General features: G+C 65.2%; 55 protein-coding genes (1 of these 55 cut by a window edge). 23 read left to right on the forward strand and 32 right to left on the reverse strand.

The features are described from left to right. On the reverse strand, positions 1–1,927 hold a 1,927-nt coding region (locus ARTSIC4J27_RS10785), incomplete at its 3' end, for a M13 family metallopeptidase (RefSeq protein ID WP_050055209.1). Positions 1,928–2,180: 253 nt separating this feature from the next. Between ARTSIC4J27_RS10785 and leuA the strand changes: the two genes are divergently transcribed. From leuA to ARTSIC4J27_RS10800, 3 genes are all read left to right on the forward strand, one after another. Further along, a complete protein-coding gene (gene leuA / locus ARTSIC4J27_RS10790) occupies positions 2,181–3,920 on the forward strand; it encodes a 2-isopropylmalate synthase (RefSeq protein WP_050055210.1) in 1,740 nt (579 codons plus the stop codon). Between the two features lie 113 nt (positions 3,921–4,033). Further along, positions 4,034–4,786 carry a DNA repair protein RecO gene (recO, locus tag ARTSIC4J27_RS10795; RefSeq protein WP_050055211.1) on the forward strand — a complete coding sequence of 251 codons (753 nt, stop codon included), beginning with the start codon at positions 4,034–4,036 and terminating at the stop codon, positions 4,784–4,786. A 2-nt stretch (positions 4,787–4,788) separates the two neighbouring features. Further along, positions 4,789–5,625 carry an isoprenyl transferase gene (locus ARTSIC4J27_RS10800; protein WP_050055212.1) on the forward strand — a complete coding sequence of 279 codons (837 nt, stop codon included), beginning with the start codon at positions 4,789–4,791 and terminating at the stop codon, positions 5,623–5,625. 36 nt (positions 5,626–5,661) lie between these two features. On the opposite strand, the gene ARTSIC4J27_RS10805 is transcribed toward ARTSIC4J27_RS10800, so the two are convergent. After that, complete coding sequence (locus ARTSIC4J27_RS10805; protein ID WP_050055213.1) at positions 5,662–6,627, reverse strand: alpha/beta hydrolase; 966 nt, start codon at positions 6,625–6,627, stop codon at positions 5,662–5,664. Between the two features lie 110 nt (positions 6,628–6,737). On the opposite strand from ARTSIC4J27_RS10805, the gene ARTSIC4J27_RS10810 reads away from it, so the two are divergent. Next, the gene (locus ARTSIC4J27_RS10810) at positions 6,738–7,823 is read left to right on the forward strand and encodes a quinone-dependent dihydroorotate dehydrogenase (RefSeq protein WP_050055214.1); all 1,086 of its coding nucleotides are present in this window, start codon (positions 6,738–6,740) and stop codon (positions 7,821–7,823) included. A gap of 87 nt (positions 7,824–7,910) precedes the next feature. On the opposite strand, the gene ARTSIC4J27_RS10815 is transcribed toward ARTSIC4J27_RS10810, so the two are convergent. Beyond that, complete coding sequence (locus tag ARTSIC4J27_RS10815) at positions 7,911–8,513, reverse strand: DUF3043 domain-containing protein (RefSeq protein ID WP_050055215.1); 603 nt, start codon at positions 8,511–8,513, stop codon at positions 7,911–7,913. A gap of 92 nt (positions 8,514–8,605) precedes the next feature. Between ARTSIC4J27_RS10815 and ARTSIC4J27_RS10820 the strand changes: the two genes are divergently transcribed. The 5 genes from ARTSIC4J27_RS10820 (at position 8,606) to ARTSIC4J27_RS10840 (ending at position 13,808) form a co-directional block, all read left to right on the forward strand. After that, positions 8,606–10,048, forward strand: coding sequence for a dipeptidase (locus tag ARTSIC4J27_RS10820; protein ID WP_050055579.1), 1,443 nt, complete (start codon positions 8,606–8,608; stop codon positions 10,046–10,048). 175 nt (positions 10,049–10,223) lie between these two features. Further along, positions 10,224–10,613: a HesB/IscA family protein gene (locus ARTSIC4J27_RS10825; RefSeq protein WP_050055216.1), complete on the forward strand. Its 390-nt coding sequence runs from the start codon at positions 10,224–10,226 to the stop codon at positions 10,611–10,613. 186 nt (positions 10,614–10,799) lie between these two features. Next, positions 10,800–11,672 (forward strand): aa3-type cytochrome oxidase subunit II, encoded by an 873-nt coding sequence (gene ctaC, locus ARTSIC4J27_RS10830; protein ID WP_050055217.1) that lies wholly within the window; start codon positions 10,800–10,802, stop codon positions 11,670–11,672. A gap of 10 nt (positions 11,673–11,682) precedes the next feature. After that, complete coding sequence (gene ctaD / locus ARTSIC4J27_RS10835) at positions 11,683–13,410, forward strand: aa3-type cytochrome oxidase subunit I (protein ID WP_050055218.1); 1,728 nt, start codon at positions 11,683–11,685, stop codon at positions 13,408–13,410. After that, positions 13,407–13,808 carry a cytochrome c oxidase subunit 4 gene (locus tag ARTSIC4J27_RS10840; protein ID WP_050055219.1) on the forward strand — a complete coding sequence of 134 codons (402 nt, stop codon included), beginning with the start codon at positions 13,407–13,409 and terminating at the stop codon, positions 13,806–13,808. The genes ctaD and ARTSIC4J27_RS10840 overlap by 4 nt, the downstream gene beginning before the upstream one ends. A 127-nt stretch (positions 13,809–13,935) precedes the next feature. Here ARTSIC4J27_RS10840 and ARTSIC4J27_RS10845 read toward each other — a convergent pair whose 3' ends face one another. After that, positions 13,936–14,229, reverse strand: coding sequence for an HPr family phosphocarrier protein (locus ARTSIC4J27_RS10845; protein WP_050055220.1), 294 nt, complete (start codon positions 14,227–14,229; stop codon positions 13,936–13,938). A 165-nt stretch (positions 14,230–14,394) separates the two neighbouring features. On the opposite strand from ARTSIC4J27_RS10845, the gene ARTSIC4J27_RS10850 reads away from it, so the two are divergent. After that, complete coding sequence (locus tag ARTSIC4J27_RS10850) at positions 14,395–15,165, forward strand: GntR family transcriptional regulator (RefSeq protein WP_050055221.1); 771 nt, start codon at positions 14,395–14,397, stop codon at positions 15,163–15,165. Positions 15,166–15,291: 126 nt separating this feature from the next. Here the strand turns inward: ARTSIC4J27_RS10850 and qcrB are convergent, their stop codons facing one another. The 4 genes from qcrB to ctaE all read right to left on the reverse strand — a co-directional run bounded on the left by qcrB (position 15,292) and on the right by ctaE (position 19,628). Then, positions 15,292–16,962 (reverse strand): cytochrome bc1 complex cytochrome b subunit, encoded by a 1,671-nt coding sequence (gene qcrB, locus ARTSIC4J27_RS10855; RefSeq protein WP_050055222.1) that lies wholly within the window; start codon positions 16,960–16,962, stop codon positions 15,292–15,294. Beyond that, positions 16,940–18,013 (reverse strand): cytochrome bc1 complex Rieske iron-sulfur subunit, encoded by a 1,074-nt coding sequence (gene qcrA, locus ARTSIC4J27_RS10860; protein WP_050055223.1) that lies wholly within the window; start codon positions 18,011–18,013, stop codon positions 16,940–16,942. The genes qcrB and qcrA overlap by 23 nt, the downstream gene beginning before the upstream one ends. A 101-nt stretch (positions 18,014–18,114) precedes the next feature. Then, positions 18,115–18,903: a cytochrome bc1 complex diheme cytochrome c subunit gene (gene qcrC, locus ARTSIC4J27_RS10865; RefSeq protein ID WP_050055224.1), complete on the reverse strand. Its 789-nt coding sequence runs from the start codon at positions 18,901–18,903 to the stop codon at positions 18,115–18,117. 86 nt (positions 18,904–18,989) lie between these two features. Further along, on the reverse strand, positions 18,990–19,628 hold the full coding sequence (ctaE, locus tag ARTSIC4J27_RS10870; RefSeq protein WP_200900807.1) for an aa3-type cytochrome oxidase subunit III: 639 nt from the start codon (positions 19,626–19,628) through the stop codon (positions 18,990–18,992). A 148-nt stretch (positions 19,629–19,776) separates the two neighbouring features. On the opposite strand from ctaE, the gene trpD reads away from it, so the two are divergent. Further along, on the forward strand, positions 19,777–20,835 hold the full coding sequence (trpD, locus tag ARTSIC4J27_RS10875) for an anthranilate phosphoribosyltransferase (protein WP_050055226.1): 1,059 nt from the start codon (positions 19,777–19,779) through the stop codon (positions 20,833–20,835). A 13-nt stretch (positions 20,836–20,848) separates the two neighbouring features. Here the strand turns inward: trpD and ARTSIC4J27_RS10880 are convergent, their stop codons facing one another. After that, entirely contained in the window at positions 20,849–21,127 is a 279-nt protein-coding gene (locus ARTSIC4J27_RS10880; protein WP_050055227.1) for an Lrp/AsnC family transcriptional regulator, read from the reverse strand. A gap of 109 nt (positions 21,128–21,236) precedes the next feature. Next, positions 21,237–21,638, reverse strand: coding sequence for a DUF3054 domain-containing protein (locus ARTSIC4J27_RS10885; RefSeq protein ID WP_050055228.1), 402 nt, complete (start codon positions 21,636–21,638; stop codon positions 21,237–21,239). A gap of 128 nt (positions 21,639–21,766) precedes the next feature. On the opposite strand from ARTSIC4J27_RS10885, the gene ARTSIC4J27_RS10890 reads away from it, so the two are divergent. After that, positions 21,767–22,162: a VOC family protein gene (locus ARTSIC4J27_RS10890; protein WP_050055229.1), complete on the forward strand. Its 396-nt coding sequence runs from the start codon at positions 21,767–21,769 to the stop codon at positions 22,160–22,162. Between the two features lie 56 nt (positions 22,163–22,218). Then, entirely contained in the window at positions 22,219–22,689 is a 471-nt protein-coding gene (locus ARTSIC4J27_RS10895) for a VOC family protein (protein WP_050055230.1), read from the forward strand. Between the two features lie 9 nt (positions 22,690–22,698). Here ARTSIC4J27_RS10895 and ARTSIC4J27_RS10900 read toward each other — a convergent pair whose 3' ends face one another. The 3 genes from ARTSIC4J27_RS10900 to ARTSIC4J27_RS10910 all read right to left on the reverse strand — a co-directional run bounded on the left by ARTSIC4J27_RS10900 (position 22,699) and on the right by ARTSIC4J27_RS10910 (position 26,834). Beyond that, positions 22,699–23,292: a hypothetical protein gene (locus tag ARTSIC4J27_RS10900; protein ID WP_050055231.1), complete on the reverse strand. Its 594-nt coding sequence runs from the start codon at positions 23,290–23,292 to the stop codon at positions 22,699–22,701. Further along, positions 23,292–24,395: a chitinase gene (locus ARTSIC4J27_RS10905; protein WP_235436643.1), complete on the reverse strand. Its 1,104-nt coding sequence runs from the start codon at positions 24,393–24,395 to the stop codon at positions 23,292–23,294. Before ARTSIC4J27_RS10905 ends, ARTSIC4J27_RS10900 begins: the two co-directional genes overlap by 1 nt. Before the next feature lie 99 nt (positions 24,396–24,494). Then, complete coding sequence (locus ARTSIC4J27_RS10910) at positions 24,495–26,834, reverse strand: bifunctional polysaccharide deacetylase/glycosyltransferase family 2 protein (protein ID WP_050055233.1); 2,340 nt, start codon at positions 26,832–26,834, stop codon at positions 24,495–24,497. A 269-nt stretch (positions 26,835–27,103) separates the two neighbouring features. Between ARTSIC4J27_RS10910 and ARTSIC4J27_RS22915 the strand changes: the two genes are divergently transcribed. The 4 genes from ARTSIC4J27_RS22915 (at position 27,104) to ARTSIC4J27_RS10925 (ending at position 30,592) form a co-directional block, all read left to right on the forward strand. Next, the gene (locus ARTSIC4J27_RS22915; protein WP_167344672.1) at positions 27,104–27,253 is read left to right on the forward strand and encodes a hypothetical protein; all 150 of its coding nucleotides are present in this window, start codon (positions 27,104–27,106) and stop codon (positions 27,251–27,253) included. A 249-nt stretch (positions 27,254–27,502) separates the two neighbouring features. After that, entirely contained in the window at positions 27,503–28,696 is a 1,194-nt protein-coding gene (locus tag ARTSIC4J27_RS10915) for a type III polyketide synthase (RefSeq protein ID WP_050055234.1), read from the forward strand. Between the two features lie 17 nt (positions 28,697–28,713). Further along, positions 28,714–29,397, forward strand: a complete 684-nt coding sequence (locus ARTSIC4J27_RS10920) for a methyltransferase domain-containing protein (RefSeq protein ID WP_050055580.1) — start codon at positions 28,714–28,716, stop codon at positions 29,395–29,397. A gap of 1 nt (position 29,398) precedes the next feature. Next, on the forward strand, positions 29,399–30,592 hold the full coding sequence (locus ARTSIC4J27_RS10925; protein ID WP_050055235.1) for an FAD-dependent oxidoreductase: 1,194 nt from the start codon (positions 29,399–29,401) through the stop codon (positions 30,590–30,592). Here ARTSIC4J27_RS10925 and ARTSIC4J27_RS10930 read toward each other — a convergent pair. Then, on the reverse strand, positions 30,583–31,041 hold the full coding sequence (locus tag ARTSIC4J27_RS10930) for a nuclear transport factor 2 family protein (protein ID WP_083435420.1): 459 nt from the start codon (positions 31,039–31,041) through the stop codon (positions 30,583–30,585). The genes ARTSIC4J27_RS10925 and ARTSIC4J27_RS10930 overlap by 10 nt on opposite strands. Before the next feature lie 53 nt (positions 31,042–31,094). Here ARTSIC4J27_RS10930 and ARTSIC4J27_RS10935 point away from each other — a divergent pair, with 53 nt between their 5' ends. The 5 genes from ARTSIC4J27_RS10935 to ARTSIC4J27_RS10955 all read left to right on the forward strand — a co-directional run bounded on the left by ARTSIC4J27_RS10935 (position 31,095) and on the right by ARTSIC4J27_RS10955 (position 34,902). Beyond that, complete coding sequence (locus ARTSIC4J27_RS10935; RefSeq protein ID WP_050055237.1) at positions 31,095–31,775, forward strand: peptide deformylase; 681 nt, start codon at positions 31,095–31,097, stop codon at positions 31,773–31,775. A gap of 86 nt (positions 31,776–31,861) precedes the next feature. Next, positions 31,862–32,743 carry a putative RNA methyltransferase gene (locus tag ARTSIC4J27_RS10940; protein WP_050055238.1) on the forward strand — a complete coding sequence of 294 codons (882 nt, stop codon included), beginning with the start codon at positions 31,862–31,864 and terminating at the stop codon, positions 32,741–32,743. A 125-nt stretch (positions 32,744–32,868) separates the two neighbouring features. After that, positions 32,869–33,342: an NfeD family protein gene (locus ARTSIC4J27_RS10945; protein WP_050055239.1), complete on the forward strand. Its 474-nt coding sequence runs from the start codon at positions 32,869–32,871 to the stop codon at positions 33,340–33,342. Between the two features lie 23 nt (positions 33,343–33,365). Further along, the gene (locus ARTSIC4J27_RS10950) at positions 33,366–34,310 is read left to right on the forward strand and encodes an SPFH domain-containing protein (RefSeq protein WP_050055240.1); all 945 of its coding nucleotides are present in this window, start codon (positions 33,366–33,368) and stop codon (positions 34,308–34,310) included. A gap of 244 nt (positions 34,311–34,554) precedes the next feature. Next, complete coding sequence (locus ARTSIC4J27_RS10955) at positions 34,555–34,902, forward strand: RNA polymerase-binding protein RbpA (protein ID WP_013600997.1); 348 nt, start codon at positions 34,555–34,557, stop codon at positions 34,900–34,902. 72 nt (positions 34,903–34,974) lie between these two features. On the opposite strand, the gene ARTSIC4J27_RS10960 is transcribed toward ARTSIC4J27_RS10955, so the two are convergent. The 18 genes from ARTSIC4J27_RS10960 to ARTSIC4J27_RS11045 form a co-directional block, all read right to left on the reverse strand. After that, on the reverse strand, positions 34,975–35,715 hold the full coding sequence (locus ARTSIC4J27_RS10960) for a polyprenol monophosphomannose synthase (RefSeq protein ID WP_050055241.1): 741 nt from the start codon (positions 35,713–35,715) through the stop codon (positions 34,975–34,977). 96 nt (positions 35,716–35,811) lie between these two features. Continuing rightward, positions 35,812–37,461: an amidohydrolase gene (locus ARTSIC4J27_RS10965; RefSeq protein WP_050055242.1), complete on the reverse strand. Its 1,650-nt coding sequence runs from the start codon at positions 37,459–37,461 to the stop codon at positions 35,812–35,814. 52 nt (positions 37,462–37,513) lie between these two features. After that, positions 37,514–40,453 (reverse strand): DEAD/DEAH box helicase, encoded by a 2,940-nt coding sequence (locus ARTSIC4J27_RS10970; RefSeq protein WP_050055243.1) that lies wholly within the window; start codon positions 40,451–40,453, stop codon positions 37,514–37,516. A 20-nt stretch (positions 40,454–40,473) separates the two neighbouring features. Next, the gene (gene tatC / locus ARTSIC4J27_RS10975; protein WP_050055244.1) at positions 40,474–41,268 is read right to left on the reverse strand and encodes a twin-arginine translocase subunit TatC; all 795 of its coding nucleotides are present in this window, start codon (positions 41,266–41,268) and stop codon (positions 40,474–40,476) included. A 47-nt stretch (positions 41,269–41,315) separates the two neighbouring features. Then, positions 41,316–41,588, reverse strand: coding sequence for a Sec-independent protein translocase subunit TatA (gene tatA / locus ARTSIC4J27_RS10980; protein WP_050055245.1), 273 nt, complete (start codon positions 41,586–41,588; stop codon positions 41,316–41,318). A gap of 32 nt (positions 41,589–41,620) precedes the next feature. Then, positions 41,621–41,968, reverse strand: coding sequence for a hypothetical protein (locus ARTSIC4J27_RS10985; RefSeq protein ID WP_050055246.1), 348 nt, complete (start codon positions 41,966–41,968; stop codon positions 41,621–41,623). 10 nt (positions 41,969–41,978) lie between these two features. Further along, a complete protein-coding gene (locus ARTSIC4J27_RS10990) occupies positions 41,979–43,988 on the reverse strand; it encodes a helix-turn-helix transcriptional regulator (protein ID WP_050055247.1) in 2,010 nt (669 codons plus the stop codon). Positions 43,989–44,092: 104 nt separating this feature from the next. Beyond that, a complete protein-coding gene (locus tag ARTSIC4J27_RS10995) occupies positions 44,093–44,488 on the reverse strand; it encodes an FKBP-type peptidyl-prolyl cis-trans isomerase (RefSeq protein ID WP_050055248.1) in 396 nt (131 codons plus the stop codon). 76 nt (positions 44,489–44,564) lie between these two features. Further along, positions 44,565–45,527: an FKBP-type peptidyl-prolyl cis-trans isomerase gene (locus ARTSIC4J27_RS11000; protein WP_050055581.1), complete on the reverse strand. Its 963-nt coding sequence runs from the start codon at positions 45,525–45,527 to the stop codon at positions 44,565–44,567. Between the two features lie 113 nt (positions 45,528–45,640). Next, positions 45,641–47,005, reverse strand: a complete 1,365-nt coding sequence (gene pafA, locus ARTSIC4J27_RS11005; RefSeq protein ID WP_050055249.1) for a Pup--protein ligase — start codon at positions 47,003–47,005, stop codon at positions 45,641–45,643. 9 nt (positions 47,006–47,014) lie between these two features. Then, on the reverse strand, positions 47,015–47,725 hold the full coding sequence (prcA, locus tag ARTSIC4J27_RS11010) for a proteasome subunit alpha (RefSeq protein ID WP_050055250.1): 711 nt from the start codon (positions 47,723–47,725) through the stop codon (positions 47,015–47,017). A 2-nt stretch (positions 47,726–47,727) separates the two neighbouring features. Then, a complete protein-coding gene (gene prcB / locus ARTSIC4J27_RS11015) occupies positions 47,728–48,549 on the reverse strand; it encodes a proteasome subunit beta (protein WP_050055251.1) in 822 nt (273 codons plus the stop codon). A gap of 79 nt (positions 48,550–48,628) precedes the next feature. Beyond that, a complete protein-coding gene (locus ARTSIC4J27_RS11020) occupies positions 48,629–48,832 on the reverse strand; it encodes a ubiquitin-like protein Pup (RefSeq protein ID WP_050055252.1) in 204 nt (67 codons plus the stop codon). Positions 48,833–48,916: 84 nt separating this feature from the next. After that, on the reverse strand, positions 48,917–50,590 hold the full coding sequence (gene dop / locus ARTSIC4J27_RS11025) for a depupylase/deamidase Dop (protein WP_050055253.1): 1,674 nt from the start codon (positions 50,588–50,590) through the stop codon (positions 48,917–48,919). After that, positions 50,587–52,338 carry a proteasome ATPase gene (gene arc / locus ARTSIC4J27_RS11030; protein ID WP_050055254.1) on the reverse strand — a complete coding sequence of 584 codons (1,752 nt, stop codon included), beginning with the start codon at positions 52,336–52,338 and terminating at the stop codon, positions 50,587–50,589. The genes dop and arc overlap by 4 nt, the downstream gene beginning before the upstream one ends. Before the next feature lie 94 nt (positions 52,339–52,432). Further along, positions 52,433–53,485, reverse strand: a complete 1,053-nt coding sequence (locus ARTSIC4J27_RS11035) for a tRNA (adenine-N1)-methyltransferase (protein WP_050055255.1) — start codon at positions 53,483–53,485, stop codon at positions 52,433–52,435. Positions 53,486–53,578: 93 nt separating this feature from the next. After that, positions 53,579–54,745: a site-2 protease family protein gene (locus ARTSIC4J27_RS11040; protein WP_050055256.1), complete on the reverse strand. Its 1,167-nt coding sequence runs from the start codon at positions 54,743–54,745 to the stop codon at positions 53,579–53,581. Next, positions 54,738–55,514 carry an HAD family hydrolase gene (locus ARTSIC4J27_RS11045; protein ID WP_152683855.1) on the reverse strand — a complete coding sequence of 259 codons (777 nt, stop codon included), beginning with the start codon at positions 55,512–55,514 and terminating at the stop codon, positions 54,738–54,740. The genes ARTSIC4J27_RS11040 and ARTSIC4J27_RS11045 overlap by 8 nt, the downstream gene beginning before the upstream one ends. Positions 55,515–55,664: 150 nt before the next feature. On the opposite strand from ARTSIC4J27_RS11045, the gene ARTSIC4J27_RS11050 reads away from it, so the two are divergent. Then, positions 55,665–56,179, forward strand: the 5' portion of a protein-coding gene (locus ARTSIC4J27_RS11050; protein WP_050055257.1) for a PAC2 family protein. 391 nt of this gene lie beyond the right edge of the window; only the first 515 of its 906 coding nucleotides appear in the window; the start codon lies at positions 55,665–55,667; its stop codon lies beyond the right edge, outside the window.

Here is a 56,179-nt window from a genome sequence, read left to right on the forward strand (position 1 = left end):
GGGCCATCCACATGCCGTCCTGCTCCGTAACATCGAAGGCTTCATGGAAGGCGTCGAGGTTCTTGGCAATGGCGTTCGTCCGGAACTCGTTGGGGGAGTGCGGATCCGTTGCCAGCCGGCGGATCGCTTCCTCGCTCCGGATAACCTGCCGCCAGCCGGCAGCCCAGGAGGCAAAGAACCGCTGCTGCCCGGTCAGGCCGTCCAGAACCTCGGGTTCCTTGCCGTCCAGGCTGATCAGGTATGCCTTGTAGGCAATGGCCAGGCCGGCAAGGTCGCCGATGTTCTCGCCAAGGGTAAGCCGGCCGTTCACGGTGTGCCCTGGCGCGGCGTAGGGGGACAGGGCATCGTACTGGGCCACGAGCTGCGCCGTGAGTTGCTCGAAAGCCTGGCGGTCCTCATCGGTCCACCAGTTCCGCAAGGCCCCGCCGCCGTCGAACTGGGACCCCTGGTCATCAAAGCCGTGGCCGATCTCGTGGCCGATGACCGCGCCGATTCCCCCGTAGTTCACGGCATCGTCAGCGTCGGCAGTGAAGAACGGCGGCTGCAGGATCGCCGCCGGAAACACAATCTCGTTCATCATCGGGTGGTAGTAGGCGTTGACGGTCTGCGGAGTCATCAGCCATTTATCGCGGTCCACCGGCTTGCCCACCTCGTCCAGGTGCCGGTCGACGTCGGCGTTGTGGGCCCGCTCCACGTTGCCCAGGAGATCAGCCGGGTCGATCTCCACGGCGGAGTAGTCGATCCACTTCTCCGGGTAGCCGATCTTCGCCCGGAAACCCTCCAGTTTCCGCAGCGCCTCCGCCTTGGTGGCCTCGCCCATCCAGCCCACGGCGGTGATGCTCTGCCGGTAGGCCTCGATCAGGTTGGCAACGAGCGTTTGCATCCGGGCCTTGTGAGTTTCCGGGAAGTGCCGGCCCACATAGATCTGTCCTACGGCTTCGCCGAGGGCACCCTCCACGACGGCCACACCGCGCTTCCACCGGTCCTTGTTCCGTGGCGTACCGCTGATGGTGGTGCCGTAGAACGCGAAGTTGGCGTCGACGAAAGCCGAGGACAGGTAGGGCGCGGCGGCACTGACCACCCGCATGGCAAGCCATTCCTGCCAGTGGGCCAGGGGCTCGGATTCGAGGAGCGATGCGGCGCCTTCAAAGAACGGCGGGGTGCTCACCACGATCTCCTGCCGCTTCGCACCAACGATTCCGGCGGCCTCGAACCACGTGGAGATCAGCGGGAACATGGCGGATGCCTCGTCCGCCGTCTTCAGGTTGTAGGTCTTCTGCGGGTCCCGCAGCGTGACGTTGTCCCAGTGGTGCGAGGCGAGCTTTGTTTCCAGCGCCACCACCCGGCCCGCAGCGGCGGCCGCATCCGGAATGTCCGCCAGGTCGAGCATCCGTCGGACGTGTGCCTCGTAGGCGGTGACCATCGGGGCGAACTTTTCTTCCCGGTAGTAGGACTCGTCTGGCAGCCCGAGCCCGCCCTGTCCCGTGTAAAGGAGGACCCGGTCCGGGTTCCCTGCGTCCGGTGCGGGGTAGATGTAGAAGAGCCCGCCAACATCGGCCCGGAACAGCCGGCCCGCCAGGGAAACAAGGTCCGCCACGGTAGTGGTGGCAAAAACATCGGCCAGGCGCTGGCGGATCGGTTCCATGCCCTTGGCTTCAACGGTGGCTTCATCCATGAAGCTGCTGTAGAGCCCGCCAACTTTCCGCTCGATGCCGCTGGCTCCCGGGCCCTTGGCTGCGGCTTCCTCGATGATGTCCCGGACGGCGATTTCCGACCCGTCGCGGAGCGCGGTGAAGGTGCCCTCGAGGGGCCGGTCATCGGGAATCTCGGTGGCCTTCAGCCAGGCCCCGTTCACGTGCTGGTAGAGGTCATCCTGGGGTCGGACGGTGTTATCAAAGGTGGACAGGTCGATCCCCGAAATGGGCACGGAAGCTCCTTCTGATGAAGAGCCGCGGCCCGCGGAATACCGGGCGGCGTCTGCATGCTGGACGTAACGGACGGTAGTGCCCTTTCATCTTACGCACCCGTGCTACCCTCAAATGGTGCGTGCAGAGCTTCTTCTTCTTAGCTGCCGCGGCGAGGCCTCAGACGCGATCTAGCGCAAGGCCCACCCTCGCTGCGGAGTTTGTGTTGCCCGGCCACCCTTTCAAAGAAGAACCACAGACAAGGCCCCGATAGTAATGCGAAACGCACAGAAGCCCTCCGGAATGCCCGCCCACCGCTACACGCCGTTCCAGGACCAGATCAAAGTTGAGCTGCCGGACCGCACCTGGCCGGACAAGACCATCACCAAGGCCCCGCGCTGGTGCGCCGTGGACCTGCGCGACGGCAACCAGGCCCTGATCGATCCGATGAGCCCGGCCCGCAAGATGAAGATGTTCGACCTGCTGGTCCGGATGGGCTACAAGGAGATCGAGGTGGGCTTTCCCTCCGCCTCGCAGACAGACTTCGACTTTGTCCGCCAGCTCATCGAAGGCAACCACATCCCGGACGATGTCACCATCCAGGTCCTGACCCAGGCCCGCGAGCACCTGATTGAACGGACCTACGAGTCGCTGGTGGGCGCCAAGCAGGCCATCGTCCACCTCTACAACTCCACCTCCGTGCTGCAGCGACGCGTGGTGTTCAACCAGGACGAGGATGGAATCCTGGACATCGCGCTGCAGGGCGCGCGGCTGTGCAAGAAGTACGAGGAAACCCTCGTGGACACGCACGTGACCTACGAGTACTCCCCGGAGTCCTTCACCGGCACCGAGCTGGAGTACGCCGTGCGCGTCTGCAACGCAGTTGCCGATGTCTTTGAAGCCTCCGCGGACCGCCAGGTCATCATCAACCTGCCGGCCACCGTGGAAATGGCCACCCCCAACGTCTACGCCGACTCCATCGAATGGATGAGCCGCCACCTGCACCCGCGGGAAGGCATCATCCTCTCCCTGCACCCGCACAACGACCGGGGAACCGGCGTTGCCGCCGCTGAGCTGGGCTACATGGCCGGCGCGGACCGGATCGAAGGGTGCCTGTTCGGCAACGGCGAACGGACCGGCAACGTGGACCTGGTCACCCTGGGCCTGAACCTCTTCGTGCAGGGCATCGACCCCATGATCGACTTCTCCAACATCGACGACGTCCGCCGGACCGTGGAGTACTGCAACCAGCTGCCCGTCCCGGAGCGTTCCCCTTACGGCGGCGACCTCGTGTTCACCGCATTCTCGGGATCGCACCAGGACGCCATCAAGAAGGGCTTCGAGGCCCTGGAGCGGGACGCGGCCGCCGCCGGCAAGGACGTTTCCGACTTCACCTGGCAGGTCCCGTACCTGCCCGTGGACCCCAAGGACCTGGGCCGCAGCTACGAAGCCGTGATCAGGGTCAACTCCCAGTCCGGCAAGGGCGGCGTTGCCTACCTGCTCAAGAACGAGCACAGCCTGGACCTGCCGCGGCGCGCCCAGATCGAATTCTCCGGTGTGATCCAGAAGCGCACGGACACGGTGGGCGGCGAAGTCAGCGGCGCACAGTTGTGGCAGGTCTTCCAGGACGAGTACCTGCCGTCCGGGAAAGCCGACGGCCAGTGGGGACGTTACTCCCTGGGCGCGGTCAAGACCGAAACGGATGACGACGGCGGCATGACGCTGCACGCGTCCCTCACCGTTGACGGCGTGCAGGTTCAGCGCACAGGCACCGGCAACGGTCCCATCGCCGCGCTGCTGAGCATCCTGCGCGAGGATGGCGTGGACGTCCGGGTACTGGACTACAGTGAGCACGCGCTCTCCGAGGGCGGCAACGCGATGGCAGCCGCCTACGTGGAGTGCGCTGTTGGGGAACGGGTGCTCTGGGGTGTGGGTATTGACGCCAACACCAGCATGTCCTCCCTCAAGGCCGTGATCTCAGCAGTGAACCGCGCCATCCGGGACGCCCAGGCCTGATGCCGGGCGTTGTGCCGCCGGGGAGGCCCCGGCGGCACAAACGGCACGGCTGCTTCGGATCCTGCCTGCCGGCAGCGGGCAAGCCCTGCCCGCAAAGAATGGGAAGATAAGGCGTGGCCCAACACTCTTTCGCCTCCCGGGCGTACCGGGACGACGCCGTCGTCCTCCGTACCCACAAACTGGGCGAGGCGGACCGCATCATCACCCTCCTGACCAAACACCACGGCCAGGTCCGCGCCGTGGCCAAGGGCGTCCGGCGGACCAGCAGCCGGTTCGGCGCCCGCCTTGAACCCTTTATGGTGGCGGACCTGCAGCTGATATCAGGCAAGAGCCTGGACATCGTCACCCAGGCGGTGGCCAAAGGCGCCTACGGCGGAAGCATCGCCGCAGACTATGGCCGGTACACGGTTGCCGCCGCCATGACGGAGACCGCCGAGAAACTCACGGACGTTGACGGCGAGTCGGGAACAGCACAGTACAACCTGCTGGTGGGAGCACTTGCCTCGCTGAGCCGGGACGAACATGCCGCCGGGCTGATCCTGGACTCCTACCTGCTCCGGGCACTCGCCACCGGAGGCTGGGCGCCGAGCTTCACGGACTGTGCCCGCTGCGGACTCCCCGGACCCCACACAGCGTTTTCGGCGCCACTGGGCGGGATGGTCTGTGCTGCGTGCCGGCCTCCCGGGTCACCGGCGCCCGCACCGGAAACAGTGGTGTTGCTGGCCGCGCTGCTGACGGGGGACTGGGCAACGGCCGACGCCTCGCTGCCCGTCCACCGCAAGGAAGCGGCGGGCCTGGTGGCCGCTTACCTCCAGTGGCACCTTGAACGAGTATTGAAGTCCCTCAAACATGTGGAGCGCAGCTGACAGTGGCCCTGGGAAAAAAGAACAACGCAGCCCCCAAGCGCAGCCATCCGGTGGTTGCGCCCTACCCGCACCCCTCAGGCGCCGTGGCGCCGTCCATCCCCCCGGAGTTCATTCCCCGCCACGTGGCCATTGTGATGGACGGCAACGGACGCTGGGCCAACCAGAGGGGGCTGCCTCGGATCGAAGGGCATAAAGCCGGTGAGCCGGCCCTCCTGGACGTGATGGCAGGGGCCATCGAGCTGGGGATTGAGTACGTCAGCGTTTACGCCTTTTCCACGGAAAACTGGCGGCGCTCCCCGGAGGAAGTGCGCTTCCTGATGGGATTTAACAAGGACGTGCTACGGCGGCAGCGGAACCAGCTCGACGAATGGGGTGTGCGGGTCCGCTGGTCCGGCCGCCGGCCGAGGCTCTGGGGTTCGGTGATCCGCGAACTTGAAGAGGCGGAGCAGTTCACGGCCGGCAACAGCACCTGCACGTTGACCATGTGTGTTAATTACGGCGGCCGCGCGGAGATTACCGACGCCGTTTCCGCCATCGCCGCGGACGTTGCGGCGGGCAGGCTCAAGCCCGGTGCCATCACCGAGCGGACCATCCAGAAATACCTGGATGAGCCGGACCTGCCGGACGTGGACCTGTTCCTGCGCAGCTCGGGGGAGCAGCGGCTGTCCAACTTCATGCTCTGGCAGTCCGCTTACGCCGAGTTCGTGTTTATGGACACGCTGTGGCCCGACGTCGACCGGCGGACCCTGTGGGCTGCGGTGGAAGAGTACGCCCGCCGGGACCGCCGCTATGGTGGCGCGGTTGACGCAGCCGGCCCGGCAGGAGAGAACGCCGGCTAGGCCTGCCGCACCGGAAGCGGATCCTCGCTGCCCGTGTTACGCGGGGGCGCCATACGCCCGCAGCCAGCGCGCCAGCCTCGCGTAGGCGTCGGCGCGTACGGCGGCGGGGGAGAGGAACACGTCGTGGAGGGCGCCGTCGATCCTTTCAACGGTCACCGTGCGGCCCAGGGTGAGGGCCCGTGCGGCAATGACATTAACGTCAAGCACCGCATCGGTCCTGCGCATCTCCTCTGACCAGAAGAGTCCGTTGGCGCTGCCGCGGGACAACAGCACCAGGACGGGAACCTCGATGTTGAGGCCGCGCGCCACTTTCGTATGGCCGGCAAGGACGGCGCTGAGCCAGCCTGCCCTTACGGGAAATGCCATGGGCGGGCGGTACTGGTCATCCAGCGCCCATTCGCCGTCGGCTGAGCTGCTGATGGTGCGCCAGTAGAAGCCGCGCGGCGGCAGCCGCAGCACGGCCTCGGGCCGGATACGGGCCACCGGCCCCACCATGCCCAATGCCGCGCGCCGCACCATGGCACTCCCGTGCATCTCCAGCCACGGGCTGTTGAGGATGAGCTGCGAAACGTCCCCGGGGTGCACGCTTGCCCACAGTGCCGCAACCAGCCCTCCCGTTGAATGCCCCATCAGTGTCAGGGGCATGGCGGCGCCGTCCTGGCTGATGATCCGGAACGCCGCCTCAATTTCAGCGTCATAATCGGCGAGGTCGGACACGTAGCCGCCGGGTGAACCGGGACGCAGGCTCCGGCCGTGGTTGTGCATATCCAGTGCGTAGAAGGCGTAGCCGGCGGAGGACCAGAAACGGGCCAGGTCAACGTTGAAGAAGTAGTCGCTCCAGCCGTGCAGGAAAAGCACTGCCCTGCGGGGCTCCGGGCCTGCTTCCTGCTGAACGGGCCGGAACCGGACCAGGGTGGCGGTCCGTTCCACACCATCCTGCCCCGCGGCGGAGAAGGCAAGGGATTCGAACCCGTCGCCCAGGATGTCCCGCTGCCATTCCATGGCCTTATGCTAAACCGCCTGCCGCCCCGGGCCTGTTCCGTGCCGGCTGACTCCCGTCTTGCGCCAGTCCCGTTTTGGTGTGGCGCCGCCAAGACGGAAAACTAGGAGGCATGCGCGTTTATCCCACATTCTTCAGGCTGGCCTTTTCATGGATGGACGCCGAGCGCGCCCACAAGATCGGATTCAGGGGCATCAGGCTCGCGCACCGCTCGGGAGCGGGGAAAGTCCTGGCAAAACTGACAGCGCCTGCACCGTCGCTGCAGACGACGGCGTTTGGCATCACCTTTCCGTCCCCCTTCGGGCTGGCCGCCGGCTTCGATAAGGAAGGCCATGGCATCGAAGCGCTCACTGAGCTCGGCTTCGGCCATGTCGAGGTGGGAACCATCACCGGCCAGGCCCAGCCGGGCAACGAAAAGCCGCGCCTGTTCCGCCTGGTCGAGGACCGTGCCGTGATCAACCGGATGGGCTTCAATAACGACGGCGCCACCGCCGTGGCGCCGCGGCTGAAGGCTGCGCGTGCCGCACTTCAGCGCAGGCACCCCTCGGTGCGCCCCGTCATCGGCGTCAACATCGGGAAGACCAAGGTGGTGGAACTCGCCGACGCCGTGGAGGACTACCTGGTCAGCGCGCGCAGCCTGGCGCCCGCCGCGGACTACCTGGTGGTCAACGTCTCTTCGCCCAACACGCCCGGACTGCGGCTCCTGCAGGATGTGGAGAGCCTCCGGCCGCTGCTCACCGCGGTGGGAGAAGAAGCGGACCGTGCGGCCGGCCGCCACGTTCCCCTGCTGGTGAAGATCGCCCCCGACCTGAGCGATGAGGATATCGACGACGTCGCCCGGCTTGCGCTGGACCTGAAGCTGGACGGCATTATCGCCACCAACACCACCATTGCCCGCTCCGGGCTGGCTTCCCCCGCGGAGCAGGTGGAAAAGTGCGGTGCCGGCGGCTTGTCCGGAGCACCGCTGAAACAGCGCTCACTCGACGTACTGCGGCGGCTTAAAAAGGTCACTGGGGATTCCCTGACACTCGTGGCAGTGGGCGGCGTCGAGAATGCCCGGGACGTCCAGGACAGGCTCGACGCCGGCGCCACCCTCGTGCAGGGCTACACGGCCTTCCTCTACGAAGGACCGTTCTGGGCCGCCCGCATCAACCGGCAGCTGGCGAAGAACCGCGGCGTCCAGCGTCGGGGCGCGTAAGCGGGCAACCCCTTAAACAGGCAACCCCGGCGGGTCATCCCGCCGGGGTTGTTTTTTGTTCTGTGGGCGCCCGTTCCGCCGCAGGGGTCAGGCCGGGTACTGCCCGCGCTTGACCTGGGGCTTGGGCAGGCGGAGCTTGCGGAACTGCAGTGAGCGCATGGAGCCGTACCAGACGGTACCGCGTTCCACCTCGCCGAACTTTTCGGCCAGCCGCTTGCGGAGCTTGCGGGAGAGGATAAAGACGTCCAGGAAGACGGCGAGGAACATCACCCAGAAACCGCCCAGCACATAAATCATCATGTCGCTGGACGCCGGTACCACCAGTGACACCAGGACAAAGACCAGGGCACCGAACATGAGGTATTCGCCCAAACTGAACCGCGCATCCACATAGTCGCGGGCGAACCGCTTCTGCGGCCCCTTGTCCCGCAGCGGGAGGAACTTTTCGTCGCCCGTGTCCAGGGCCTGGCGCATCTTGAGGCGCTGGTCCTGGATGGCCTGGCGCTCGGCGGCCTTTGAGGCTTTGCGGTCCTCGGGCACCAGCGGGCGCCTGCGGGCCGCCTCCTGGGCTTTGCGCGTTGGGGTGGGGGCGCCCTTGCCGGCTATGCCGCCCTGCCGCGCCGCAGCATCCGCAGCCTGCTGGTCAATTAATTCCTGCGCCGAGGGCGCTTCCTTTTTACGTCCGAACACCTCAACAGAATACCTTGCGGGAGGGCCCGGGTTTCCTGCCCGCCCGGCAGGCCTGCAGTATGGCCGAATGTGACGAGGGTAATGTTTTTTCCATGACTTCACCCTCACCGGCAACCCCGGACAGTATTGACGGAGCCCAACCTGCCGGCTCTGGCCCGGCCCCGGCCACGGAAGACCTCCGCGCCGCCATAGACCGCACCTGTGACCAGACCCTTGCCCGGCTCAAGGAACTCGTGGCGATTCCCGGTATCGCCTGGCCCAGCTTTGACAGGTCGCCCCTGGAACTCAGCGCGGAAGCTGTGGCGGCGCTGCTGCGCGCTTCCGGCCTCGACGACGTCCAAATCCTCGGCTGTGACAAACCGGACGGCACTCCCGGCGGCCCCGCCGTCGTCGCGCGCCGTCCCGCCGAGGAGGGCCAGCCGACCATCCTGCTCTACGCGCATCATGACGTCCAGCCCGCAGGCGACGAAGCACTGTGGGACACAGAACCCTTCGCCGCCGTCGAGAAGGACGGCCGGCTGTACGGCCGTGGCGCCGCGGACGACAAAGCCGGCATCATGGCCCACATCGCCGCTTATGCCGCCGTCTCCGAGGTCCTTGGTGCGGAGCTCGGCCTGGGCGTGACCTTCTTCATCGAGGGTGAAGAGGAGGCGGGCTCTCCCACTTTCAGGCCTTTCCTGGAGGCACACCGGGAAGCGCTCCGCGCCGACGTCATCGTCGTCGCGGATTCCAGCAACTGGAAGGTCGGCGTACCGGCCCTGACAACAAGCCTTCGGGGGCTGGTGGACGGAACCATCGAAGTCCAGGTCCTGGAGCACGCCGTGCACTCGGGAATGTTCGGCGGCCCGGTGCTGGATGCCCCCACGCTGCTGGCGCGCCTGATTGCCACCCTTCATGACGACGACGGCAACGTCGCCATCCCTGGACTGGTTGCCACCGATACCACCTCGGTGGACTTCCCCGAGGCCGACTACCGGGCCGACGCTTCAGTGCTGGACGGCGTCCGCCTCGCCGGCACGGGCAGCATCGCTTCACGCCTCTGGACCAAGCCCGCGCTGTCCATCATCGGATTCGACGCGCCGGGCGTCGATGTGGCCTCCAATACGCTGCTGCCCAGGGCGCGCGCCAAGTTCAGCCTGCGGCTGGCACCCGGGCAGTCGCCCGAGGAAGCCATGGAGGCGGTCCGCAGCCACGTGGAGTCCAACGCTCCATTCGGCGCGAAGGTCACCTTTACGCCGGGCGAGAGCGGCAACCCGTTCCAGACGGACACCTCCTCAGCCGCTGCAGGCCTGGCGATGTGGGCCCTGGGGGAGGCGTGGGGCGTGCCGGCAGTGGAGACGGGAATCGGCGGTTCCATCCCCTTCATCGCCGACCTTACGGAGCTCTACCCCGACGTCCAGATCCTGGTGACGGGCGTGGAGGACCCGGACTCACGCGCCCACAGCGCCAACGAGTCGCTGCACCTTGGCGATTTCCGGAAAGCCATCCTCGCCGAAGCGCTGCTGCTGTCACGCCTGAACAGCGGCGGGCTCTAGGAACCGGCGGTCCCTGCCGGGTCCGCGGGAACAAGAGCGGCCCGTGCATGGTTACGTCAGGAGTTAGAGCTACACGTGCGCCCCGCGTAGCATGTAGCTATAGCCCATACCGTATCCGTAGGGGCAGGCCACCGTTAGCGCGGGGCCGCCAGACCGTCCTAAGAAGGTAGGCCAAATGAGCACCGCAACCAATGAGAACAGCACCGAGACCACCAGCGCTGCCACTGATGAGCTGCCCGTCCACGAGGTCAACCTGACCGACGTCGCCGCAGGCAAGGTCCGCAGCCTCCTTGAGCAGGAAGGCCGCACGGACCTCCGCCTCCGCGTCGCCGTGCAGCCCGGCGGCTGCTCAGGGCTGATCTACCAGCTCTACTTCGACGAGCGCCTCCTCGACGGAGATGCCGTCCGCGACTACGACGGCGTTGAAGTAGTAGTGGACAAGATGAGCGTCCCGTACCTCAGCGGCGCCAGCATTGACTTCGAGGACACCATCTCGAAGCAGGGCTTCACCATCGACAACCCGAACGCCGGTGGCTCCTGCGCCTGTGGAGATTCCTTCCACTAAGACCGGTTGTTTCGCCTGGTGCCGGCGCCGTGGCCTCCCGCAATCAACACTGCGGGAGCCACGGCGCCGACATGTGGGCGAAACGCCCGGGGGAGCGGTAAGCTCTACACCGAGTAGTAAAACTTTTAGTGTGCCCGCGGCGCCGATGGCTGCCCGGACAACAGCAACAAGTAGGAAGGGCCGTCTGTGAGTTCGCAGAACCGAACCGGCAGCCGACGCAAAACGATCACCACGATCACAGGCTTGGCAATTGCCGGCGCGTTGGTTTTGACCGGATGTTCGCCAGAGGTAGAGAAGGGGTGGCTGCCCACAGAACGTGGCACCACCAGCAACAGCGACCGCATCATGGACCTCTGGGTCAACTCATGGATTGCCGCCCTTGCAGTGGGCATCATTACCTGGGGCTTGATCGTCTGGTGCCTCGTTGCCTACCGGCGCCGCAAGGGCACCGTGGGGTTCCCGCGGCAGACCAGCTTCAATCTTCCGCTGGAAGTCTTCTACCTGACTATCCCGCTGTTTATGGTCCTGGTGTTCTTCTACTTCACCGACCGCGACCAGCAGGCCATTGATGACCGGTCGCAGCCTGCCGACGTCGTTGTTGATGTCCGCGGCAAGCAGTGGGCCTGGGACTTCAACTACAAGTCCGGCGACGTCATCGAAGAAGACGTCCACGAGGCCGGCGTCCAGGCGCACCTCACCGGCAACACGATCGACAAGGAACAGCTCCCCACGCTGTACCTGCCCGTCAACAAGTCCGTTGACCTCGAGCTCAACTCACGCGACGTGATCCACTCCTTCTGGGTTCCCGCCTTCCTGCAGAAGCGCGACATGATCCCCGGCAAGACCAACTACATCCGGTTTACCCCCACTAAAGAGGGCACCTACGACGGCAAGTGCGCCGAACTCTGCGGCGAGTACCACTCCGAGATGCTGTTCCGCGTCAAGGTGGTGTCCGAAGCTGAATTCCAGGCGCACATGGAAGAGCTCAAGGCAGCCGGCAACACGGGCCTCCTCGGTGTGGAATACGACCGCAACCCGAACCTGAACGAAATTAAGTAAGGGGAGCGACGTGGCTACGTACACTCAATCCGCACCCACCGGAGTCCTCACAGCTCCCGTGGTTCCCAAATCCAAGGGACGCATCGTCGTCAACTGGATCACCTCCACCGACCACAAAACCATCGGGTACATGTACCTGATCGCGTCGTTTGTGTTCTTCTGCCTCGGTGGCGTTATGGCGCTGCTGATCCGCGCCGAACTGTTCGAGCCTGGCATGCAGATCCTGCAGACCAAGGAGCAGTACAACCAGCTGTTCACCATGCACGGCACCGTGATGCTGCTGATGTTCGCCACCCCGCTTTTTGCAGGCTTCGCGAACGTGATCATGCCGCTCCAGATCGGTGCACCCGACGTCGCGTTCCCGCGGCTGAACGCCCTGGCCTTCTGGTTCTTCCTCTTCGGCTCCACCATCGCGGTGTCCGGCTTCATCACCCCGCAGGGCGCCGCCTCCTTCGGCTGGTTCGCCTACGCGCCGCTGTCCAACACCACCTTCAGCCCCGGCATCGGTGGCGACCTGTGGGTGTTCGGCCTGGCACTGTCCGGTTTCGGCACCATCCTGGGTGCGGTCAACTTCATCACCACCATCATCTGCATGCGCGCCCCTGGTATGACTATGTGGCGGATGCCGATCTTCACCTGGAACACCCTGGTCACCGCCATCCTGGTGCTCATGGCCTTCCCGCCGCTGGCCGCCGCGCTGTTCGCACTCGGTGCTGACCGCCGCTTCGGTGCCCACATCTTCGATCCAGAGAACGGCGGTGCCGTCCTCTGGCAGCACTTGTTCTGGTTCTTCGGCCACCCCGAGGTGTACATCATCGCGCTGCCGTTCTTCGGCATCGTCTCGGAGATCTTCCCGGTCTTCAGCCGCAAGCCGATCTTCGGCTACAAAGGCCTGGTCTACGCCACGATCGCCATCGCCGCGCTGTCCGTGACCGTGTGGGCGCACCACATGTACGTCACCGGCGCCGTGCTGCTGCCGTTCTTCGCATTTATGACCATGCTGATCGCGGTACCCACGGGCGTGAAGTTCTTCAACTGGATCGGCACCATGTGGCGCGGATCGCTGACCTTCGAAACCCCGATGCTCTGGAGCATCGGCTTCCTGATCACCTTCCTCTTCGGCGGCCTCACCGGCATCATCCTGGCCTCCCCGCCGCTGGACTTCCACGTCTCCGACTCCTACTTCGTGGTGGCACACTTCCACTACGTGGTGTTCGGCACCGTGGTGTTCGCGATGTTCGCAGGGTTCTACTTCTGGTGGCCCAAGTGGACCGGCAAGATGCTCAACGAGCGCCTGGGCAAGATCCACTTCTGGCTCCTGTTCCTCGGCTTCCACGGCACCTTCCTGATCCAGCACTGGCTGGGTGTCGAGGGTATGCCCCGCCGCTACGCGGACTACCTGGTGGAGGACAACTTCACCTGGATGAACCAGTTCTCCACGGTGGCCTCGTTCGTCCTGGGCGCCTCGCTGATCCCGTTCTTCTGGAACGTCTACATCACCTGGCGCAGTGCCGAAAAGGTACAGGTGGACGATCCTTGGGGCTTCGGTGCCTCGCTTGAGTGGGCCACGTCCTGCCCGCCGCCGCGGCACAACTTCACCTCGCTGCCCCGGATCCGCTCCGAGCGTCCCGCCCTCGACCTGCACCACCCCGAGCTTCGACAGGTCCACACCGCCGAGTCCCCGGCTCCTGCAGCCCAGGTACTCGGTAACGCCGACCAGAAGGACACAGCACAGTGAAAATCGAATCATGGATCTTTGGTTCCGGAGTCTTCTTCTTCGTACCGGTTTCGCTGGTCTACGGGTTCCTCACCAACTGGGGTGAGTGGGTCGGTATCCTGGGGATCCTCCTGGTCGGCGGCCTCGCCGGCATGATCGGCGGTTACCTGGGCTTCACCGGCAAGCGCGTTGGCATGCGCCCGGAGGACCGCAGCGACGCCGAGATCCACGAGGGCGCCGGCGAGCAGGGGCACTTCAGCCCCTGGTCCTGGTGGCCCCTGGTGCTCGGCATCGCCTGCGCCACCGGTTTCCTCGGCCTGGCAGTGGGCTGGTGGATCGTTTTCATCGCAGCGGGCCTGGCCCTCGTAGCCCTCATCGGCTGGGTTTACGAGTACAGCCGCGGCGACCACGCCCACTAAGCATCACGCAGTAATCAACGACGGCGGGCCTCACCTGGAAAGGTGAGGCCCGCCGTCGTTGTTTTGTTGGTTGCGGTGACTGCCGGGAGCGCCGGGGGCCGGCGGTGAAGGGGCAGCAGCAGGGGTCCTACACGGCTCCCTGCGACTCCAGCAACCTGCCGAGGGATTGGAGGGCTTCCTGCGCCTTTTCGCGGCTCTGCGGGCCGTCCAGGACCGAATCCGGAATGCCCAGTTCCACTTCGCAGCCGTGGTGGAAGTCGGCCATCATCACGTGGAGCAGCGACCGGGCATCAACGTCCATGATGCCCGCCTTGGTAATGGTCACGGGAAGCCCGGTTTCAGTAACTGCCCGGACGAATACGGCGGCCGGACGTGCGTGCAGTCCGATCGAGGCTGTGACCACGGCCTTCTGAGTTGGCAACGGGACTCCTTATTTAAGACGGCCCCATCCGTCTGCTACGAGAATTTCCTGTCCAATATAACGGCACTCCATCCTGCTCAACGAAATGCTGCGGCACTGTGGCACGCGGTGGTCTAGACCTGACCTAAAATGGCCAGGTGATCTTCAAGCAAAATGTGGTGCCCCATGGCCGGTAGCGCGGCAGCCATTGCCGGTGAAATTGACCGGACCAGCGGGACAGCCATCTACGTCCAGCTGCGCGAAATCCTCCGGACCTACATCGTTGAGTCGTGCAGGCCCGGCTCAGCCCTGCCCTCCGAACGCGACCTGGCCGAGCGCTTTGGGCTGGCCAGAATGACGGTCCGGCAGGCGATCGATGCCCTGGTGGGCGAAGAAGTCATTGAGCGGGTGGTGGGGCTTGGCACCTTCGTCCGCAGGCCCAAACTTGACCTGCAGGTCAAGCTGACCTCGTACAGCGAGGAGATGCAGCGCCGCGGCATGGTTCCGGCCGCCAAAGTCCTCAGCTTTGAACAGATCGGGGCGAGTGCGTTCCTTGCCCGTGAGCTCCAGCTGGACGAGGGCACGCCGCTGGTCCGGTTCCGGCGACTTCTGCTGGCGGACGGTGAGCCCATGAGCGTCGACGAGAACTTTATCCCGGCCCACCGGGTTCCGGGCCTGCTGGACGGGGAGCCGCCCACCTCGCTGTACAACGTCCTCAGCGAACAGTACGGCCTGGTGATGGAGTGGGGGGAGGACATGATTGAAGCCACTGCCGCCTCACCCTCCACGGCCCGTTTGCTCAATGTCGAAGTGGGCGCACCTTTGCTGAAGATCCAGCGCCACGCTTTCGTCGCCCGGACCATGGTGGATTATTCCGTGTCTTACTACCGGGCTGACCGGTACAAGCTGTGGGTGCCGCTGCAGCGCCCGGGCGCACGCCGGTCCCGGAGCCACTGACTCCAACCGCCTGGCGACAGCGGATGCGCCGGACCCCTTCACTGGCTCGTGGTGGGTGGTGCAACAGAAGACAAGAAGACCCGGTCCGTGCGGACCGGGTCTTCTTGTTGTGGAGCTCGACTGGGCCTAGTGGCTCAGGCTCTTGGCTTCCTCGGGTGCTTCGACAGCCGCGTGGCCATGGCCGTGGGCGGCTTCCAGCTCCGCGGGAGTTGCCGGGGCGACACGGTCCTCGAAGAACCAGCGGGAGAGGAGCGCACGGCGCTTCTCCTTGCGGGTTACCACACCGTGTTCGTTGGGAACGGCGGGGAGGACCTCAGGTGATTCGAAGCCCACCAGCTTGTAGCGCTTGTACTCGTCCAGCGGTGCGTGCACCTCGATGAACTCGCCGTGCGGGAGGCGGACGATACGCCCGGTCTCGCGGCCATGGAGGGCAATCTCGCGGTCCTTACGCTGCAGTGCAAGGGCGACGCGCTTGGTGACGATGAACGCAATGAATGGGCCGATGATGAACAGGGTGCGCAGCCAGTAGGTGACGTCGTTCAGGGAGACAGCGAAGTGCGTGGCGATGAGGTCGGAACCTGCAGCTGCCCACATCACGCAGTACCAGACGAAACCTGCCATGCCGATCGCGGTGCGGGTCGGGGCATTGCGCGGACGGTCCAGTACGTGGTGCTCGCGGTCGTCCTTGGTGATCCACCGCTCGATCCACGGGTACATAAACATCACCGTGAACAGAATGCCGGCGGGCACAAGCGCGGGCAGCAGGACATTGAAGCTGAATATGAAGCCGAACCAGTTCTGCTCTACCTGCCAGTCACCCAAGGTGCCGGGCATCAGGCGAAGTGCGCCGTCAACGAATCCGATGTACCAGTCGGGCTGGGTACCGGCGGATACCGGGGAGGGGTCGTAGGGACCGTAGTTCCAGATCGGGTTGATCGTGAAGAACCCGGCCATCAGGGCCAGGACACCGAAGACGATGAAGAAGAATCCACCGGCCTTGGCTGCGTAGACAGGACCGAGCGGGTAGCCGACAACGTTGTTGTCGTTGCGTCCCGGGCCGGGGTACTGGGTGTGCTTGTGGACGACCACCATAAAGAGGTGGAGGACGATCATCAGCAGGATCAGTGCCGGAACCAGCAGGATGTGCAGCATGTACAGGCGGCCGATGATGGCAGTGCCCGGGAATTCTCCACCGAAGAGGAAGAACGAGATGTACGTGCCAACAATCGGGATGGACTTGATCACGCCGTCGATGATGCGCAGGCCGTTTCCGGACAGCAGGTCATCGGGAAGGGAGTATCCGGTGAAGCCGGCAGCCATGGCCAGGATGAGCAGCACGCTGCCCACCACCCAGTTCATTTCACGCGGCCGGCGGAAGGCGCCGGTGAAGAAGACGCGCAGCATGTGCACGGCAATGGAAGCGACGAACAGCAGTGCTGCCCAGTGGTGGACCTGGCGCATGAACAGGCCGCCGCGGACGTCGAAGGAGATGTCGAGTGAGGAGTTGTACGCCACGGACATTTCAACGCCCTTAAGCGGAACGTATGAGCCGTCGTAGTGCGTCTCCGCCATGGACGGATCAAAGAAGAACGTCAGGAAGGTGCCGGACAGCAGAAGGATGACAAAGGAGTACAGTGCCACTTCACCGAACATAAAGGACCAGTGGTCGGGGAAGACCTTGCGGCCGAATTCGCGGAGGATTCCGGAACCGCCAACACGCGAATCGACGAAGTCGGTGAACCGGCCTGTCTTGGTTTTGGCGACGAAAGCGGGCTCAGCTGTTGATGCTGCGCTCATGCATATCACGCTCCCAGTAACTTGGTCCTACAGGTTCTTTGAAGTCGCTGGTGGCGACCAGGTAGCCTTCGTCGTCAACTGCGATGGGCAGCTGGGGGAGAGGCCGGCTGGCGGGGCCGAAGATCACCTTGCACTCCTGAGTGAGGTCAAAGGTTGACTGGTGGCACGGGCACAGCAGGTGGTGCGTCTGCTGCTCGTACAGAGCAACGGGGCAACCGACGTGGGTGCAGATCTTTGAGTAGGCAACGATGCCGTTGTAACCCCAATCCTCGCGGCCCTCGGAAGGGTTCAGCGAAGCGGGATCCAGGCGCATGAGCAGCACAACGGCCTTGGCCTTTTCATTGAGCTTGCCCTCATGGAGCTCGTTCAGGCCTTCCGGAATGACGTGGAAGGCTGAGCCGATGGTGACGTCGGAAGCCTTGATCGGCGTTCCGTCAGGGTCCCGGGCGAGGCGCTTGAGCTTCCCGTCCGTGGGGGCCCACATGGTGTGGGCGAGCTTGTTGTCGGGACGCGGACCGAGGTCACCGAAAATGGCAACTGCGGGCAGCGGAGCCAACGCAACGGCACCGAGGAGGGTGTTGCGGATCAGCGGGCGGCGCTTGATGCCCGTCTCTTCGACGATGTCGTCAACGATCCGGACGGCCGCCTGGCGGTCCTCCTCGTAACGGATCGCGTGGCGCTCTTCCGAAACCTCGTGGTCCGGCATCAGGGCCTTGGCCCAGTGCACGATGCCGGTTCCGATGCCCAGCATCGCAAACGCGGTGCCGAGACCCAGCAGCATGTTCTGGAGCCGGATGGTTTCGATCGTTGATTCACCGGCCCCCAGGTCGATGGCAAAATAGGCCACCAGGAAGATCAGGGTGCCAACAACAGAAATGCCAAATAGTAAGGCGACCTGCCGTTCTGCCCGCTTTGCGGCCTTCGGGTCCGTGTCAGCCAGGCGCAAACGGTGCGGAGGAATTCCAGGGTCCTGGAACTTCTCCACCTCATTCTGACCAGCCGTAGCTACGGTGCCCGAGTGGTTCGGACTGCCGTCACTATGGTTGCCCATAATTCGCCTCATCCTTCTCTCGTCCCGGCGGATGCCGGGTTAGTTTCTAATATCAAGCTGCTGACTCGCCAGCAGAAGTTTTTGGTGTTCCGCGCCAAGCCCTACGACGTGCGGGAAGTCAGCCAGATGGTGAAGGCGATGATGACGCCGAGGCCTGCGACCCAGACGAACAGGCCTTCAGCTACAGGGCCGAGCGATCCGAGGTCGGCGCCGCCGGGGGAACCGGAGGTTTCGATCTGCTTGAGGAAGGTGATGATGTCGCGCTTTCCTTCAGGCGTGATGTTCGAGTCGCTGAAGACCGGCATGTTCTGCGGTCCGGTGACCATTGCCTCGTAGATGTGCTTGCCGGAGACATCTGCCAGGGCGGGGGCGAACTTGCCCCGCGTGAGCGCACCGCCGGCTGCGGCAGCGTTGTGGCACATGGCGCAGTTGGTGCGGAAGAGTTCCCCGCCCTCGGCTGCGTTGCCCTTTTCGTCCAGCAGCTCTTCTTCAGGAAGTGCCGGGCCGGCGCCCAGGGAGGCGACGTAGGCTGAAAGCTGGTGGGTCTGTTCGTCGTTGAACTGCACAGGCTTCTTCAGCGCCTGGGGGCCGTTCATCTGCATGGGCATGCGGCCGGTTCCAACCTGGAAGTCAACAGCGGCGGCGCCGACGCCCACGAGGGACGGACCATCCTGGGAACCGCTGGCACCCATGCCGTGGCAGGTGGCGCAGTTGGCGGCGAAGAGCTTTCCGCCTTCCTCGACGTCACTTGTGCTGTACGTGGTGGTGGAAGCCTTGGCCTCGTTGACGGTGGTGGCCACGGCGTACAGCCCGCCAGTGATGAGGAGTCCCATCAGTAGGAGGGCAATGGCTGCCAGTGGGTGTCGCCGCTTTTGCGAGAGTGCCTTCACGTGGTGGTTCCTTTATTCGATCCTGGGCGGGCTCCGGGAGCCGCTACCTGAAATTCTGCCTCTTGTAGAAAAAGAATCAAAGCTGGCTACTTGAGGACGTAGATGACCAGGAAGAGGCCGATCCAGACGACATCCACAAAGTGCCAGTAGTACGAGGTGACGATCGCGGACGTTGCCTCGAAGTGCCCGAACTTCTTCGCGGCAAAGGAGCGGCCCATGATCAGGAGGAAGGCAACCAGTCCACCGATCACATGGAGGCCGTGGAAGCCGGTGGTCATGTAGAAGGCCGAACCGTAGGCGTTCGAAGAGAGCGAGACGTGCTCGGAAACCAGCATCGCGTATTCAGTGGCCTGGCCGGCGACGAAGAACGCACCCATCAGGAACGTGAGGGTGAACCATTCGTTCATTCCCCAGCGGGAGAACTGGAAGGCCCCGCCTGTTTTGCGCGGCTGCAGCCGCTCGGCGGCGAAGACGCCCATCTGGCAAGTGAAGGAACTGGCCACGAGGACGATCGTGTTGGCGAGCGCAAAGGGGAAGTTGAGCTTGGCTGTCTCTTCGGCCCACATCTCGCCGCTGGTGGAGCGGAGCGTGAAGTACATGGCAAAGAGACCGGCGAAGAACATCAACTCGCTGGAGAGCCACACTACGGTTCCAACGGAAACCATATTGGGGCGGTTCAGCGTGGGGTGCGCCGGGGTACTGGGGGCATGGGTCGCAGATGTCACATAGACATTATGTCTGTAAAACTCCGTGCTGCCCAACGCAAACCGGCTTTTCGGGGGACTTTTTCTACAAAGACGCGAAATCGGCCGGAAAAGTTTCCCTGGCCGTTCATATTGGTCAGTCCCGGCTTTCCCTCGGTAGCATCAGCAGGTGACTTCACAGGCATCTGCAGCGCCGGCGGGCAACACCTGGCCCCGGCTGATTTCGGCACTGATCAAAGGCAATGACCTGACGGCGGACAGCACCGCGTGGGCCATGGACACCATCATGTCCGGGGAAGCGACACCGGCCCAGATCGCCGGATTCCTGGTTGCCCTCAGTGCCAAGGGCGAAACCGTCGAAGAGTTGTCCGGCCTTGTGGATGCCATGCTTGCGCACGCCAATCCGGTCTCAATCTCCGGAGAAAAGCTGGACATCGTTGGTACCGGTGGTGACCAACTTAACACCGTGAATATTTCCACCATGGCGGCGCTGGTTGCGGCCGGAGCCGGCGCCAGGGTGGTCAAGCACGGCAACCGCGCGGCGTCGTCGTCGTCCGGTTCAGCCGACGTGCTGGAGGCCCTCGGTGTCCGGCTGGACCTGTCCATCGACCAGGTGGCCCGCAATGCCGAAGAAGCCGGAATCACATTCTGCTTCGCGCAGGTGTTCCACCCGTCATTCCGCCACACCGCAGTTCCGCGGAAGGAACTGGCCATACCCACCGCCTTCAACTTCCTGGGTCCGCTGACCAACCCTGCACGGGTGCAGGCTTCGGCAGTCGGCGTCGCCAACGCCCGGATGGCGCCTTTGGTGGCGGGTGTCCTGGCCCAGCGGGGGAGCAGGGGGCTGGTCTTCCGTGGCCATGACGGACTGGATGAGCTCACCACCACCGGTCCCTCCACCGTGTGGGAGATCCGCGACGGCACCGTGGTGGAACAGTCGTTCTCCCCGGAGGACCTCGGCATCAGGCTTGCCACCGTGGAACAGCTCCGCGGCGGCGATGCCCAGGCGAACGCGGCCGTAGTCCGCGAAGTCCTCGCGGGCAAGGAAGGCGCCGCCCGGGATGCCGTGCTCCTCAACGCGGCTGCCGGCCTGGTGGCTTTTGACACCAGCGCCGACGGTCCGCTGCTCGAGCGGATGCGGAGTGCCTACGCCCGGGCCGCCGAGTCCATCGGGTCCGGCGCGGCTGCCGCCGTCCTGGAAAAATGGGTGTCGCTGACCCGTCCCTGACGGACCCGGACTGCTATTCGAAGCCGAGGGCGAACGCCGCGTCCAGATCATGCTGGGAATAGGCGCGGAACGCTATGTGCGTCGTGGTGTGGACCACCGCAGGCACCTTGGAGAGCCGGTCGGCGATGACATCGGCGAGGTCCTCATGGCGCCGGACACGTGCCACCGCGATCAGGTCCCATTCGCCCGTCACTGAGTAGACCTCGCTGATGCCCTCGATCGCGGAGATCTCCTCGGCGGTTTCCGGGATGCGGGCGGCGTCGGTTTTGATCAGAACGAATGCGGTGATCACGTTGAATCCTTCCGGATCTGTTGCGCCGTAGCAGGGCCCGGCAAGCTTCTGGGTGCTGCCAGCCTATTACATCCGGGCCTTGAGCCGGCGGGGCCGCGCTTGGCCTGTGTCAGGTCCTGCGGAGCCGCCGGGTTCCTGCCAGCACCAGGCGCCAGCCCACCAGCAGCAGTCCCAGGCTCAGCAGGGCAACGATGATGAACGGCAACACCACTGTCTGGTTCGTCAGGAGCCGGAGCACCATGCCCCCGGCCAGGGCGCCGAACCAGACAGCCAGGCCAGTCCGGCGAACAGAGAACGGGTTCCGCCACGCCCTGGCGGCCAACCAGCCGAGGGCCGCGCCGGCCAGGAATGGCCAGGCTGTCAGGAACACGCCGGCCACTACATCCCCCCGTTGGTGGGCATCCCGCCCTACTGCAGCAAACACCAGGATCAGGACCACGTCCGTGATGGCTGCGGCTGCGATGTGTCTCCGGGAAAAGGCGTGCACGGGCCGGCGAAGTGGAGAGGACATGCTTTCGAGCCTAGCAACCCGCGGCCTGTGGCCGGTGCCGTTGCAGCGCCGCAACACTCCCCACACCTTGCCCCGGCACCTTCGAGTGAGCAGGATGAATAGCTCAACAGCGTCGGGAAGGCGGGGCCATGCGAGTCATCCAGGTTGCTCAGCACGCCGAGGATCTCCAGCGCGCGGCGGAGTTCTACTCGTGGTTGCTCGGCGTTGGGCCCACCGCCGTGTTTGACCCTCCCGGGCTGCTGTTTTTCGACCTTGACGGCATCCGGCTGTTGCTCGAGCGCGGAGCCCCGCGCGCACTCCTCTACCTCGAGGTGCCCGATGTGAGGGAGTTGGCGGAACAGCTCCAAGGCAGGGGAGTCGAGGTGGTGGCGGAACCGCATGTCATCTTCAGCCACTCCGACGCACTGTTGGGGCCCCAAGGAACGGACGAATGGATGGCCTTCATCAAGGACAGCGAGGGCAACACGGTAGGGCTTGTCAGCCAGCTGCCCGCGCTGCCGCCGCCAATGACACCCGGCGCCTGACGCCGTTGTGCCGTTCGGATCCCGGGATTAGGCTCAAGCCGGAAAGGAGCAACCCCATGCCACGCACTATTGGAACATGCCTGTGGTTCGAGAACGAGGCGGAACAGGCCGCGGAGTTCTACACTTCGGTCTTCGACGACTCCAGGATCCTGAACGTCTCACGTTTCGAAGGTGCACCCGGCCCCGAGGCGCAGGCGGTCGCCGTCGAGTTCGAGCTGGAAGGCCGCGCCTTCACTGCGCTCAATGGTGCGCGCGGGGCCCTTTTCACCGAAGCGGTTTCGTTTGTCGTCGACTGCGAGGACCAGGCTGCGGTGGACCGCTACTGGGCGGCTTTGACCGAGGGCGGCAGCGAAAGCCAGTGCGGCTGGCTCAAAGACCGCTTCGGTGTGTCATGGCAGGTCGTTCCGTCAGTGCTCGGCTCGCTGCTTGCCGGGCCCGATCCCTTGGGTTCCCAGCGGGCGATGCAGGCGATGCTGGGGATGCGCAAGCTGGACATCGCGGAGTTGCAGAAGGCCTATGACGGCTGACGCAGGCCTTTACCGGGACACCAACGTATCGCCGTAGCCGGTGTCGCATAATCCGTCGTGGAGGACCCCTGCTCCGGAGGCAACGGCATAATTCCTGCCCGGGTTGAGTACGGCGGCTTTCACCCCGGTGATGTCTGCGGCGCAACGGTGGACGAAAAGCGCAGATTCTTCTGCGCCGCCGATCCACAGGTCGATCCACAACGACGCATTACCGTACGCCTCTGCGCTGGAATGGCACGGGCCGTCTTGAGGGGTCGGGCCATCCCCGCAGGTGTCTTCGACCATAAAGTAGCGCCGTACAGCGGGCAGGTAAATGCGCGTTCCGGCCGGGATGTCCAGGACGGACGTCCCGGTCTCCCGGGAATGCCCGACGGCGACAGTCACCGGATCGTCATAGGTTCCGGTGCCGCCGGCCGTGCTGTGCAGTACGGGGTGGCTTATGGTGGGCGATCCCGGCGGGGTGTTGTCGTGCCAGGAGTAGGCGGTAACGAAGACATTCGGCGCAACAATTTCGTCTGCCGCCAGCAGGGGAGTGGTTCCGCAGGCGGTCGCTGCAACGACGGCGGACAGCAGCGCTCCGGCCAGTACGGCTTTCCTCGGCATTATGCGCCGGGCTCCGGCGAAGGGGTGCCGGCAAAGGGCCGGCCCAGCACCCTGGCGAACATGCCCGGTTCCTGGTCCAGTCCGCTGCAGATGCCGGAGGCAGCATTGGCCGACTGCGCCGGGTCGTCGGCGTGGCACGCCTTGTCGCGGTTGAGCGACCACATGGACATCCGCAGTATGCCGCGGTCCGCAGCGAAGGCGCTAAGGCCTTCGGCGTCGTCCGGGCTGAACACCTGGTCCGGCACGTCGTTGCGGCCGATCATGGGTGTCAGCCCGATCTTTTGCCAAAGGGCCGCATCATCCAGTGGCTTGCCGTGCCGCTGGAACAGCCCTTTGAGCGTCAGGTGTGTTCCCTCGGCCGCGCCGATCGATGCGGTCAGCATCGTTTGGCCTTCGTGGAGCGGTCCGAAGTTCATGGTCATGATGTTGATGCCGGCCAGTTCGACGCCGGCCTTGAGCATCGTTTCCACGGAAACTTCGGCTGCGGCTGTCAGTCCTGCCGCCGAGACGGGGAGCGTCAGCCACACTTTCAGGGGCCGGTCCGCCGGCCGCCCGGCCTGGATTTCCGCGATGGCCGCCGCACGCCGTCCGGCCGCGGAGGCGTCTGCCGCCCCCGCCCCCTCGACGTCAAAGTCCACCGTGTCCAGCCCGTACCTGTCAATGACGGCCGCATAGGCGTTCCTCAGCGTATCGCCGTCAGTGCAAGCAAGAGCCAGTTCCATGCCCCGCTGCCCGCCGAAGGCAACGGCCACATCGTTGCCCGCGCTGCGGAAGGACTCCACCTGGGACTCCAGGTCCAGCTTGCTGCTGGCCTGGTCGAGATCGTAGGAACCGCCCCATGACGGCTCGCAGGGACGCTCCGGGTGGGACGTGATGAAGGAAAGTATCGCCGTGGACTGTGCGTCCACGGTCACATCCTCGAGCGCGAGGCGCGGGACAAGGGTCACGTCGAGGTAGCCGCCGAACCACTGCGCACTGGTATCGGAGTCTTTCACTTTCCCCTCCGGAACATCCGTTTTCCCGGCATCGGCGCCACAGGCAGTGAGCGGCAAAATGGCCGCAAGAATGACCACGATGATGCTCTTCCATCTCGATCCGGCCATATGCCGATGCCCCCTCGTCGGTCGTCCAAAGCACGTTCGTTAGGTGGTCACAATAGTCCCGGACGGCGTTCCCGGGATACAGCTAAGGGGCGCCGCGGATCAGGTGGAACTGGGTGTGAGAGGTTCCAGCTTTCTGGGCGGGGCGGCGGTAAGGGCAGAAACCGCAACACTGTTGGTGCGTTCGGGCCTGTACCAGCCGACGGCGGTGCCTCGAAGCGCCTGGAGGGCGGACCCGAAAATGACGTAAGCCCGAAGGGGTTCGTAGATCAGCCGGTAGATCGGAACCATCAGCAGGTGGAGGAGGTTCTCCCGCACCATCAGCACTGCCACGACGGAGACGAGCATGTGGGTGGCCGCCACGAACAGGGAGAAAATGGCGATGGCCTGCCATTCACCCCGGCTGAGGCTCACCACGGCGACGATGACGGTGAGAGGCATAAAGATCAGCGGGACAAGCACGGCGATCAGGGCGTAGGGCATGGTAAGCATGCCCAGCGCGCCGTACCGGGGGTTGAAGAGCATCGCCCGGTGCTTGTACAGGGTCTGGATGTTGCCGTAGGTCCAGCGGAGCCGCTGTTTGAACAGGCCGCGGAGGGTCATGGGTGCCTCGGTCCACGCCACGGCCTCGTTTTCCTGGGCAATGCTGTAGCCGAGCCGCTGCAGCGTCAACGTGAGGTCGGCGTCCTCTGCCAGGGTGTCATGGGAGTAGCCGCCCGCCCGGACCAAAGCCTCCCGGCGCCACGCGGCGCAGGCGCCCGGGGCGATCGAGATGGCGCCCATCAGGCCCTCCGCCATGCGGGTGACGCAAATGCCGGAGAGGTATTCGAGGCTTTGCCAGGCCGTGATCAGGTTCCGGCGGTTCCCGACCTTGACGTGCCCGGCCACTGCTCCCACTTCCTTGCCGTTGCGGGGAGCCAGGAAATGGCGGGCAAACATCTTGATGGTCTGTGGCTCGAACAGCGTGTCGCCGTCGAGGGTGATGATGATGTCCCCCCAGGACTCGTCGATTCCGTGGTTGCTTGCCGCCGGCTTCCCGGCATTGGCCTGGTTCACAACGCGCAGGGCAGGCCAGGTCCTGGCGTATTCGGTCAGCACGGCGAGCGTGCCGTCAGTGGACCCGTCGTTGACGGCCACTACCTCCATTAGGGGATAATCGCTGGCCCGCAGGGCATCCAGGGTTTTCGAAACGACGAGCTCCTCGTTGAAAACGGGCAACACCACGCTCACGAACGGCCACTCATTTTCCTTGAGGTCGTCCCAGCGGCGTTTTTTCATCCGGGCGTTGCTGACCAGGGCCAGGATGACAAACAGGAAGGTCAGGATGGTGAGGGATCCGATGCCGAACCAGAACAGCCAGGTGAGCAGGATGTTCGGGGTGACAAGGTAGGCCGACAGGGCTGTGAAGGTCGCGTTGTCTTCCAGCGTTGCGGGCACGCTGGTCCGCGGCACGAAGTCTGCGGGCAGCAAGGGCTGGAGCGTGGTGAAGGTGTAGCCCTGTGCCTTCGCCTCCGTAATGAATTTCTTGAGCAGGTTCACTGTTGCGGTGCGGTTTCCGCCGCCATCATGGAGCAGCACAATGTGGCCTTGGCCGTCCAGCGCCGGGAGCTGGATGTCATCGGCGGGACTGTACTGCCAGTCGTGGGTATCCAGGTCGAAAGCGATGTGGAGGTAGCCCAGCTGCTGGGCCTGCAACAGGGCCAGGGTGTTGTTTTCAGGGTCGCCGGTGGGGATCCGGAACAGCCGGGACTCGTAGTTGGCCACGGACCTCATCACCCGGTCCGCGCCGATGATCTGCTGCCGGTTGTAGGCGTCATCGTGGGCCCAGAAGTCGATGTGGGACGCTGAGTGGTTTCCCACCATATGGCCCTCCCGGACCATGCGCCGGAACAGGTCGGGATATTTGACCACGTTGTCTCCGACGGCGAAGAAGGTGGCGGGGACACCCTCGGTGGAGAGCAGATCGAGAATCTCCGGCGTGTACGTGGGGTCGGGACCGTCGTCGAACGTGAGCATCAGCGTGCGCTCCAGCGGGCGGCCGTATCCCTCCACAACGTAGGGGCTGTCGCCCGTCATGAGGACTTCCTCGGGAGTGGCTTCCCTCCACACCGTGCCGCTGAACGGATCCTTCAGCAGCGTTTTGCCGTCCTTGTGTTCCACGAGGGCGATCCGGTGGAACGGGGCGACCTCTTTGTCGACGCCGATCCTCGGGATGTTCTCAAGGTCCTGGCCGACGAGGAGCTGGCGGGGATAGTCTGCGGCCTGGTTCAGATTTGGCGGCCGTACCGGGGCAGTGGCGGCAGGGAGGATGGCGAGAGCGGTCAGGACGACTATCAGCAGGCAGGCAAAAAGCAGGCCCAGGATCCGGCGCCAGCGTTTACCGCTGGCATCGAAAAAGACCGGTGGCCGGCCAAGTGGCTTCGGAGGGGCTGGAATGGTCATCAAGGTCCTCACCAGGAAAACCCGCCTGCAGGTGTCTCTACAGGTGGCAGGGAGGTGACGCGGGCCGGCAGATCGGGGGTTTGATCTGTCCACCCATGGCTCCCGGGCCCAGCAATTCCCGGAGTGTCACTTGCTAAGAAGGCTAGGAGCCCTGTAGTCCCGGCACATGCGTAACTGGTACTCGACTTTCCAATGGCTCCATACGCGTTCCGGTACCTGCCTGCGGGGGAGGACCACCTGCAGGAATACTGGCGGTAGCATCAGTGCCAATGAACAAACCGTTGTGGATCTGCTGCCTGGTGGGCGCCGCCTTCGGACTGGCCATCGGGCTTACTGTTTTTGACAGCCCCTTCATCGGCTTTGCACTCGGGCTGGGCGCCGGCGCCTTGGTTGGCGCCGGCATCGGCCAGCGGCGCTAGCCACGGGAAAGCCCGCTACCGAGGCGGAGCAGTGACCTGCCGGTGCCGGCCCGCCAGAGCAAGTGCCAGGGGCCGCTCGAGAAACGCTACTTGACATAATGTAGATTATCGGCGCTTTGCGTCGAAGCCCTGGAAGGGGTTCGCCGGGTCATCCGGGGCCATGGTGTACGTCGGCGGCAATCGCCAGTTGCGGGGGCAAATCCGCAGGTCAGCATTGTCTTAACCGGACTGCTCGTTAAGAATGAGTCAATGACGGTCTATGTGCGATCCCTTGAAACAGCTGTCCCGAAAACGATGCTGATCCAGACGGAAGCCCGTGACGTGTTTGCGGCCCAGCCAGGTTTATCCAGGCTCGGCTCGCGGCTGGTCAGCACCTGTTTCGATTCAGCCGCCATCGACACGCGTTTCACCGCCGTTGAGGAACTGACCAACGATTTCCGCTCCGACAATCCGCAGTTCTACGATCCGGCCGCCGGCCTGCTGCTGAACCCCAGCACCAAAGTCCGCAACGAGATCTTCGGCCGCGAGGCCACCAAGCTCTTTGTTGAAGCCGCCCGCGCTGCCGTCGCGGCGGCGCCGGAACTCGATTTACTTGACATAACTCATCTCATTACGGTTTCCTGCACCGGGTTCTTCAACCCCGGCCCCGATTACAAGATCGTCCGTGAACTGGGCCTCGACCCGGCCGTCCAGCGCTACCACCTGGGCTTTATGGGCTGCTATGCGGCATTTCCCGCCCTGCGGGCAGCGAAACTCTTTTGCGAGGCCGATCCGGATGCAGTAGTGCTGGTGGTGTGCGCCGAGCTGTGCTCCCTGCACGTCCGCACTTCCAACGATCCCGACACCATCATGGGATCGGCCCTCTTCGCCGATGGTGCCGCGGCCGCCGTCGTAACAGCCCGAAGCGGCGCCGGGGAACAGTCCCTGCTGCAGCTGGACCACTTCGAAACGGTCCTCACCCCGGTGGGCGAAGACTCCATGGCCTGGAACATCGGCGACCACGGGTTTGAGATGGTGCTGGGAAATTACGTACCGCACATCATCGATGATCACATCGTAGGCGCCCTCCAGCCCCTGCTGGCCAAGGATCCGGAACTGGCCGCACTCCCCTACACCTCCATCCGCCACTGGGCCATCCATCCGGGCGGCCGGAGCATCCTGGACAAAGTCCAGTCCCGGCTCGGCCTCACCGACGAGCAGCTAGTCCCGGCACGCGAGACGCTGCGCAATTACGGCAACATGAGCAGCTCCACGGTGCTGTTTGTACTCAAGCACATTCTCGAACAGGCTCCCGAAGACGGCGACGAACGGATCTGCTCCATGGCTTTTGGTCCCGGGCTCACTGTGGAGACAGGACTCTTCACCAAGCTGCGGCAGGCACCTGCCGGAACGCGGCCGGACCGGCTGTCCGGGCATGCGGCGGCGGAAGTGCCGGTTTCCTGAGCCTGGTGGACCTCCTGATGCGGCAGCGCGCCGCCGACGCCGTGGAACTGATGGACCTTCCAGACTGCGACGCCCGGCTCCTGGACAACACCTACCGGCAGTTTGGCCTGGTTAACCGGGCCCTGTCCGGCTGGCGGAAGCTCTACGTCCGGGAACTGCGTCCGGGGCTGGCGGCGAACACCGCTCCTGCCACGTTGCTCGACATCGGCTCCGGCGGCGGCGACCTGGCGTGCCGGCTCGCCGGCTGGGCCCGCAGCGACGGGCTGGCGTTGCGGATCACCGGCATAGACCCGGACGCCCGCGCGGCCGCCTTCGCCCGCCGGCGTCCGCCCCTGCCTGATGTGGAATTCCGGCAGGCGCACAGCTCGGACCTGGTCCGGGAAGGCAACAGCTTCGACTACGTCATCTCAAACCACGTGCTCCACCACCTTTCGCCCGGCGGGTTCCAGCAGCTCCTTTCCGACTCCGCCGCCCTGGCCCGCCGGAGAGTCCTCCACAACGACCTGCGCCGCAGCGCCGCCGCGTACGCGCTCTTCTGGGCCGCCGCCCTGCCGTTCCGCGATTCATACATCCGCCCTGACGGCCTGACGTCCATCCGCCGGAGCTACACCACCGGAGAATTATCCGCACTCGCACCGCCGGGCTGGACAGTGGAACCCTCCGCAGCGTTCCACCAGGTTCTCGCCCTGCGCAGGAACTGACGTGGCAACGGATGTCCTGATCATCGGCGGGGGTCCTGTGGGCCTGTACCTGGCTGCTCTGCTGCTCCAGGACGGCGTCAGCGTGCGGGTGCTTGAACAGCGGCAGGAGAGGAACCTTCACACACGGGCCATCGGCATCCACCCGCCCGCCCTTGAAGCGTTGGACCGGGTCGGGATCGCAGGTTCCGCCGTCAACGACGGGGTCCGGATCAGGGAGGGGATGGCGGTCAGCGGCGGAAAGACCGTGGGCACCATGTCCTTTGGCGACGTCTCCGCCGCGTTCCCGTTTGTGCTGGCCCTGCCCCAGTTCCGCACGGAGCAGCTCCTCGAGGAGCGCGCCCGCCAACTCGACGGCGACGCGCTGGTCCGCGGTGTGCGGGCCATGGAAGTAAGGGACGACGGCGGACGGGTCACCGTTGGTGCGGAGGCGTGCGGGGAGGCCGGGTGCCGCCGGATGGAGTTCGCTGCCTCCCTTGTGGTGGCGGCCGACGGCGCGCGGTCCCGGGTGCGCAGGCTTCTGAAGGTGTCCGTAGACAGCAGGAACTACCCCGACCACTACCTCATGGGCGATTTCCAGGACCCGGGACCCTACGGCGACAGGGCCGTCCTGTTCCTTGAGCGCGGCGGAATCGTTGAGTCATTCCCCTTGCCCGGCGGTGTCCGGCGATGGGTGGTGCGGCTGGGCACGCCCGCCGGCACTGCGGAGCCCGCCCGGCTGGCGGACCTGGTGCGGGAACGGACCGGGGTCCTTCCGGACGCGCGGACCAACACCATGCTGAGCGCCTTCAGCGTCCGGTCCGCCCTTGCCGGCAGGATGGCCGCCGGCCGGGTCGTCCTGATTGGAGACGCGGCACACGAGATCAGTCCGATCGGCGGCCAGGGCATGAATCTCGGCTGGCTGGACGCCCAGGCCCTCTCCCCCGCTATCCTGGCGGCGTTGTCGGGCGGGAAGGACAGGACCGGGCGGCAGTTCGAGGAGTTCGAGGCCGGCCGGCGCCAGGCAGCCTTGCTGGCCAGGCGCCAGTCCGAAATCAACATGATGCTGGGCCGTCCGCTGCCCGGGCCGCTGCTGACCCTGCGGAACATGGCGATCAGCGCCGCGGCCGGCACTCCGGCCGTCAACCGCTGGACTGCCCGGCGGTTCACCATGCAGTCACCGGCCCCCGCCGGGCTCCCCAGCAGCAGCTACCGGTAGTAGCAGTCGTAACTGTCCTGGCTGACAATCAACCCGTCTCGCACTTCAAAGACCGACGACGTCCTGGCCCGGATCGTTTCACCCCGGTCCCAGTAGCGGAGGTCCATCCGCACCGTCGCAGACCAGTCCGCTTCGACAGCCACCCGGCCGCCCTCGCAGGTGGTCCGGCGGATGAGAAACTTCTGGTCCGACACCACATCGGAGCTTTGGTCGGCCCCCGCCAGGACGTCGGGCAGCATGCGGGTGGAGCCTTCCGGCGCCAGGAGGTGCGGGGCCTCCACCAGGACAAACGAGTCAGCGAGGAAAGGCCGGATTCCGGCCGCTCCCCCGCCCGCTTCCAGGACACGGATGAACCCCAGGACGCACTCCAGCGGGGAGTTGTCCAATCGCGGGGTGTCCTGCGTCGGGTGGCTCAGCGCTTTGTGGTGCTGCGGGGAAGGCTCAGGCATGGGATAGACACTAGCGGAGCGTCCGGGTTCCGGCAGGCCATTAGGCTTTGCTCATGAGCCAGAGCACGCCCGGAACAGACCTCACCGCAGAACAAATCCGCGAAACCGTGGAGCAGATCCTCGCCGCCGGAACGCTTCCGCCCATTGTGCAGGCCGGCCACCCCGCCCTCCGCCAGCGCGCCGCAGCGTTCGACGGGCAGCTGTCCGGTGAGCTGCTCACCCGGTTGGTCAACCTCATGCGCGAGGTGATGCACCAAGCGCCCGGCGTGGGCCTCGCAGCGCCGCAACTCGGGATCCCCCTGCAGCTGGCCGTCCTTGAGGACCAGTTCGACGTCGACCCCGAAGCCGCCGCCCTGCGGAACCGGAGCCCGCTGGAGTTCCTGGCCATCGTGAACCCCCGCTATGCACCGCTTGGCCCCGGGCTTGCCTCCTTTTATGAGGGCTGCCTCTCGCTCAACGGCCTGCAGGCTGTGGTTGCCCGCCACGAACACGTCCTGCTCGAATTCCAGACCCCGGACGGAGCGGCCGCACAGCGGGAATTTTCCGGCTGGCAGGCCCGGATTGTGCAGCATGAGACGGACCACCTGAACGGGGTGCTGTACGTGGACCGGGCCCAGCTGCGGTCGCTCAGCAGCAACGCCGAATACGCGGCGCACTGGGCGGAGCCAGGCATCAGCAGGGCTCAGCACGGGCTCGGTTTCGATGCCGGTCCTGCCGGTATCAGCAACGCCTGACCTTCTGCGCCTGGCCTCCCGCGCCTGACCTCCCGCGCCTGACACTGCCGGCAAACGCGGGACCATGCACCTCTAGGATGGTTACCATGCCCTCCACCATGGACCTTCCACTGCTGTGCCCGGTGTGTTCCCATCCCCTGGACCTGCTGGAAACAGCCTCAGGGCAGGGCCGCCTGGCCTGCCCGTCGGGCCACAGTTTCGATGCCGCCCGGCAGGGATACTTCAACCTGCTGGTGGGTAAGGGGACGGCCTTCGAGGCCGACTCAGCCGCGATGGTCCAGGCCCGCGCCGACTTTCTGGGGGACGGCCATTACGGGCCCCTTGCCGACGCGGTGGCAGCCGCCGTCGTACCCTTCCTCCCGGCGGACCGCGCGGCGGTGCTGGACTCGGGAACGGGGACGGGGCACTACCTGCGCGTTCTGCTCGATGCTGCGGCGGCGCAGGACCGGAAAGTCGCCGCCCTCGGCCTGGACATCTCGAAGTTCGCCCTCCGCCGGGCCGCGCGGCTCAATCCGGAAGCCGTGAACCTTGTCTGTGACATCTGGCAGCCCCTGCCGCTGGCGGATCACTCGGTGGATGCCGTCACCGTGATTTTCGCACCGCGCAATGCTGCGGAATTTGCCCGTGTGCTGCGGCCGTCCGGGCGGCTGGTGGTGGTTACTCCGCGCGCCGGGCACCTGGCCTCCCTTGCGGCCGTCACCGGCATGCTGGGTATTGAGGAGGGAAAGGAAGCGCGGCTGGCCGAAGCGATGGGAGGCCATTTCGACGGCGGAACCGCCTCCGTGGTCGACATCCCCTTGGCACTGACGCGCCGGGAGGCCGCCGATCTGGCTTTTATGGGACCGGCCGGGCACCACCTGGACCGCGAGGCCATCTCTGCCCGCCTTGAAGGACTGCCAGAGCCGATCACCGCAGAAGCGAAGTTTCAGATCATGGTTTTCCGGCCCCGCAAGCCTGCTGCCGCGTAACGAGTTGGCCACTATCCGCCAGCCGGACCCACGGGCCTGCCCGTAGCCTGCAAGGCGGCACTAAGATTGAAGAACAGTTACTGGCGGGTGCACGTCCGCGGCTCCCCGTAGCGAAGGGGGAGAACTTGTTCGAATGGCTGGGGGAAAACTGGTGGGCGCTGTGGCTCACGGCTTTCCTGCCGTTTGCAGTGATCGAAATGATCACGCTTGACCTGTTTTTCATCATGCTTGGCGGCGGGACCCTGGCCGCCCTGGTGGCGGACTTTGCGGGGGCAGACCTGTGGCTGCAGATTGTAGTCTTCTGCGTGGTGTCCCTGCTGATGATCGCCTTTGTCCGGCCCGTAGCCCTGTCGCACCTGAAGAAGGGCCCTTCCGACCAGCGGACCAACGTTGAGCGGCTGATCGGCGAACAGGCGCTGGTGATGGAACCGGTGTCCTCCGATGGCGGCCTGGTCAAAATCGGCGGTGACATCTGGACCGCCCGTTCTGCCGGCGGCGTCCTGGCCGCCGGGCAACGAGTTGTGGTCTCTGCGATAGACGGGGCAACGGCAGTGGTGTCCGCCCCGCCGGAGCAGCTGGCCAGTCCTGATACAGCCTGATCAATTGGGGAACAAGGAGATGTATGGATAACGCCGGAGGAACTGCATTGGCCATTGTGCTGGTAGTCCTGATCGTGTTTGTGATAATTGTTCTGGTCCGCTCGGTACGGATCATTCCGCAAGCGCGCGCGGGCGTGGTGGAACGGCTGGGCAAGTACCAGCGCACGCTGAACCCGGGACTCACCATCCTGATTCCCTTTGTGGACCGGCTCCTGCCCCTGCTGGACCTTCGCGAACAGGTGGTGTCGTTCCCTCCGCAGCCGGTCATCACCGAGGACAACCTGGTGGTTTCCATCGACACCGTGGTCTACTTCCAGGTCACCGATCCGCGGGCTGCCACCTACGAAATCGCCAACTACATCCAGGCAGTGGAACAGCTGACCACCACAACCCTGCGCAACGTGGTGGGCGGCCTGAACCTCGAAGAGGCACTGACTTCCCGCGACCAGATCAACGGCCAGCTGCGCGGTGTCCTCGATGAGGCCACAGGCCGCTGGGGCATCCGCGTATCGCGGGTGGAGCTGAAGGCCATCGACCCACCCCACTCCATCCAGGACTCGATGGAGAAGCAGATGCGCGCCGAGCGCGACCGGCGTGCCGCAATCCTCACGGCCGAGGGCACCAAGCAGTCTGCCATCCTCACGGCCGAGGGCCAGCGGCAGGCGTCCATCCTGGCGGCCGAAGGTGATGCCAAGGCAGCCATCCTGCGTGCCGACGGTGAGGCGCAGGCCATCCAGAAGGTCTTTGACGCCATCCACAAGGGCAACCCGGACCAGAAGCTGCTGGCGTACCAATACCTGCAGACCCTGCCCAAGCTGGCGGAAGGCTCCTCCAACAAGCTCTGGATCATCCCCAGCGAAGTCGGAGAAGCGCTCAAGGGCATTGGCAATGCGCTGGGAGGAACCACTCCTGAAACCGGTGTTGCCGGGCTGTTCGATGAGGTGGGAGCCAAGCCTTCCGAGCCCTGATTCGAGCTCTGCCAGACAAAGGACGGGATCCGCAAGTTGCTGCGGATCCCTTCCATTTTGGCTGGCATGGCATGCCACGCGTATAATTGGGTATTTGTCTGGCAGGACTGGATCCGCTGGAACAACCAAGCTTCGCAATGCGTTGAATCTAAAGATGCAGCACAGTGCACCAAGTAGTCCGGAGGCGCTCGGCGCCGCCGGCTAGCGCGGGTTCTACACCGCGAACCGACCAGAGGGAGAAATCATGAGCGATCGCAGCCTGCGGGGCATGCGCCTAGGTGCGCAGAGCATGGAGACCGAGTCCGGAGTCGAGCCGGCTCCGCGCCAGCGCGTCGAATACCGGTGTGAAGACGGCGAGCAGGTCTTTGTCACCTTCTCCTCTGAGGCGGAGATTCCTCCGGTATGGGTTTCCAAGACCGGCAAGGAAGCGCTCCTGGTGGACGGGGAACGTCCGGATACCAGCAACGACAAGGCTGTGCGCACGCACTGGGACATGCTGCTGGAACGCCGCTCCCTGCCGGAACTGGAGCAGATCCTCGAGGACCGCCTCACCATCCTGCGCGAACGCCGCGGAGAACGCCGCTCCGCGTAAGACCCCTGAATACGACAAATGGGCCGTCCCGCACAATGTGCGGGACGGCCCATTTGTTGTATTGCTGCAGAGTTACTGCCGTGCCTGTGCCTTGCGGGTGAGGGTGTTCCAGCGGGCCTGGAGTCCCCACTTGGTGACGTTGATCATTGCTTCCACCACGATGTTGCCGCTCATTTTGGAGGCGCCGAGTTCGCGCTCCACGAAGGTGATGGGACGTTCCTCGATCCGCAGCCCCATCCGGGCCACCCGCCAGGCGAGGTCCACCTGGAAGCCGTAGCCCACTGAGTCCACCTGGTCCAGGTTCAGCTTTTCCAGGGTGGTCCTGCGGAAGGCGCGGTAGCCGCCGGTGACGTCCTTGATCTTCAGGCCCAGCATCAGCCGCGCGTAGGTGCTGCCCACCCGGGAGATGGCCTGGCGGTAGAGCGGCCAGTTCACTACGCTTCCGCCGGGGACCCAGCGCGAGCCCATGGCAAGATCGGCGCCCTGGTCAATGGCCTCGAGGAGCTGGGGAAGCTGTTCGGGCTGGTGGGAACCGTCGGCGTCCATTTCCACCAGGACGTCGTATCCGGCGTCCAGGCCCCACTTGAAGCCGGCGATGTAGGCGGCGCCCAGGCCTTCCTTGCCCTTGCGGTGCAGGACGTGGACCTGGGAGTCCTCTGCGGCGATCCCGTCGGCGAGCTGGCCGGTGCCGTCTGGGCTGTTGTCATCCACTACCAGCACGTCCGAGGCCGGGACTGCTGCGCGGAGCCGCTGCAGCGTGATGGGCAGCGATTCCAGCTCGTTGTAGGTAGGGATGATCGTAAGGACGCGCACAGAGAGCCTTCCTGGTGGGAGCAGTCGGTGCACCCGCTGGCAAGGTCAAACCGCCGGCGGGCGCAGCTACCCATTATAGGGCGCCGGGCATTGGGGTCAGGAACGCAGGGCAGGGCTTGCGAACAGCTCCAGGCCATCGCGCACCGTCTGCAGGCACACGGGGTCCGCGCCTGTATCCAGCGCGGGCAGCAGCGGTGTCCTGGCCCTGGGGTCGGTGCTCCAGGACTGGACCCGGCCATCAGCCACCTGGACCATCAGCTCCTCAACCTCCCAGACGGCGAAGCTGGCAGGAGCGCCGGGAACCAGTTGCCCGGCCATGGGATTGGAGTACTTTGCGGCCCGCCACCCGGCCCGGGTGTGGCCCAGGAACGCCGCCCGCGCCGAGATCCGCTGTTCCTCGTTGTGGTGTTCCAGGCAGGCCCGGACGCTGGACCATGGGCGCAACGGCGTCACCGGGCTGTCACTGCCGAAGCAGACAGGAACACCTGCCGAGTACAGGCCCGCAAAGGGGTTCATGGACTTGCTACGCTCCCCCAGCCGCTTTTCGTAGAGGCCGCCCCGGCCGCCCCAGGCAGCATCAAAGGCGGGCTGGGCACTGACGGTGACAGAGTAGCGGGCCAGGGTCTCCACCGCCGCCGCGTCCGCCATTTCCACATGTTCGAACCGGTGGCCCGCAGCCCTGATACGCTGCTCCCCCACCTCGGCAGCCGCAAGCTCCAACGCCTGCAGGGCGGCATCCAGCCCCGCATCACCAATGATGTGGAAGCCGCCCTGGATACCCGCTAGGGAGCAGGCGGCCAGATGGGCTGCGGCCTCCTCCGCGCTGAGGTACAGGCTGCCGGTTTCACCGGCGGCGTCGGTGTAGCCGGACCTGAGCGCCGCTGTCCGCGACCCGATGGAGCCGTCGATGTTGAGGTCCCCTGCCAGGCCGCGCACCCCGGGGCCCAGCTGGCCAAGAATGCTGCGCGCGTGTTCTTCCGAGGACGCCAGTTCGCCCCAGTACGGGAGTACCTCGGGCGTCGGCATGCCTTCACCCGTGCGGTTGTTCCAGGTCAAGGCCAGACGCAGGTCCTCAGCGCCGCCAATGTGCGGAGCGCCCATCTCCACCAGTGCCACGTAGCCGTGTGACGCGGCCTCGGCCAGGGCACGCTGCTGGTGCCGGCGGAGCACGTCGCCGGGGAGCCGGCGCGTTGCCTGCCGGGCAGCTGCGTGAGCTGCGCGCGTAACCCGGGCGCCGCCGTCGTACCCGTCCAGGCCGCGGAGGGCGGCGGCGCCGGCCAGCGACGGCGAAACCAGCGCGGAGTGCACGTCCACGCGGGAGAGGTAGACAGGCCGGCCGCCCGACGCCCGTTCCAGTTCCTCCGCTGTGGGCAGGGCCGGGTCGGCCCAGGTGGCGTCGTCCCAGCCGTGGCCGAGGACCGGACCCGCGCCCGGGGCCGCGGCCACCGCGTCAAGGAGCTCCCTGGCCGAGGAAACAGCCTGCAGCGCCAGGGCATCCAGGGCGATGCCGGTTTCCGTCAGATGGGCGTGCGAGTCGACGAAGCCCGGCGCAACCAGGGCGCCGCGGAGGTCGATGATCTCCATGGAGCTGTCCGCGATGGAGGACGCCGCCTGCTCCGACCCCACCCACGCCACCGTGTCACCGTCCACCAGCAGGGCCGTGGCGAAGGGGTCAGCTGCCGTGTAGACGGAGCCGTTGCGGTACAGCACGGGACGGGACGCGGGCGATGGTTCAGCGCTGGGCATGGGAAGGCAAACTCCTGGGGTTGGGCGGCCGGCCGGTAGCCGGCAGGGAAGGTCAGAGGACGGAGGAATACGCCACGACGCCGCGGCGGATCAATGAGATGGCGTCCGAGCACAGGCGTGCCAGGCGGGGATCGAGGCCGGGAATTTTCGCCAGCTGGTCCAGCAGGTCAACCACCTGCTTCACCCACCGGACAAAGTCCCCTGCGGCGAGATCAGTGCCGCTCAGGACGTCCTGCAGGTGCCGGCCGCGGGCCCACTTGTAAATGGGCCACACGAGGCCCAGCTCGGGCTCGCCGGTCAGCGGCAGCTTGTTTTCCTCTTCCACATCCTCCAGCGCGGACCATTCCCTGACCACGATGTCCACGGAGGTCTCCAGCGAGATGCTGGGCATCCGCGGCCGAAGTCCCCGGTCCTCGCGCTTGGCCTGGTAGACCAGCACGCTGGCAAGCGCAGCCACTTCCGCGGCATCGAGGTCATCAAAGGCTCCCAGGCGCAGGGACTGCGAGATCAGCAGGTCCTTTTCGCCGTAGATCCGGCGCAGCCGCTGCCCGTCGGGGCTGATCAGCAGCCTGCCGTCACTGGCCGGTTCAAGGTAACCGTAGGACGAGAGCACGTCGCAGACGCGGTCAAACGTCTTGGCGATGGTGTTGGTGCGGCCCTGGATCTGCCGCACCAGCCCGTCGGTTTCGCGCCGGAGCTTCCACCAGCGTTCGGACCAGCGGGCGTGGTCCTCCCTTTCGCTGCACCCGTGGCAGGGGTGCGCGCGGAGGGCACGGCGGAGGTCCGCGATCCGCTTTTCCTGGTTGGGCAGGGCAGTCGCAAGGCCGAAATCGTTGTTGCGGTTGTTGCCCGGGGCCGGCGGGCGGTTCTCCCGCAGCGCGTTCCGGGCCGAGGACGCGAGGTCCCGCCGCGACTTGGGGACCTTGGCGTTGAAGGACTTGGGAATGCGGATACGGGTGACCGGGGAGATGGGTCCTTCCAGGTCGTCGTTGCCGATCCGGCGCAGCTGGTTGTCCAGCGTCAGCACGGCGGGCCGCGGCTCACGGCTGCTGTGGTCCGAGCTAAGCACAATCGCCGGCCCGGGTGCCCTTCCGCCGGGGACATTCACCACGTCGCCCGGAAGCAAACGGGCCAGCGAATCATCGTTGAGCGACTTTCGCGCGCGTGACTTGGTCCGTGAGGTCACGTTTTCGGCGTCGGACAATTCACGGCGCAACCGCGCGTACTCAGTGAAGTCGCCGAGGTGGCAGGTCATGGACTTGGCGTACCCGGCCAGCGATTCCTCGCGGCTGCGGACCTGCTTGGCGAGGCCCACCACGGAACGGTCCGCCTGGAACTGGGCAAACGAGGATTCCAGGATTTCGCGGGCCCTGGCCCGGCCGAACTGGGCCAGGAGGTTGATGCTCATGTTGTAGGTGGGCCGGAAACTGGAGTTCAGCGGGTAGGTACGCCGGGAGGCGAGGCCGGCTACCGCCGTCGGGTCCGTACCCGGCTGCCACAGCACCACGGCGTGGCCCTCGACGTCGATGCCGCGCCGGCCGGCGCGGCCGGTCAGCTGGGTGTACTCCCCCGCAGTGATGTCCACGTGGGCTTCGCCGTTGAACTTGTCCAGCTTCTCCAGCACCACCGAACGGGCCGGCATATTGACACCCAGGGCCAGGGTTTCGGTGGCGAAGACCGCCTTGACGAGGCCGTCCGCGAACAGCTTCTCCACCACCTCCTTGAACGTGGGCAGCATGCCGGCGTGGTGGGCGGCGAAACCCCGGAGCAGACCGTCACGCCAGGTCCAGAATCCCAGGACGTCCAGGTCATCAGGCGGGATGTCGTGGCCGGCCTCGTCAACGCGCTGGGCGATGATCCGCTGCTCCTTCTCGGTGGTCAGCCACAGGCCGGAGCCCACGCACTGCGCCACGGCGGCATCACACCCGGCCCGGGAAAAAATGAATGTGATGGCGGGCAGGAGATCCATCCTGTCCAGGCTTGCGATCACCTGGGGCCGGCTGGCAGGGCGAACGCCCCGCTCGTCGCCGCCGCGTCCGGGCCGGTCGTTGCCGCGCCTGCCGCGCTGTCCCCGGCCGGCGGGGCCGGACCTGGCGCGGAAGCTCTGCATACTTTCACTGCGGGCAACGGTGAGCAGGTCCGGGTTCACATCGAAGCCGCGGCCCTTGGGGTTGTCCTTCCTGCCGTCCCTGGCCGGCTCTTCGCCGGGCTCGGCGTCCACGGGCGGGGCGATCTCGTCAAAGGTGGTTTCACCGGCGAAGAGGTCCATGATCTGCCGGCCCACCATGACGTGCTGCCACAGCGGCACGGGGCGGTGTTCAGAAACAATGATGTCCGTGTCGCCACGGACGGTATCCAACCACGCGCCGAACTCCTCCGCGTTGGAAACGGTGGCGCTGAGCGAAGCCACCTGCACCTCGCTGGGAAGGTGGATGATGACTTCTTCCCAGACGGCGCCGCGGAAGCGGTCAGCAAGGTAGTGCACCTCGTCCATCACCACGTAGCCCAGGTCATCCAGGGTGGCCGAATCGGCGTAGAGCATGTTCCGCAGGACCTCGGTGGTCATCACCACCACCGGAGCATCGCCGTTGATGCTGGTGTCCCCGGTCAGCAGGCCCACGTTCTGGGCGCCGTACTTTTCGGTAAGCTCCGTGAACTTCTGGTTGCTCAAAGCCTTGATGGGAGTGGTGTAGAAGGCTTTGAGGCCGCGCTGCAAGGCGAGGTAGATGGCGAACTCGCCCACGATGGTTTTGCCCGCACCGGTGGGCGCCGCCACCAGGACTCCCCTGCCCTCCTGGAGTGATTTGCACGCCTGGCGCTGGAAATCATCCAGTTCGAAGTCCAGGGTCCGGATGAAGGAGCCCAAATAGGTGGCTGCGTCTGCCCTTCGTTCAGCGCTGGCGCGGTATCTTTCGGCGGGAGAAAGCTCCTCTGGATCGCTGGGCCCGGCGGAGAGTGGGCCAGTGGAGAAAGGCCCGGTATTGGAGGACATATACCAAGCCTAACGGGCGCCTACAGGTTCTTCAGCTCACTGCCCGGGGTGGCGATGTCCGCTGTTGCCTCTGTCTCGGCCATCCGTTTTGCCTGGCGGCGTTCGCGGCGCTTGTCATTCATCAGGCAGATGCCGATGGCGGCAAAAAACAGCACCAGCAGGGGCCCGGCCAACATAAACATCGAAATGGCATCTGCCCCCGGGGCGGCGATGGCGGCAAGCACAAACACCAGGAATACGGTGATGCGCCAGGCCTTGAGGATGGTGTTGCCGGAAATGATTCCGGCCATGTTGACGCCCACCAGGACCACGGGCACCAGGAAGGCGACGCCCAGCACCAGCACCATCCGGGTCACGAACTCGATATACGTCCGGGCATCGATGACGCTGGAGGAGCCCTCCGGCGTGAACTGGGTCAGGGCGTGGACCACCTGGGGCACCACAAGCCAGCCGGCCCAGATGCCGGCCAGGAACAGCGGGACCGCAGCCGCCATATAGCCCAGCGTGTAGCGGCGCTCCTTGGATGTCAGACCCGGCGTGATGAAAGCCCAGAGCTGGTAGATCCAGATCGGGCTGGAAATGACTACGCCGATGAGCAACGACATTTGGAGCTTGAAATCGAACGGGGACGCAATGCTCCCGAAGTTGATGGCAGCAAGCCCGCCGGTCTGCTCCGAGATGCGGTTGACCGGCTCGGCCAGTGCCTTCAGCAGCGGATCGTAAAGTATCCAGCCTCCGATGCCGCCTATAACGACGCCGATAGCCGACTTGATCAGCCGGTTCTTCAGCTCTTTGAGGTGGTCCCAAAGAGCCATCCGCCCTTCGGGGTTGGCTTTACGGGACCGCGACAGTGCCACTGGGGTCAGGCGCGGTTCGACGGCGGAACGTCAGTGCCGTCTGTGGGCTCACCGGGCTTCGCCTTGGGGTGGTTGACGATGGTGCCTTCCACCGGGCCCGAAGCGTCGGTGTTGTCAGCCTTGCCGTCGTTCTTCATTTCCTTGACCTCGGATTTGATGATCCGCATGGACTGGCCAAGGCTGCGTGCCATCGCCGGAAGCTTGGGTGCGGCAAAGAGAAGCAAAGCAACGACGATGATAATAACGATGGGCCAGGGGCCATCAAAGAGTCTTCCCACGGGAAATCCTTTCCTCTAAATACATCCTACTTCTACGTCAAGTCGAGATCGCCGAGCGCCTGCGGCTGGCCCCGGTCCGCCTTGCGCTGTACCCGCCGGAGGCGGCGCTGTTCACGGCGGGACGACTTGGATGCTTCGTAATCATGTCGCATGAGGGCGGGCGAGGCAAAAACGGCCGACCCCGGTTGCGGCCCTGCTGCGTGCGGACTGGCGGCAGGCTGTTCAACGGGGGCGATATGCCCCAATTTTTCGCCTGCCGCACTGAGGTCCTTGACCGTCGCCATGAACTGGCGGAACAGCCGGATGCCCAGCAGGACATAAAAAAGCAGCGACAGCGCAACGAGCGCCACCCATATCAGGATCCAGGACCACCAAGGCATGCTGAGAAGTCTAGCCGCCGTACCTGGCCAGGGATGCCGCGAGCCAGTTGCGGGCGGCGTCAGCCAGCCCGGCCGGGGCCAGGATGCGGGCCGAACCGCCGTGCTGGGCCACGAACATAGGCAGCCAGTCGGTGTTGCCAAAACGGATTTCGGCCACCAGCCCGCCGTCGTCGAGTTCCGCCGTGCGCTCGGCGTAGTAGTCGTCCGCGATCCCCCTCCCCTGCCGGGTGAGCTGGACGGTGACCACTGTATCGTCGTCCTTGGGTGTGAAGAGCTTCGCCGGGACGCCCTGCACGGGTGTGTTTCCTGCCGGTGCCGGCAGGCCGTTGGGGTGAACATCCTGGACCCGGTCCAGCCGGAAATTCCGCAAGCCTTCCACGGAGTGGCAGTAGGCCTCGAGATACCAAATGTTGTCCAGGGAATAGAGGCGCAGCGGATCAACGTCCCGCTCCGACACCGTGTCCCGCTGCGCTGACAGGTACGTCAGGCGCAGCTGGGACCGGGACCCGATGGCCTCCCGGACAATGGCGTGCGTGGCGGCGTCCCCGGGTGCCACTTCCGGTCCAGCGAGGGACGCGGCCCGGAGTCCTTCCTCGCCGGCGGCTGCCAGCAGCTTGAGGGTCACCGACTCCAGGGCGCCGCCTTCGGCCACGCCGGGCAGCCCGTTCAGGGATTCCAGCCCCGTCAGGAGGGCACAGGCTTCCTCCACCGTGAACCGGACCGGCTTCTTCAGGTCCAGGTCCTGGGTGATGTAGACGTGGTCGTTCTCCCATTGGATGTCCAGCAGATCGTCGGGGTAGCCCTCCGGGAGCCCGGAACAGATGAGGATCTGCAGGTCGTCTTCCAGTTCTTTCCGGCTGATGCCGAAATGCTCGGCCACATCCTGGATGTGCAAACCCTGATTGTGCACCAGGAACGGGACCAGTTCAAGCATGCGCCTGAGCTGGTCCTCCGAGGTGCGCGGACGGACAGGCCGGGCCGGCGCGGCGGCAAATTCGAAGGCGGGAACAGGACTGCTGCTGAAGTCTGCTGCGGCACGGAGCCGGCGCCGCACGGCATCGGCGAGTTCGACCGGTGCCACGGCCCGTGCGTCCGGTCCGTAGGAGGCAAGCTCTTCGGCCAGGACCTCCGGGTCCCGGTACTGCAGGCTGAACCGGTCGTAGCCTGGCTCGGGCTGGGGCCAGGGGCCGCTTTCCTGCGCCGCGTCCTGTGCCAGGGGTGTTTGTGGGGTGCCTCGGCGCCGCAGAGCCAGGAGCCGCCCGGCACGGACGTCCACGACGGCGGTGCGCAGCGGCAGCTCGGGAAGGCGTCCGAGTTCCTCACGGACGTTGAAGTCCCGCGGAGGGACAAACTGCTCACGGTCCAGGGTTGCCACTGCGCCGGTGAAGCGGGAGAGGCGGAAATGGCGGGGTGCCTTTCGAGCACGGTCGTAGCCCACCAGGTACCAGTGTCCGAAGCGGCTGCCGAGTCCCCAGGGCTCCACAGTCCGCAGTTCCTCGGCACCGGTACTGCCTGCCAGGTACGTGAACGTGACGGGGTGCCTGGCATGCATCGCCGCAACGAGGTCGTCGAAGGCCTGGCCTGCGGGCTTGATCCGGGGCTGGACGCCAGGCGGCAGGTGGACGTCGGCGGCCATACCGGACGCCTGCAGTTTCCGCAGCGCACTTTGGGCGGCCGTGCCGAGCGCCGCCCGCTCCCAAAGCTGGGAGGCCAGCAGCAGGACTGTCCATTCCTCCGGGTCCAGCTCCACATCCGGCAGGCGGTTGGATTCCTTGCCGATCCGGTACCTGGTGGTCGCGGGGTCATCCTCGCTCCAGCCCAGGTCCGTCAGGGTCTCCACATCAAAGCCGAACTTGCGAAGGTCCGCCTTGTCCCGCTCAAACATCCGGCCGAAGGACGCCTCGTTGCCCGGAACACTTCGGTAGACCGTTTCGCGCAGTTCGCTGCGGCGCAGGCCATACCTGGTGTTGAGCAGGGCGATCAGCAGGTTAAGGAGGCGTTCAGTACGGGATGCGGACACTCTGGTTACGTTACTAAACTCCGCGCCGGAACGCAGGAAGCGCGGCAGTAACAGGACTTTGGATCCTGTGCTGCCGCGCTTCCAGACTCTTGGGGAGCGAGGGGTCAGCGAACGCCCACGAGGTCAACCACAAAAATCAGGGCTTCATTGGGTTTGATGGCTCCGCCGGCGCCACGGGACCCGTAAGCAAGCTCGGACGGGATTTCGAGGCGGCGGCGGCCGCCCACCTTCATGCCCAGGAGGCCCTGGTCCCAACCCTGGATGACCTGGCCAACGCCTACGCGGAAGTCCAGCGGTGCGCCGCGGCCCCAGGAGGCGTCGAACTCTTCGCCGGTGGACCAGGCAACGCCCACGTAGTGCGTGGATACAGTGTCGCCGGCTTTGGCTTCGGGGCCGTCGCCTTCAATGAGGTCGGTGATGACGAGTTCCGTGGGGACGTCGCCCTCGGGGAAATCGATCTCGGGCTTCTGGCGGTCAAATTCCCGCTGTCCAAAAGACATGGTTGCTCCTAAGTGTCTGGCAGATGGTGTGCTGCGTTGGATGCCGCGGCGAAGGCCGGGCCTGTTGCCATTGTTGCTACTTGGCTCCGAGGATGTCCACTACGAAGACAAGGTCGCCCTTGGCTTCGCCCTGGCCGGCGTCGCCGTAAGCCAGGTCCTTGGGGATGACCAGCAGGACGCGGGAGCCGACGGTTTTGCCCGCCAGGCCCTGGGTCCAGCCCTTGATCACGCCGGTAAGCGGGAAGGTTGCCGGCTCGCCACGGTCGAAGCTGGAGTCGAACTTGGTTCCGCCGGACAGGGTGACGCCCACGTAGTTCACGGTCAGCGTATCGGTTTCCTTAACCGTGGCTCCGGTGCCCTTGATCAGGTCCTGGGACACGAGCGCGGTGGGGGCGGCCACACCTTCGACGGAGATCTCGGGGATGCCGTCTTTCTCAGTGACGGTGGGCAGGCCGGCGGGCGGGGTCACCGTTTCACCTTCGGGCTTCTCCAGTGCGGGGGTCACATCGGAGGCGGAAAGGATTTTGATGATCAGCAGCTGGGTGGGCTGGGCCGGGGCGGACGGGGCGGGGCTGGCACCGTCCGAGGGGCTGGGGGCGGCTGCACCCGGCTGGCCGGGTACGGCCAGTGCAAGGCTGGAACCTACCTTGGCGCCCACGAACGCGTTGTAGATGACCTCGCTGCCGGTCTTCAGTTCCTCGTTGAGTTCGAGGGGCTCGGGCTCGCTGGGGAATGTATCCTCCAGCGTGGACCCGTCGGTGCCGTTGAGGGCCAGGATGGAGATGTTGGCGATCTGGTTCGCCTTCACGGGTTCGCCGCTGCCCTCGGTGACCACCTTGATGGTGGGGTCAGCCACTTCCAGCGGCTTGTCGAACTCCACGCCAGGGGCCTTTTTGTCCCCGTTGTCAGTCAGTTTGAGGGAGTCGAACTTCGCAGTCTCACCAGCAGACTTGCTGGTGGGTTCCGGCTCTGCCGAAGAACCGCCGCAGGCGGTCAACAGCAGCAGAGCGGGAAGAAGGATTGCTAGTAGTCGGCGCACGTAAGAGAACTTTCGTCGGGGCAGGATGGAGGCGGCGATCCGCACGTGGGCGGGCAACACCGCGTGAGGGCCCGATTAAAGGCCTTATCCAGAATAGCCCCTGAACCTGAGTGTCAGCCCATAGAGTCCAGAAGCGCGTCCACCCGGTCATCGACGCTGCGGAAGGGATCCTTGCACAGGATGGTCTGGTGGGCCCGGTCATTCAGTTTCAGGTGCACCCAGTCCACGGTGTAGTCCCGGCCCAGCTCCTGTGCCCGCCGGACGAAGTCGCCACGCAGTTTCGCCCGCGTTGTCTGGGGTGGTGCGTCGACGGCGTCCTTGATGACGGTGTCGTCCACGATCCGGCGCACTGCTCCGCGGGACTGCAGCAGGTAAAACAGACCGCGGCTGCGGGAAATATCGTGGTAGGTGAGGTCCAGCTGGGCTATCCGGGGGGCGTCCAGGCCCAGCCCGTGGCGTTCGCGGTAGTTGTCCATCAGCTTCTTCTTGATGGCCCAGTCGATCTCCGTGTCGATGCTGCGGGTGTCACCGCTTTCGATCGCCTTCAGGGTCCGCTCCCACAGGTCGAGGATCAAGGGAACGTGGGGGTTGTGGGCGCCGTGTTCCTTGACGAACGCGGTGACTTTGGTGAGGTACTCCTGCTGGATCTCCAGTGCTGTCAGTTGGCGTCCGTTAGCCAGCCGCACCAGTGCACGGCCGCTGAGGTCATGGGAAATTTCACGGATACTCCGGATGGGGTTTTCCATCCGCATGTCCCGCATGATGACCCCGGCCTCAATCATGCGCAGGACCAGGTCCACTGTGCCCACCTTCATCAGGGCCGTGGCTTCGGACATGTTGGAATCGCCCACAATCACGTGCAGCCGGCGGTAGAACTCGGCGTCGGCATGCGGCTCGTCCCGGGTGTTGATGATGGGCCTTGACCGGGTGGTGGCGGAGGAGACCCCTTCCCAGATGTGGTCTGCACGCTGGGAAAAGGCGAAGGTGGCCCCGTGCGGGGTCTTGAGGATCTTCCCGGCCCCGGCGATAAGCTGCCGGGTGACCAGGAAGGGAATCAGGATTTCGGCGAGCCGGGAGAATTCCCCGCGGCGTGGAATCAGGTAGTTCTCATGGCTGCCGTAAGAGTTCCCGGCGGAGTCTGTGTTGTTCTTGAACAGGTATACCGTGCCGTTGAAGCCCTCGGCCGCGAGCCGGGCCTGGGCTTCGTCCACCAGGTCATCGAGGATCAGTTCACCGGCCCGGTCGTGGGCGATCAACTGGGCGAGGTCGTCACACTCCGCCGTGGCATATTCCGGATGGGAGCCCACATCCAGGTAGAGCCGCGAGCCGTTGGTCAGGAAGACGTTGGATGACCGGCCCCAGCTGACCACCTTGCGGAAGAGGTACCGGGCCACCTCCTCCGGGGCAAGAGGCCTCGAATCGGGGCTGGAATAGGAAATCCCGAATTCCGTTTCGATACCGAAGATTCTCTTGTCCATGTTGTCCTCCTAGGCCAGCAGTGCAGTGATATCCGCGTCGTCAAGCCGGCGGAAGGCGCGTCGTGAGCCCCGTGAGCTCTCGGACTGCCTGTCCAGGACGGCCACTTCCACCGCCGTGGCGGGCAAAGTCTTCGGCTGGGCATCAGATTCCGCGGCAGGAACCAGGGCGGCCATGGCGAGCCGGAGGGCGTCGGCAAAGCTGAGCGAACTGCGCCAGCCCTCATCGATGGCTGACGAGACCTTGTCCGCCTGTCCGCCCATCACCACGAACTGGTGTTCGTCGGCGATGGAACCATCAAAGGTGAGCCGGTAGAGATGGTCCTCAGCCTGGGTGGGACCTACCTCCGCTACGGCCAGTTCCACCTCGAAGGGCTTCTGTTCTGCGGTAAACACGGCGCCCAGGCTTTGGGCATAAACACTGGCGAGGCCGCGGGCGGTGACGTCCTCACGGTCGTAGGAGTAGCCGCGGACGTCGGCGTACCGCACACCGGCCTGGCGGAGGCTTTCGAATTCGTTGTATTTCCCGACGGCGGCGAAGGCGATCTTGTCGTAAATTTCGCCGATCTTGTGCAGGGACGGCGATGGATTCTCGGCCACCAGCGCGATGCCGTCGGCGCAGCTGATCACGGCGACCGAGCGGCCGCGGGCGATGCCCTTCCGTGCGAAATCCGCACGGTCCTTCATCAGCTGCTCAGGGGATACATAAAACTGCTGTGTCATTGTCAGGCCTCCCGTCCGGCGTTGGTGCGGGCCTCGATGACGTTTCCGGCCGCGGCAGCGAGTTCGTTCTCAGCCACCCGCCTGGCACCTGTCCTGTCCACGGTGTAAATCACGGGCCACAATTTCCGGACGGTGTCCGGGCCGCCGGTGGCGGAGTCGTCGTCGGCCGCATCGTAGAGGGCCTCGACGGCGACGGCGACGGCCTCGGCCTCGCTCAGGTTGGGCCGCCACAGTTTCTTCAGGGCGCCCCGGGCGAAGACTGAACCGGAGCCTACAGTGTGGTGCTCGTGTTCCTCGTACCTGCCGCCGGTAACGTCGTAGGAGAAAAGCCTCCCGACGCCGGCGCTGGTATCGAAGCCCGCGAAGAGCGGCACAACCGCGAGTCCCTGCATGGCAAGGGGAAGGTTGCCGCGGATCATTGCCCCCAGCCGGTTGGCCTTGCCTTCAAGGCTGAGGAGGGTGCCCTCAATCTTCTCGTAGTGTTCGAGTTCAACCTGGAACAGGCGGGTGAGGTCGATGGCGATGCCGGCGGTACCGGCGATGCCCAGGACGGAGTAACGGTCCGCCGGGAAGACTTTCTCAATGTGCCGGCTGGCAATCACGTTGCCCATGGTGGCCCGCCGGTCCCCTGCCATCAGCACACCGCCGGCGTAGCTCAACGCAACGATCGTGGTGGCATGCGGCACCTGCAGCGGAGCGGCGCCGGGCGCACCGGCCTGAAGTCCCCTGTTATAAGGCAGGAGTTCGGGCCGGTCCCGCTGCAGATGTTCGGTGAAGGATGAGGTGGCGTTGGCGGCTACCTGGTTGGCGGTTGATTCCTGCACTCATGCACTCCTTGAACGTAGTTCTTCAACGTCTGTACAGATCCGGCCGGCCGCGGCTTCCGCCACCCTCCGGTCCGGGTTACTGGCCGCCTTTTTGGACGAAGGCGCGCACAAACTCCTCGGCGTTGGATTCGAGCACTCCGTCGATCTCATCGAGGAGGTCATCAACGCCTTCGGTAGCTGCTGATGCCTGTGCTTCGGGCGGCGCCGGGGGTGCCTCGGGAATGTCCTCGTCGACCTGGGTGTCGCGCGATTGCGGCTGCTGCTGCTCCTGGCCTGCCATTGTTACCTCTCCCTTTCCTGCCGGCGGATCCGGCGGATCCTCCGATATGCCCATCCTGCCACGAAGCGGGCCTTCCGGCGCGGTTTACGCCGCAGGCGGAGCGGTGCTGTGTCCCAGCAATTCTCCGAGGAATGGGCCTGCTTCCCGGTAGCGTTCGAACAACGCTCCGGTCAATGCTTTGGTTCCCCTCAAGGGTTCCCTGGTTGGTACACGCTGAAGCCTGCCGTACCCGGGAACGTCGAAGATGACCGAGTCCCAGCTGGCGCCCACCACGTCCTTGCCGAAGCTGCTGATGCATTTGCCGCGGAAGAACGCGCGGGTGTCCGACGGCGGCTCTGCCACCGCCGCCGCTATGGCGCCATCCTCAAGGATCCTGTCCATGCGGTTCCTTGCCAGGAGGCGGTAGTACAGGCCTTTCTCGGGCCTAATGTCCGCCCACTGGAGGTCGATCAGCCCCAGCCGGGCGTCGTTCCACTCCAGGCCGTCGCGGTCGCGGTAACCCTCCAGGAGCGAAAGCTTGGCCACCCATTCCACGGAGCTGGCGGCTGCCGCCCGGTTGTTGTCCAGTTGGGTGAGGACGGTGGCCCAGCGGTCCAGGACGTCGTGGGTGTGGCCGTCACCGTCCACGGCGTCGCCCACACCGGTGTCCTGCGCCAGCTTGGCCGCTGCCTCGTGGTACATCCACTGCAGGTCCAGGGCTGTGACCCGCCGGCCGTCCAGGAGCCGGACGGTGGCGGTAAGGGAAGTATCGTGGCTGACCGCCTGCAGGGCGGGAACCGGTTCGTGGACCTCGATCTTCGGTGCAAGCCCGGCCTCGATGAGGCTGAGGACCATGGCGGTGGTTCCGAATTTCAGGTAGTTGGAGACCTGGCTCAGGTTTGCGTCGCCAATGATGACGTGCAGGCGCCGGTACTTGTCCGCCGTCGCGTGGGGTTCGTCCCTGGTGTTGATGATGGGGCGCCGGATGGTGGTTTCCAGGCCCACTTCGGCTTCGAAGAAGTCGGCGCGCTGGCTGATCTGGTACCCCGGGGTGGACGCGTCCTGGCCGATCCCCACGCGTCCGGAACCGCAAAGAATCTGGCGGCTGACGAAAAAGGGCGTCAGGCCCCGCACAATGTCCCCGAACGGTACTGACCGCGGCATCAGGTAGTTCTCGTGCGAACCGTAGGACACGGACTTGTTGTCCGTGTTGTTCTTGTACAGGTTCACCGGGGGCAGATCCGGGTCCGCCGCCAGCCGCCGCACTGTGGCAAGCGCAACGAGGTCTCCCGCCGCGTCCCAGGTGACGGCGTCCCGGGGGTTGGTCACCTCGGGGCTCGAGTATTCAGGGTGTGCATGGTCCACGTACAACCTGGCCCCGTTGCCGAGGACCATGTTCATCAGCAGGGTGCCGGACTCGTCCTGGCCGTCGAGCTCCAGTTCCTCCCGGCCGTAGGCCAGGGCCACCGCTTCCGCATCCAGCACGGGCGGCTGGTCTGTCAGCTGGCTGGGATGCGCCGAGCCCCTGTCCACGGTCCAGCCGCGGGCGTCGTGCAGGGGTTCCTCGTCCGTGTAATCCCACCGGGTTTCCGCCCCGCCGGCGGCGCGCTGGCGGGTTACCTGGGCATAGGCCTGCACCACACGGGCGCTCATCATGGTGGCGTTCGCGGACGGGGCGGACGGGGCATGGATGCCGTACTCGGTTTCTGCTCCCATGACACGCATGGCCCCGCCCACGGGGAGGGCTCCCCCGGCGGCGGGTACCTGCGCTGCCGTCATAGATACTGCCCTGTGGTCGGCATTGTTTCGATCGATTTTCCTGGCTCCTGGCCGGCCTTGCCCTGGACGATGGTACGGATGTACGTAATCCTTTCGCCCTTCTTGCCGGAGATGCGTGCCCAGTCGTCCGGGTTGGTGGTGTTCGGCATGTCCTCATGCTCGCGGAATTCGTCCACCACAGCCCGCAGAAGATGCTCGATCCGGAGCCCTTTCTGGTGGGTGATGAGGAGGTCCTTGATGGCGTACTTCTTGGCCCGGTCCACCACGTTCTGGACCACGGCGCCGGAGTTGAAGTCCTTGAAGTACAACATTTCGGTATCACCGTTGGCGTAGGTGACTTCCAGGAACTCGTTGGACTTGTCCGTGGAGTACATGGCTTCCACAGTCCGCTGGATCATGGCGTCCACCGTAGCCTGGACGTCGCCGTTGTGCTCCGCGAGGTCGGACTCGTGGAACGGCAGGTCCGTGGTGATGTACTTGTTGAAGATGTCCGCAGCCGCCTCGGCATCCGGGCGGTGGATCTTGACCTTCACGTCCAGGCGGCCGGGGCGCAGGATGGCGGGGTCGATCATATCCTCGCGGTTGGATGCACCGATGACGATGACGTTGTCCAGCCGCTCGACGCCGTCGATCTCGCTCAGCAGCTGGGGCACGATGGTTGTTTCGACGTCGGAGGAGATCCCCGTGCCGCGCGTGCGGAACAGCGAATCCATTTCGTCAAAAAACACCACTACGGGGCTGCCGTCGGACGCCTTCTCCCGGGCACGGGAGAAAATGAGGCGGATGTGCCGTTCGGTCTCGCCTACATACTTGTCCAGGAGCTCGGGGCCCTTGATGTTCAGGAAGTAGCTCTTCAGGTCCACGTTTCCGGAGCGCTCTGCGGCGCGGGCAGCCAGCGAATTGGCCACAGCCTTGGCGATCAGGGTCTTGCCGCAGCCCGGAGGGCCGTAGAGCAGGATGCCCTTGGGCGCCTTCAGGCCGTGTTCCCGGTAAAGGTCAGGATGCAGGAACGGCAGTTCCACGGCGTCGCGGATCTGTTCGATCTGCGGCCCCAGCCCGCCGATATCCTCGTACGTGATGTCCGGGACCTCTTCGAGGACCAGGTTCTCCACCTCGGACCGGGGTACTTTCTCGAGCGCGTAGCCGGTCCGCGAATCAATCGAGAGGGCGTCGCCCACGCGGAGCTTTTCCGCCAGGAGCGCCCCGGACAGCCGGACCACCCGCTCTTCATCGGCCCGTCCCACCACCAGGACGCGGTCCGCGCCGAGCATCTCCTTGAGGGTGGCCAGCTCACCGGCCCGCTCGTAGCCCAGTCCGGCCACAACGAGGAGTGCCTCGTTAAGGAGGACTTCCTGGCCCACGGCCAGCTGGTTGATGTTGACCAGGGGGCTGATGCCCACCCGCATCTTCCGCCCGGCGTTAAAGATGTCCACGGATTCTTCCGTGGCCGCCTGCCCGCTGTTGCCTGGCGACGGCTGCCGCCGGGGATTCAGTTGAAGAATCGTGCCGAAGCTGTAGGGAGGTTGCCCCTCCTGGTCCAACGCGTTTTTCAGCCGCAGAATCTCGGCCTTCGCGGCTTCAAGCATGGTGACCAGCTTGGTGTTGTTCTGCGTTGCCGCAGCCAACTGGCGGTCAATGTGCCTGAGCTTGTCCCGGAGGATGTTGACCTGGCGGTCGGCAACCGAGAGGTCGTTGGCGGCAGACTGCTCTGCCGGTGTACGTCCGGAGTCCTGGTTTGGCGTCTCCATGATGTATCAGCCCCTTCCTGCGCTTCTATTAAGACCTTAGCCCCAAGATGGCAGGTAGGGATGGAGACTCCCGAAATATGGACTAGATCTTGATCTAAGGCGTGTCCACGACGTTCGTGCCCGCGATCGCGTCCCTGGCGGCGCGCCGGAGCTTCTTGTCCGAAACCAGCCGCTCCCCCACGGCACCGGGTGTCCAGGCGTTGACGTCCTCTTCGTTGAACTCCGTCTTGGAGGGGCGGCGCTTCACCGAAATGCCCGTGACGCCGTCCGCCAGCCGGCGGGTTACCAGCAGGAACCCGGTGTGGGCCACCATCCGGTGATCCGGGCGGACGGCGAGGCCCTCGAGATGCCAGCCGCGCACCATGGACTCCCAGGCGTCAGGTTCGGTGAACCGGCCGTCTGCACGGATGGCCTCCGCTGTACGGGACAGCTGGGTAACGGTGGCGACGTAGTTGATCCACACGCCGCCCGGGGCGAGGACCGTCGCCACGGCGTCCAGGCATTCCCAGGGGGCCAGCATGTCCAGGACCACGCGGTCCACGGAGCCGGGCTCCTCGGTCCGGACAACTTCCTCCTGGAAGTCGCCCAGGGTGATCTGCCATGCAGGGTGGGGGCCGCCGAAGATGGTTTCCACGTTCCCGCGGGCGATGTCGGCGAATTCTTCACGCCGTTCGAAGGAGTGCAGGTAGCCGTTGTCTCCAACGGCCCGCAGAAGCGAGATGGACAGGGCGCCGGAGCCTACTCCTGCCTCCACCACCCGGGCGCCGGGGAAGATGTCCGCCATGGTGACGATCTGGCCGGCGTCCTTGGGATACACAACGGCAGCGCCGCGGGGCATGGAGAGGACAAAGTCCGAGAGCAGCGGGCGCAGCGTCTGGTACTGCTGGCCAACATTGTTGACCACTACAGAGCCGTCCACCTTGCCGATGATGTCATCGTGGTTCAGGAAACCGCGGTGGGTGTGGAACGCGCCGCCGCGCTCAAGAGTGACGGTGTTCATCCGTCCACGCTCGTCAGTCAGCTGGACGCGTTCCCCTTCGCGGAAGGGTCCGCGCCGACGGGCAGCTCCCACCGGCTGCGAGGCGCCGGGGCCAACACCGGGTTGGGCTGCCGCGGCGGCTTCGTTGACGGCAGTTTCGCTGCTCATGATATTCCTCGCTCCTGTAAAACTGGTGTGCCTCACGTGTTCGTTGCTGAAGGCGTCAAGCTGTGGCGGCGGCAATGCTGCCGGCAGGTAACTCTACCGGTTCCCGCCCTGCCGGCGCCCATCCGGCCGCGCGCGCCTGCCGGTAATGGCCGACAGCACCGCGTCCTGCGAGAGCAGCCCCGTCACCTTGCCGTTGTGGTCCACAACGGCGTAGTCCCGGCCTTCAAGCTGTGACAGGAAGTGCAGGAGCTCCTGCCCTTTTGACCATTCAGGCACATAGGCGCCGGGGGCAAGGGCGTAGGACACCGCACTCAGCGGAGTGGTTCCGGCAGCGGCCGCCGGGACAGACTGCAGGGCGGCCGGGTCCACTACGCCCGTTGGGCGTCCGTCTGCTGCACACACCACCACCGAGGCCGACGGCGGCGCTCCCGTCCTGAGGGCGTCCAGGACTGACGCCGTGGCCGGCAGCCCGATGGCCGGCGTCGACAGCCCTGCCGCGCTGACCAGGTGCAGCCGTCCCCGGAGGGTTCCCTGCTGAATGGCGGCGGAGGCGCCCATCCAGAGGAAGCCGCCCACCAGGACCGTAATCATCAGCAGGCTGAATTCGGGTGAAACGCCGGCGAGCAGCGGCCGGAGGATGAACCAGTAGCCGAGGGCAATCACGATCAGCCGGCCGCCCCATCCTGCTGCCACGGTTCCCTTGGCCTGGCTGCCGGTAGCTTTCCAGACGACGGATTCCACCAGGCGGCCACCGTCCAGGGGCAGCCCGGGGAGGACGTTGAAGACGCCAATGAGGAAATTGGCCCACATAAAGATGTTGGTGAGAATTTCGGCAACACTGCCCAGGGCGGCGCCGTTGAGCACCAGCCAGGCGCCGGCGGCGAGGACAAAGTTGGCGGCGGGGCCGGCCAGGGCCACCAGGACTGACCGGCCCGGGGTGGCCGTGAAGCTGTCGAACTGGGTGTGCCCGCCCCACAGGTTGAGCACAATCTTCTGGGTTGGCCAGCCGTAGATTTTGGCGGTCAGGGCGTGGGCCAGTTCGTGGACCAGGACCGAGATGAGCAGCAGCACAGCATAGGCGAACGCGACAACGTATGCGGTGGCACCGAGAGCCGGGTTGCTCCGGTCAAGGACCGGCCCGTAAACAATCACCGTGAAAGCGGCGATGATGAACCAGGAGTAGGCCAGGACAACCGGGACTCCGGCGATCCGGCCCAGCGGTATGCCCTCACGGCGGACCGGCGCGGCTGTCTCAGTCATGGGCGGTCCCCGGTGCCCCGGCCCCTTCCAACGTGGCGGCTTGGTGCCGGGCATGCTCGGGCCCGGCGGTGCCGTCCGGGAGGAAACGGGCCAGGATGACGTCCTCCAGGTCCGCCCGCGACCGGCCCGCCAGGGAATCCCACAGAATGTAGCGTTCGTCTTCAGGCAGGGGAACGATATGGGGAATGGCGACGGTGGCGACACCCGAGGCGACTGCCGCCGCCACTCCCGGCGTTGAGTCTTCCAGCGCAACACAGTGCTCCAGGGAAAGGTCCGGATCGGTTTCCCGAAGCAGTTCCACTGCCTTCAAGTACGCCTCCGGGTGCGGCTTTCCCTGCGCCACGGTATCCCCGGTGACCACCACCTCGAAGTACGGCCGGGGAAGGCTGGCCACCACTTCCCGGGCGAGGGGTCCCTCGGACATCGTCACAAGCGCGCACCTCACACCCGCCTGGTGCAGGTCTTCGAGCAGTTCCCGGGCACCCGGGCGCCACGGCACCTGCTGCCGGACGCTGGCCACCACTTCGGCGGTCAAGGTATCAATAATCTGCCGGATGCCAAGGTCGACACCGGCCTGCTGGAGCAGCCCGGCGGAGAACGTAAGCGACTGGCCTACCAACTGCATGGCCTGTTCGTGCGACCAGGTTCCGCCGTGGGCTTCAACCAGCGCGTGCTCCGCAGCAATCCAGTAGGGCTCGGTATCCACTATGGTGCCGTCCATGTCCCATAGGGCGGCTTTGAGCGGGGAAGGTGTGGCTGGGAGTCGCATCCACCCAGTCTACGGGGACAGCCTGAACGGGGGCTGGGGCTACGCCTTGGGCGAATACGGGGCTCCTTACGCCCTTTTCCGGCACGAACGGCGCATTTTTCAGCGCTTCATTCAATGCAACACCCTCCTCCTTGGACGTAGGGTGAAGAAATGAATAGCTTCGAGGGAGACACCACCGAACCGGGGGCAGGACCCGCCCGCGAACGGTTCCTGCAGCCTGTGCCTGATGGGCAGCGCGTGACAGTGATGCTTGCCGCCTTTGAAGGCTGGAATGACGCCGGCGAGGCCGCGAGCGACTCGCTGCGGTATCTCAACAAGCTCTGGGGCGGCAAGAAAGTGGCGTCCATCGACGCCGACGAGTATTACGATTTCCAGTTCACGCGCCCCACGATCCGCAGGAACGCCGCAGGTGAACGAAAGATCAAGTGGCCTTCCACTCGCATCTACAAGGCCAGCCCGCCGAATTCCAACGTGGACGTCATCTTTGTCCAGGGCACCGAGCCGTCCTATAAATGGCGCGCGTACACGGCCGAACTCCTGGTCCATGCCGAAGCCCTGAATGTTGATTACGTAATCCTGGTGGGCGCACTGCTGGCGGACGTGCCCCACAGCCGGCCCATACCCGTCAGTACGTCCTCCGACGACGGGCCGCTGCGGGAACGCAT

Source organism: Pseudarthrobacter siccitolerans, assembly GCF_001046895.1.
Lineage (GTDB): Bacteria > Actinomycetota > Actinomycetes > Actinomycetales > Micrococcaceae > Arthrobacter > Arthrobacter siccitolerans.

What these genes read in the sequence shown, in the direction of transcription:
- leuA (WP_050055210.1), top strand. Translation starts at nt 2,181, where the DNA reads ATGCGAAACGCACAGAAGCCCTCCGGAATGCCCGCCCACCGCTACACG.
- ARTSIC4J27_RS10805 (WP_050055213.1), bottom strand. Translation starts at nt 6,627, where the DNA reads ATGGAATGGCAGCGGGACATCCTGGGCGACGGGTTCGAATCCCTTGCC.
- ARTSIC4J27_RS10810 (WP_050055214.1), top strand. Translation starts at nt 6,738, where the DNA reads ATGCGCGTTTATCCCACATTCTTCAGGCTGGCCTTTTCATGGATGGAC.
- ARTSIC4J27_RS10820 (WP_050055579.1), top strand. Translation starts at nt 8,606, where the DNA reads ATGACTTCACCCTCACCGGCAACCCCGGACAGTATTGACGGAGCCCAA.
- ARTSIC4J27_RS10825 (WP_050055216.1), top strand. Translation starts at nt 10,224, where the DNA reads ATGAGCACCGCAACCAATGAGAACAGCACCGAGACCACCAGCGCTGCC.
- ARTSIC4J27_RS10850 (WP_050055221.1), top strand. Translation starts at nt 14,395, where the DNA reads ATGGCCGGTAGCGCGGCAGCCATTGCCGGTGAAATTGACCGGACCAGC.
- qcrB (WP_050055222.1), bottom strand. Translation starts at nt 16,962, where the DNA reads ATGAGCGCAGCATCAACAGCTGAGCCCGCTTTCGTCGCCAAAACCAAG.
- qcrA (WP_050055223.1), bottom strand. Translation starts at nt 18,013, where the DNA reads ATGGGCAACCATAGTGACGGCAGTCCGAACCACTCGGGCACCGTAGCT.
- ARTSIC4J27_RS10885 (WP_050055228.1), bottom strand. Translation starts at nt 21,638, where the DNA reads ATGTCCTCTCCACTTCGCCGGCCCGTGCACGCCTTTTCCCGGAGACAC.
- ARTSIC4J27_RS10890 (WP_050055229.1), top strand. Translation starts at nt 21,767, where the DNA reads ATGCGAGTCATCCAGGTTGCTCAGCACGCCGAGGATCTCCAGCGCGCG.
- ARTSIC4J27_RS10895 (WP_050055230.1), top strand. Translation starts at nt 22,219, where the DNA reads ATGCCACGCACTATTGGAACATGCCTGTGGTTCGAGAACGAGGCGGAA.
- ARTSIC4J27_RS10900 (WP_050055231.1), bottom strand. Translation starts at nt 23,292, where the DNA reads ATGCCGAGGAAAGCCGTACTGGCCGGAGCGCTGCTGTCCGCCGTCGTT.
- ARTSIC4J27_RS10905 (WP_235436643.1), bottom strand. Translation starts at nt 24,395, where the DNA reads ATGGCCGGATCGAGATGGAAGAGCATCATCGTGGTCATTCTTGCGGCC.
- ARTSIC4J27_RS10910 (WP_050055233.1), bottom strand. Translation starts at nt 26,834, where the DNA reads ATGACCATTCCAGCCCCTCCGAAGCCACTTGGCCGGCCACCGGTCTTT.
- ARTSIC4J27_RS22915 (WP_167344672.1), top strand. Translation starts at nt 27,104, where the DNA reads ATGAACAAACCGTTGTGGATCTGCTGCCTGGTGGGCGCCGCCTTCGGA.
- ARTSIC4J27_RS10915 (WP_050055234.1), top strand. Translation starts at nt 27,503, where the DNA reads ATGACGGTCTATGTGCGATCCCTTGAAACAGCTGTCCCGAAAACGATG.
- ARTSIC4J27_RS10920 (WP_050055580.1), top strand. Translation starts at nt 28,714, where the DNA reads ATGCGGCAGCGCGCCGCCGACGCCGTGGAACTGATGGACCTTCCAGAC.
- ARTSIC4J27_RS10930 (WP_083435420.1), bottom strand. Translation starts at nt 31,041, where the DNA reads ATGCCTGAGCCTTCCCCGCAGCACCACAAAGCGCTGAGCCACCCGACG.
- ARTSIC4J27_RS10935 (WP_050055237.1), top strand. Translation starts at nt 31,095, where the DNA reads ATGAGCCAGAGCACGCCCGGAACAGACCTCACCGCAGAACAAATCCGC.
- ARTSIC4J27_RS10940 (WP_050055238.1), top strand. Translation starts at nt 31,862, where the DNA reads ATGCCCTCCACCATGGACCTTCCACTGCTGTGCCCGGTGTGTTCCCAT.
- ARTSIC4J27_RS10950 (WP_050055240.1), top strand. Translation starts at nt 33,366, where the DNA reads ATGGATAACGCCGGAGGAACTGCATTGGCCATTGTGCTGGTAGTCCTG.
- ARTSIC4J27_RS10955 (WP_013600997.1), top strand. Translation starts at nt 34,555, where the DNA reads ATGAGCGATCGCAGCCTGCGGGGCATGCGCCTAGGTGCGCAGAGCATG.
- ARTSIC4J27_RS10965 (WP_050055242.1), bottom strand. Translation starts at nt 37,461, where the DNA reads ATGCCCAGCGCTGAACCATCGCCCGCGTCCCGTCCCGTGCTGTACCGC.
- ARTSIC4J27_RS10970 (WP_050055243.1), bottom strand. Translation starts at nt 40,453, where the DNA reads ATGTCCTCCAATACCGGGCCTTTCTCCACTGGCCCACTCTCCGCCGGG.
- tatC (WP_050055244.1), bottom strand. Translation starts at nt 41,268, where the DNA reads ATGGCTCTTTGGGACCACCTCAAAGAGCTGAAGAACCGGCTGATCAAG.
- ARTSIC4J27_RS10985 (WP_050055246.1), bottom strand. Translation starts at nt 41,968, where the DNA reads ATGCCTTGGTGGTCCTGGATCCTGATATGGGTGGCGCTCGTTGCGCTG.
- ARTSIC4J27_RS10995 (WP_050055248.1), bottom strand. Translation starts at nt 44,488, where the DNA reads ATGTCTTTTGGACAGCGGGAATTTGACCGCCAGAAGCCCGAGATCGAT.
- pafA (WP_050055249.1), bottom strand. Translation starts at nt 47,005, where the DNA reads ATGGACAAGAGAATCTTCGGTATCGAAACGGAATTCGGGATTTCCTAT.
- prcA (WP_050055250.1), bottom strand. Translation starts at nt 47,725, where the DNA reads ATGACACAGCAGTTTTATGTATCCCCTGAGCAGCTGATGAAGGACCGT.
- ARTSIC4J27_RS11020 (WP_050055252.1), bottom strand. Translation starts at nt 48,832, where the DNA reads ATGGCAGGCCAGGAGCAGCAGCAGCCGCAATCGCGCGACACCCAGGTC.
- dop (WP_050055253.1), bottom strand. Translation starts at nt 50,590, where the DNA reads ATGACGGCAGCGCAGGTACCCGCCGCCGGGGGAGCCCTCCCCGTGGGC.
- arc (WP_050055254.1), bottom strand. Translation starts at nt 52,338, where the DNA reads ATGGAGACGCCAAACCAGGACTCCGGACGTACACCGGCAGAGCAGTCT.
- ARTSIC4J27_RS11035 (WP_050055255.1), bottom strand. Translation starts at nt 53,485, where the DNA reads ATGAGCAGCGAAACTGCCGTCAACGAAGCCGCCGCGGCAGCCCAACCC.
- ARTSIC4J27_RS11040 (WP_050055256.1), bottom strand. Translation starts at nt 54,745, where the DNA reads ATGACTGAGACAGCCGCGCCGGTCCGCCGTGAGGGCATACCGCTGGGC.
- ARTSIC4J27_RS11045 (WP_152683855.1), bottom strand. Translation starts at nt 55,514, where the DNA reads ATGCGACTCCCAGCCACACCTTCCCCGCTCAAAGCCGCCCTATGGGAC.